A 56183-nucleotide genomic window follows, 5' to 3' on the forward strand; every position below is an offset into this window, starting at 1 on the left:
TCATCCACCGAAGTGGACGGGGTATCAACTTCTGGCGTTGATTTTTGGCACGCTGTTGAGTTCTCAAGGAACGGACGCTTCCTTTGTACTCACCCCCGCGACATCTGCTGGGGCTTTCCTCCGGGCTTTCGTTCTGTTCTTGCGTTTCCGACTCTATCAGACTCTTTCGTGTCCGACTTCCTCGGCGCTTTCCAGGTATTCGCTTTCGCGTTTCCCTTTCCGGCGAGTCCGACTCTATCAGACCCTTCGGGCCTGACCCCCAGTCAGCGGGGCTTGTCTTCCGGGCTGTTAGGCCCTTTCGACGAGTGAGACAGTAGCGGATTCCGTGCCTCCGAACCTAATCGGCGGCTGCGTCCTGGAACGCGGATTCCTCATTCGCAAATACGCATGAAAACGAGACGACGGAGTGCGTCGTTCGTTCGAATGTGTAGTGCGGGATGGCTGTCCGGGGACCGACCGGGGTCGGCGCTCACTTCGGACAACTCGAAGAACCTTACGGACCGGGCACACCTGTGTCAACCCCCGGCTGACCCGCCGCGCGGGATCCGCGAAACTCCCGCCGCCTTCAGCCCCTTCGGTCTACGCTGGGCCCATGACTACGCATGCGCTCACGCTCAGCCTTCGCTGGTGGGCCGCCTGACGGCGGCCGACCTTCCACGCGAGCACGCATGCGCTCACGGCCGCCGCTACGGCGGCCGTTCTTGTTTCTCCCCTCCCGGGAGTGGCTCGGTCGCCCGGCGCGGTGGCCACCGGCACCACTCACACACAAGGGAGAGCAGGACATGACGGCGACGAGGATCTTCAGCGGCATCAAGCCCACCGGACACCTGACGCTGGGCAACTACCTGGGGGCCGTGCGGCAGTGGGTCGAAGCCGACCTGACACCGGAGTCCGCGCTGTTCTGCGTCGTCGATCTGCACGCGCTGACCGTCGAGCACGAGCCGGCCCGCGTACGAAGGCTGAGCCGGCAGGCGGCGACGCTGTTGCTGGCGGCCGGGCTGGATCCGCAGCGGTGCACCCTCTTCGTGCAGAGCCACGTCGACGAGCACACCCGGCTGGCGTACCTCCTGGAGTGCACCGCCACGGACGGGGAGCTGCGGCGCATGATCCAGTACAAGGAGAAGGCTGCGAAGGCGCAGGTCTCCGGGGAGGGCGTGCGGCTGTCGCTGCTCACGTATCCCGTGCTGATGGCGGCCGACATCCTGGCGTACGGCGCGCAGGAGGTGCCGGTCGGGGAGGACCAGCGGCAGCACGTCGAGCTGACCCGGGATCTGGCGGTGCGCTTCAACCAGCGGTACGGGCACACCTTCACCGTGCCGAAGGCGACGCTCCCGGCGGTGGCCGCGCGGGTCATGGACCTCCAGGACCCGACGTCGAAGATGGGGAAGTCCCACGAGAGCGGGGCCGGAATCGTCTATCTGCTCGACGAGCCCGGCGTCGTGCGCAAGAAGGTGATGCGGGCGGTCACCGACAGCGGGGACGGTGCGGTGGTCTACGACCGGGAGGCACGGCCGGGGGTCGCCAACCTGCTGGACATCCTGGCGGCGTGTGCCGGGGGTGATCCGGCGGTGCTCGCCGAGGGGTACAGCGGCTACGGGGCGCTGAAGCGGGACGTCGCCGACGCGGTGGTCGAACTGCTGCGGCCCGTACAGGAGCGGCACGCGGAGCTGGCGGGCGATCCGGCCGAGGTGGAGAAGGTGCTGCGGGAGGGTGCCGGGCGGGCCAGGGAGCTGGCGCGGCCGGTGGTGGACCGGGCGTACCGGGCCATCGGGCTGCTGGAGCCGTGACGGGTGGGGGTCCCGCATGCCGCGGGACCCCCACCGTACGGGTGTCTCAGCTGTTGCCGGAGGCGAGCTCGCGGCTGCGGTCGCGGGCCGCTTCGAGGGCGGCGATGAGGGCGGCTCGTACGCCGTGCTTCTCCAGCTCGACGATGGCGTTGATCGTCGTGCCGGCCGGGGAAGTCACGGCTTCGCGGAGCTTGACCGGGTGTTCGCCGCTGTCGCGCAGCATGACGGCGGCGCCGATGGCGGCCTGGACGATCAGGTCGTGGGCCTGGGCGCGGGGCAGCCCGAGGAGGATGCCGGCGTCGGTCATGGCCTCGACGAGGAAGTAGAAGTAGGCGGGGCCCGAGCCGGAGAGGGCGGTGGCCGCGTCCTGCTGGGACTCGGGGACGCGCAGGGTCTTGCCGACGCTGCCGAAGATCTCCTCGGTGTGGGCGAGGTGCGCCGCGGTGGCGTGGCTGCCGGCGGAGATGACGGACATGGCCTCGTCGACGAGGGCGGGGGTGTTCGTCATGACGCGGACGACGGGGGTGCCAGGGCTGAGCCGTTCCTCGAAGAAGGCGGTGGGGACACCGGCGGCGCCGCTGATGACCAGGCGGTCGGCGGGGACGTGCGGGGCGAGCTCGTCGAGGAGCTTGGCCATGTCCTGGGGCTTGACGGTGAGGATGAGGGTGTCGGCGCGCTTGGCGGCCTCGGCGTTGGAGACGGCCTCGACCCCGTAGCGGGTGCGGAGTTCCTCGGCCCGTTCGGCGCGGCGGGCGGTGACGAGGAGCTTCGAGGCGGGCCAGCCGCCGCGGATCATCCCGCTGAGCAGGGCCTCGCCGATCTTGCCGGTACCGAGGACTGCGACTGTCTGGGTCATGCCCGATCCACCTCGCCGAACTGTTCTTGCGCGTGAGCTACCTATACGTCTTCATCCTTGCACCCGGGCGGGGTAGGGGGAGGCGCTGTCCGGAGTGCGGTCAGGGCGTGCGGCGGCGGAGGGTGACCGCGCCGAGGGCGAGGACGAGGAGGGCGCAGGCGGCGACGATCGCGGCGTCGCGGACGAAGTCGGCGGTCATGTCGGTGTGGGTGAGCACCTGGGTCATGCCGTCGACGGCGTAGGACATGGGCAGGACGTCGGAGAGGCCTTCGAGGACGGGGTGCATGGTGTCGCGGGCGGCGAAGAGGCCGCAGAGAAGGAGCTGGGGGAAGATCACCGCCGGCATGAACTGGACGGCCTGGAACTCGGAGGCGGCGAAGGCGGAGACGAAGAGTCCGAGTGCCGTGCCGAGGAGGGCGTCGAGGAGGGCTACGAGGAGGAGCAGCCAGGGGGATCCGACGACGTCGAGGCCGAGGGCCCAGAGGGCGAGGCCGGTGGCGAGCAGGGACTGCAGGACGGCGACGGCGCCGAAGGCGAGGGCGTAGCCGGCGATGAGGTCGCCCTTGCCGAGCGGCATGGCGAGGAGGCGTTCCAGGGTTCCGGAGGTGCGTTCGCGCAGGGTGGCGATGGAGGTCACCAGGAACATGGTGATGAGGGGGAAGATCCCGAGGAGTGAGGCGCCGATGCCGTCGAAGGTCTTGGGGCTGCCGTCGAAGACGAAGCGCAGCAGGGTGAGCATCAGTACGGGGACCAGGAGCATCAGCGCGATGGAGCGCGGGTCGTGGCGGAGCTGGCGCAGGACGCGGGCGGCGGTGGCGGTGGTGCGGGCGGCGTTCATCGGGTCTGCTCCCGGATGGCGGTGACGTCGGAGACGGCGGCGGCGGCATTGGCGGCCGCGGCCGCGTCGGCTTCGTCGACGAGGCGCAGGAAGCCCTCCTCGACGGTGGTGGCGTGGGTACGGGTGCGCAGTGCGTCGGGGGTGTCCTGGGCGAGGATGCGGCCCTCGCGCATGAGGAGCAGGTCGTGGCAGCGCTCGGCCTCGTCCATGACGTGGGAGGAGACGAGGATCGTCGCGCCGCGGGTGGCGGTGATGTCGTGGAAGAGGTTCCACAGGTCGCGGCGCAGGACGGGGTCGAGTCCGACGGTGGGTTCGTCGAGGACCAGGAGCTCGGGGGTGCCGAGCAGGGCGACGGCGAGGGAGACGCGGCTGCGCTGGCCGCCCGAGAGGTTGCCGGCGAGGGCGTCGGCGCGGCGGGTGAGATCGACGTCGGTGATGGCGCGGCTGACGACGGCGGCGCGGCGGTCGGCGGCGGCGCGGCCGGGGTCGAGGACGGCGGCGAAGTAGTCGAGGTTCTGCCGGACGGTGAGGTCGTCGTAGACGCTGGGCGCCTGGGTGACGTAGCCGATGCGGGAGCGGAGCCGGGGGTGGCCGGCGGGGTGGCCGAGGACGTCCAGGGTGCCGGTGACGTGGGCCTGGGTGCCGACGATGGCGCGCATGAGGGTGGATTTCCCGCAGCCCGAGGGGCCGAGGAGGCCGGTGATGCGGCCGCGGGGGACGTCGAAGGCGATGGAGTCGAGGACGGTGCGGGGGGTGCGGCCGGTGCCGCGCCGGACGGTCAGGTCATGGGCGTGGACGGCGGCCGGGTCTCCCTCGGCCTGGTTATTCATCATGTGATGAATAATGCTCCTGGCGGTGCCAGGACGTCAATCGCCGGGACGGATGCGGGTCCGGGCACGGGCACGGGCGCGGGCGCGGGTGCGGATGCGGGTGCGGATGCGGGCGCGGGCCGCTTCTCGCCGCTGCGCCGCGCGCGGGGCTACTTCTTGCGCTTGGGCCGGCGGGCGGCCGGGTTCCCCGTACGGGTGCTGCGGCGGCGGGCGTATTCGGCCTGGGCGCGCTCGTACTCGGCGCGGCGGAGCTTCTCGCCCGGCGCCTCCCCGAGGCAGCGCAGGAAGTACGCGATCAGGGAGCCGATGAAGCCGATCGTCTTCAGGCCCTTGAGGGCGGCCTCGTCGGAGGACGGGGCGGGACGCCGGCTGAAGGAGGCCCAGGTCTTGGTGAAGGCGATGGAGCTGGCGATCGCGAAGAGGATGACGACCGAGATGCTGAGGAACGGGCCGACGTTGCCGATCTCCAGGCCCCCGTAGGCGAAGCGGAGCAGCAGCGCGGCGGCGACGGCGGTGGCCAGCGAGCCGATGGCGAGGCCGACACGGCGCAGGGCGTAGCCGCCGTCGTGCTCGACCCACGTGGTGCCGAAGAACGGGATCGGCTCGGGCTGCGGGCCGGCGGACAGCGGGGCCTGCGCGGCCGGCTCGGCGGGGGTCTGGTCTCGCTGGTCGTCGCTCACATCAGCGATTATCCCTCGCCGGGCCGGTCGGGCCGGGTGTGTCTCACGTGGCAGACGGGTCCGGGACGGTCAGCCGCACTGGTTGGTGGCGTGGCCGTCGCTGCCGGTCTTCACGTACGCGTCGGAGACGCACCGGCCGTTGCCGACGCAGTCCCGGATGTCCGTCGTGCCGTACGGGCCCGAGACGGTGGTGCCCTCGCACGGGCAGCGGAGCGAGACGGTCGCGCCGAGCGGCAGGACCTCGATGACCGAGCAGTTGGTGCCGGGTCCGCCGAGACCGGGCACGCGCCGTCTGGTGATCACTGCCCTCTCTCCTTGACAGGCCGGCAGAGGTCAGCAGCGCGTGGCGACGTAGCCGTCACTGCCCGTCTGGACGTATGCGTCCGAGACGAACTGACCGTTGCCGATGCAGTCCCAGATGTCCGTCGTGCCATACGGACCGGAGACCGTCGTGCCGGAGCCCTGGCAGCGGATCGAGACGTACGAGTCGTACGGCAGGACCTTGACGATGGAGTAGCTGGTGCCCGGGCCACTGCGGACGTTCACCCGGTAGCCGGGAGCAACCGGAAAGGTCTGGAAACCGGACTCTGCGGCGAGGCTCTGGGCCTGACCGGCCTCACTCTTTTCGGACATGCGAAAACTCCCCCCTGAGCGTTGCGTTGCGCAACTCGCGCAGGGTAGCAGGACCTTGGAGATCGCCAGGTGCCATCGACTAGGCTCCGGCGGGGGTGGTCAGCGGTGCAGTCGCTGCGCAGGGATCGGGCGGGCTTTCCGGAGTACGCCGGGCAGTACCGGCTGGAATCCGTCCTGGGTTCGGGCGGTATGGGCGTCGTCCACCTCGCCACCTCCGCGTCGGGACTGAAACTCGCCGTCAAGATCGTGCACCCCGAACACGCGGTGGATCCGGAGTTCCGGGCCCGGTTCCGGCAGGAAGTGGCCGCGGCGCGACGTGTGAGCGGGGCGTTCACCGCGCCCGTCGTGGACGCGGATCCGGACGCCGAACGGCCCTGGATGGCGACCTTGTTCATCGACGCACCGACACTCGCCGAGCGGGTGCGGGAGCGGGTGCTCGATCCGGCCGAACTGGCCCGGCTCGGCGCCGGACTCGCCGAGGCCCTGCGAGACATCCACCGGGCCGGGGTGGTGCACCGGGACCTGAAGCCGAGCAACGTCTTGATGGCACCCGACGGGGTACGGGTCATCGACTTCGGGATCTCGCGGCCGACCGACAGCGACCTGCGGACGGAGACCGGAAAGCTGATCGGGACACCGCCCTTCATGGCGCCCGAGCAGTTCCAGCGACCCAGGGAAGTGGGGCCTGCCGCGGACCTGTTCGCGATGGGCGCCGTACTCGTGCACGCAGCGACCGGGCGCGGCCCCTTCGACTCCGACAGTCCCTATCTGGTGGCGTATCAGGTCGTCCACCACGACCCCGACCTGACCGGTCTGCCGGCGGCCCTGAGGCCGGTCGTCGAATCCTGCCTCGCCAAGAACCCCGCCGAACGCCCGACCCCTGATGCGCTGATCAGTGAACTGCGTGCGCTGGCCTATCCGACGTCGGAGGACACCCGGGCCTTCATCCCCAGGCCGCGCGGACCCAACCGGCGGGACGAGGCCACCCACCGGCGGGGCCGGATGGTCGCCGAGCAGCCCGGCCCCACCCCGCCGCGGCGGCGGTCACGGCTGGTGCTGTCGGTCGGCGGCGCGCTGCTGCTGACCGGCGGGGCGCTCGGCGGATACCTCTCATACGGGACGGACGCAGACCCGTCAGCGCACTCCACCGTGCACGCCGAGGCCACGGAGCCCGGTCCCGGTGCGAAGGCCGGGCCGCCGTGGGCGGTACAGGTGGGCGAACGGGGCGGGGGCAATCCCGTTCCGGCCTGCTCGTGGTCGGCCGGAGGTCTGTACTGCTCGGGGCCGGGGCTGGCAGCCGCCCGGCTCGACCCCGCGAACGGCTCGGTGATGTGGTCCGTGCCAAGAGCGGCACCCGCTTCGCGGATGACCCCGAATCCGGCTCCGCTGCACGCCGCAGGACTGGTGTTCGCAGTGGACGACGACGGAAGGGGCCTGCGGGCCCTGGACGCGGCAGCCGGTGCGCTGCGGTGGAAGCGGGCCCTACCGGAGGGCGGGCGGGTGGTGCCTGTGGGAAGTCTGCTGCTCGTTACGGGCCCGGACGGAAAGGCCACCATGCTCGACGCGGCCACGGGCGCGACTCGCTGGGAACACCGCCTCGGCGGGGCGGGCTCCGCATGGCTCGCCGACCCAGACCTTCCGGGGGGCGCCGGCCTGTACCTCTGCGCGCAGGGAGCGGACGGGAAGTCGACCCAGGTCTCCGCTGTCGATGCCACGAGCGGCGCGGTGCACTGGCAGGTCCGGAGCCCGGCGCTGCTGGAACCGGTCGGCGCGGCGGCCGGCGGGCTCTACCTGCTGGAAGGTGACACGCGGTCCGCGTCCGGCGCTGTGACCAGGGCGGTCGTGCGGGTGGATCTCGCGACACGAGCCGTACGCCGGATCCCCCTCTCGTCGCCGTTGCTGGAGGCCCAGGCCGCAGTCGGGCCCGAGGGCCGGGTCTACGTCTTCGGCACCTCGGGCGCCCTGGCCGCGGTGGGGGCGGAGCGTGAGGAATGGCGGCTGGAGACGGGCGTGGCCGTGGGCTCGCGGCCGATGATCCACGAAGCGCGGATCCACCTGACGGCCTCGGACGGGCGGCTGCTGGCCGTCGACGGCGCGGGCCGGCTCCTGGGACAGACGAGGCCCAGACTGGGGGGTGAGCCGGGCTACACCTCCGCCCTGCCCGCGCCCGTGGTCGGCGGCGGGCGGGTGTTCACGGGGGCGCCCGACGGGTCGGTGTTCGCGGTGGGGGCGGCGGATCCGGGCCGATGGTGAGACGGCGGCGCCCCCGCACCGGAAGGTGCGGGGGCGCCGGCGGAGCCGGTCGTCAGCCCAGGAGGGAGACGTCGCGGACCGCGCCCTTGTCGGCGCTGGTGGCCATCGCGGCGTAGGCGCGCAGGGCCGCGGAGACCTTGCGCTCGCGGTTCTTCGGGGCGTAGACGCCGCCGAGGGCCTCGTGGCGGGCCGCCAGGGTGGCCTCGTCGACGAGGACCTCGATGGACCGGTTCGGGATGTCGATGCGGATCCGGTCACCGTCCTCGACGACCGCGATGGTGCCGCCCGAGGCCGCCTCCGGGGAGGCGTGGCCGATGGACAGGCCCGAGGTGCCGCCGGAGAAGCGGCCGTCCGTCACCAGCGCGCAGACCTTGCCGAGGCCGCGGCCCTTGAGGAAGGAGGTCGGGTAGAGCATCTCCTGCATACCGGGGCCGCCGCGCGGGCCCTCGTAGCGGATGACGACGACGTCGCCCGCCTTGATCTCCTTACGGAGGATCTTGTCGACGGCCTCGTCCTGGGACTCGCAGACCACGGCCGGGCCCTCGAACGTCCAGATCGACTCGTCGACGCCGGCGGTCTTCACGACGCAGCCGTCGACGGCGATGTTGCCGCGCAGCACGGCCAGCCCGCCGTCCTTGGAGTACGCGTGCTGCACCGAGCGGATGCAGCCGCCCTCGGCGTCGAGGTCGAGGGTCTCCCAGCGCTTGGACTGGGAGAAGGCGGTGGCGGAGCGCTCGCAGCCGGGGGCGGCGTGCCACAGCTCCATGGCCGTGTCGGTGGCCGTCCCGGAGCGGGCGTCCCACTGGGCGAGCCAGTCCTCCAGACCGTCGGAGTGGACGGTGGTGATGTCCTTGTTGAGGAGGCCGCCGCGGTGCAGCTCGCCGAGGATGGCGGGGATACCGCCGGCCCGGTGGATGTCCTCCATGTAGTACGTGCCGCCGGGCGCCACGTTCGGCGCGACCTTGGCCAGGCACGGGACACGGCGCGAGACGGCGTCGATGTCGGTGAGGTCGTACTCCAGGCCCGCTTCCTGGGCGGCGGCCAGCAGGTGCAGGATCGTGTTCGTGGAGCCGCCCATCGCGATGTCGAGGGCCATGGCGTTCTCGAAGGCCTCGCGGGTGGCGATGCTGCGCGGGAGGACGGACTCGTCGCCGTCCTCGTAGTAGCGCTTGGTGATCTCCACGACCGTGCGGCCGGCGTCCTCGTACAGGGCGCGGCGGGCAGTGTGGGTGGCGAGGACCGAGCCGTTGCCCGGGAGGGCCAGGCCGATGGCCTCGGCGAGGCAGTTCATGGAGTTGGCGGTGAACATGCCTGAACACGACCCGCAGGTCGGACAGGCGTTCTCCTCGATGCGGAGCACGTCCTCGTCCGAGACGTTCTCGTTGGAGGCGTCGACCATGGCGTCGATCAGGTCCAGCTTGCGGACGGTGCCGTCGACGAGGACGGCCTGACCGGCCTCCATCGGACCGCCGGAGACGAAGACGACCGGGATGTTGAGGCGCATCGCGGCCATCAGCATGCCGGGGGTGATCTTGTCGCAGTTGGAGATGCAGATCAGCGCGTCGGCGCAGTGCGCCTCGACCATGTACTCGACCGAGTCCGCGATCAGGTCGCGGGAAGGCAGGGAGTACAGCATGCCGCCGTGGCCCATGGCGATGCCGTCGTCGACCGCGATGGTGTTGAACTCGCGCGGGATCGCACCGGCGGCACGGATGGCGTCGGAGACGATGCGGCCGACCGGCGCCAGGTGGGTGTGACCGGGGACGAACTCGGTGAAGGAGTTGGCGACCGCGACGATCGGCTTGCCGATGTCCGCGCTCGCTACGCCCGACGCGCGCATCAGCGCACGCGCGCCTGCCATGTTGCGGCCGTGGGTGACGGTGCGGGACCTCAGCTCGGGCATGCGGTTTCACTCCCCATGAGTGCGGCTGTACGGTCAGCCGCGACTGCGGATATGGCTCAGATACGAGGCTACGCCCACCGCCCGCGATCCGGACGGCGCGTCCGGATGCCGGGACGGCGGGCTCATTCCTCGGTCAGGTACCGCTGGAGCGTGGGCGCCACGAGGGCCACGATCTTCTCCGGGTCGGCGGAGGCGAGGGGCTCCACCTGGACCACGTAGCGCAGGATCGCAATGCCGACCATGTGGGAGGCGGCGAGCTCGGCACGGAAGGTCGGGTCGGGGACGTCCAGGTCGGCGGCGACGCGCTCCAGGAGCCGCCGCAGGACCAGCCCGCGCAGTACCTTCGCGGCGGCCTCGTGCGTGAGCGCCGAGCGGATCACGGCGAGCAGCGGGACCCGGGTGACCGGGTTCTCCCAGACGCCCAGGAAGTAGCGGGCGAGGCGCTCGCCGATGCCGTCCGGCCCCTCGCCGATGATCGCCGGGACCACCAGGGCGGGCTCGATGCTGACCTCGATGGCCGCGGCGAACAGGTCGTCCTTGCTGCCGAAGTAGTGGTGCACCAGCGCCGGGTCGACACCGGCGACCTTCGCGATGCCGCGCACGGACGTCTTGTCGTACCCGCGCTCCGCGAACACCTCACGGGCGGCGAGCCGGATGCGCTCCTGGGTGCCGGGGCCGTCGTCGGCCTCGTCCTGCCGGGGCCGGCCGGGGCCGCGGCGGCGTGGCTTGGGTGCGTCGGGGGTATCGGGGGTATCGGTCACGGCCGACGGGCCTTGTCGCGCTCGGCGGGGGTGGGGGTGGTGGGAGTGGTGGCGAGGTGCAGGCGGGTGAAGGCCAGCGCCTCGGCGAGATCCGCCTCGCGCTCGGCGGAGGACATCGCCCGGCGGGTGTTCACCTCGATCACCACGTGCCCGTCGAACGAGGTCCGCGCGAGGCCCTCCAGCAGCTCGGCGCAGGGCTGCGTACCGCGGCCCGGGACCAGGTGCTCGTCCTTGGCCGATCCGTTCCCGTCGGCGAGGTGGATGTGCGCGAGCCGGTCGCCCATCCGGTCGATCATCGCGGTGGCGTCGGTACGGGCGGTCGCGGTGTGCGACAGGTCGACGGTGAAGTGGCGGTAGTCGTCCTTCGTCACGTCCCACTCGGGGGCGTACGCCAGCATCTCGCGGTCGCGGTAGCGCCACGGGTACATGTTCTCCACGGCGAACCTGACATCGGTCTCGTCGGCCATCCGCCAGATACCGGTGACGAAGTCCCGCGCGTACTGGCGCTGCCAGCGGAAGGGCGGATGCACGACCACGGTGCTCGCCCCGAGCCGCTCGGCCGCGGCCTGGGCGCGCTGCAGCTTGGTCCACGGATCGGTGGACCAGACCCGCTGGGTGATCAGCAGACACGGCGCGTGCACGGCCAGGATCGGCACCCCGTGGTGGTCCGACAGCCGGCGCAGGGCGTCGACGTCCTGGCTGACCGGATCCGTCCAGACCATCACCTCGACACCGTCGTAACCGAGGCGCGCGGCGATCTCGAAGGCGGTCGCCGTCGACTCCGGATAGACGGAGGCGGTGGATAGGGCGACTTTCGCGGTCGGGACACGGACTGGTTCTGCCACGAGGACAGGGTACGGGCCCACAACGGCGCCCGACCGTGACGGCGGCCACGCGACTCCGGAAGGCGGGATCCACTCGATCGGAATCAGGGATGTGTATGGGGGTTTCCCGTCAGTCCCATCGTCCCTCCGTGTCGGGCCGGTCCCTCAAGGGCGCTCCTGCGTCGCGTCACTGCGTGATGGCCTTCGGCCACCCTTGACCGACCGACCCGCCCCGGAGAAACGAAAGACTGCCGGGAAACCCCCAAAGGAACGGGCCGGGAGATCAAGACAGGGACGGGGCGGCCAGAGATGCGCGACCCGGTCGGGCGTGAAGAGCCACGGTCCAGAGACGGGGCCCATCGAGACCAGGGCCCGTGTCGGGGGAGGCGCGTCCAATCGCTACTTGCCCCTGACGTCTCAGCGTCCGACGACCGTCCGGGGCTGGACATAAGCCGCCCACGACCCCTAGGCGCTCCTCATCTCTCAGCGTCCGACGACCGTCCGGGGCTGGACATAAGCCGCCCACGACCCGTAGGCGCTCCTCATCTCTCAGCGTCCGACGACCGTCCGGGGCTGGGCATAGGCCGCCCACGAGCCGTAGGCGCTCCTCGTAGGAGGCGTCCGGCGGCTGACCGGGGTGGGAAGGCGTGAAACTGCGGCTATCTCGTCGTGGATGCGGGTCAACGCACGTGGGTGGCCCGAAAGGCCGACCGTTTGCCCCAATTACCCCTGTTCGGGTGTGAGCTTGTGGGGTGATGCTCGCGTTGACCCGGCTTCACGACGGAATAGCGAGACTTTGGCCCCTGACGGCCGTCGGTCGCGGTCGTGGAGAAGCGCGTAGCGATCTGGGGCGGCCTATGCCCAGCCCAGGACGGTCGTCGGACGCTGAGACGTCAGGAGCGCGTAGCGAATGGACGCGCTTCCCCGGCACGGCAGGGCGGCTGTGATGGGCCCCGTCTCTGGACCGTGGCTCTTCGCGCCCGACCGGGTCGCGCATCTCTGATCGCCCCGTCCCTGTCTTGATCTCCCGGCCCGTTCCTTCGGGGGTTTCCCGGCAGTCTTTCGTTTCTCCGGGGCGGGGCGGTCGGTCCAGGGTGGAGCGCAGCGACATCGCGAAGCGACGCGACGTAGGAGCGCCCTTGAGGGACCGGCCCGGCACGGAGGGACGATGGGACTGACGGGAAACCCCCATACACATCCCTGATACCGATCGACCAGCTACCGCCCGACCAGCTCCCGCCCCCCGAAGCTCCCGCCCCGAAGCCCCCGCCCCTACGCCTCCGGCGCCGGCATGTGGTCCAGCCTGCGCAGGATCACGCCCTCGCGGAGGGCCCACGGGCAGATCTCCAGTTCCTCCACGCCGAAGAGGTCCATCGCGCCCTCCGCGACCAGGGCTCCCGCCAGGAGCTGGTTCGCGCGGCCCTCCGAGACGCCCGGGAGGGCCGAGCGCTGGGCCGTGGTCATCGCCGCCAGGCGCGGGACCCATTCCTCCAGGGACTTGCGGCTCAGATCCCGCTGCACGTACAGGCCGTCCGCCGAGCGGGCCGCGCCCGCGATGCGGGCCAGCTGCTTGAAGGTCTTCGAGGTCGCCACCACGTGGTCCGGCGTGCCGAAGCGGCGGAACTCGCCGACCGTCCGGGCGATCTCCGCCCGCACGTGCCGCCGTAGCGCCCGGATGTCCAGCGCGTCCGGCGGGTCGCCCGGGAGCCAGCCCGAGGTGAGGCGGCCCGCGCCCAGCGGGAGGGAGACGGCCGCGTCCGGGTCCTCGTCGATGCCGTACGCGATCTCCAGCGAGCCGCCGCCGATGTCCAGGATCAGCAGTTTCCCGGCGGACCAGCCGAACCAGCGGCGGGCCGCGAGGAAGGTGAGCCGGGCCTCGTCCTCGCCGCTCAGCACCGGCAGGTCGACGCCGGTCTCGGCCTTGACCCGCGCGAGGACCTCGTCCGCGTTCGTAGCCTCGCGTACGGCGCTGGTCGCGAACGGGAGGACGTCCTCGCACCCCTTGTCCTCAGCGGCCTGGACCGCGTCGCCGATCACCGAGACGAGACGCTCGACGCCTTCGGGGGTGACGGCGCCGCGCTCGTCGAGCAGCTCCGCCAGCCTTATCTCCACCTTGTGCGAGTGCGCCGGCTGCGGGCGCGCGCCGGGGTGCGCGTCCACCACCAGCAGATGGACCGTATTCGAACCCACATCCAGCACACCGAGTCTCATAGGGGGAAACGCTACTGCGAGGAAGACTCGGGGGATGTGTAAGGGGCGCATAGGCTTGGGTTTGTGCCAAATACGAAGAAGGCCAACAAGACCCGGTCGCAGAAGGACACGGGCAAGGACACCGTCAAGAGCAAGGCGAAGGCCAAGGCCGGCGCCAAGGGCGGCAAGGACAAGGCCGTGGTCACGGCCGACGAAAAGGGGCTCGACTTTCCCCGGGCCTGGGTGGAGTTCCCGGATCCCGCCGACGACGAGCAGATCTTCCGCTGTGACCTGACCTGGCTGACCTCCCGCTGGACCTGCATCTTCGGCAGCGGCTGCCAGGGCATCCAGGCGGGCCGGGCCGACGACGGCTGCTGCACGCTCGGCGCGCACTTCTCCGACGAGGACGACGAGAAGCGCGTCGCGCAGCACGTGGCCCGGCTGACGCCCGAGCTGTGGCAGTTCCACGACGTCGGCAGCGAGAGCGGGTGGACGCAGCACGACGACGACGGGGAGAAGCAGACCCGCCGCTGGGACGGGGCGTGCATCTTCCTGAACCGGCCGGGGTTCCCCGCCGGGGCGGGCTGCTCGCTCCACATCCTCGCGCTGAAGGAGGGCCGGGAGCCGCTGGAGACCAAGCCCGACGTCTGCTGGCAGCTGCCGATCCGCCGGACGTACGAATGGATCGACCGGCCGGACGACACGCGCGTGCTGCAGGTGTCGATCGGTGAGTACGACCGCCGCGGCTGGGGTCCGGGCGGCCACGACCTGCACTGGTGGTGCACGTCGGCCACCTCCGCGCACGGTGCCGGCGAGCCGGTGTACGTGTCGTACCGCCCCGAGCTGACGGAGCTGATGGGCAAGGAGGGCTACGACGAGCTCGTGAAGCTGTGCGAGGCGCGGCTGGCGTCGCTGCTGCCGATGGCCCCGCACCCTGCGGATCCTGTCTGACCGCAAGCCCTCTCAGGTTCCCGGCGAGGCCGACGGGGCCGGGTCCGGGGCGGGGGAAACCGTTCCGCCTGAGCCGTCCGTCGGGGTCGGCTCGGGCGTCGGGGACGGCGGCGGGATCGTCGGCTCCGTCGGGGACGGCGGCGGGGTGGACGGCCGCGTCGGGTCCGGCGAGGGCGCCGGGGTCGCGGGCCGCGTCGGGTCGGGGGCGGGCGCGGGCGTCGCCGCGGGCCGGCCGCGGCCCTGGATGGAGACCACGGCGCCGCTCGGGTCGACCCCGACCCGGGCCGTCCAGGCGCCGACCGGCTGGCCCTCGGGATCCACCGTGATCCGTAGGGTGACCGATTCTCCTGGGGCCAGCGTGCCCGCGGTCCGGCTCGCGCGCAGCCAGGGGGCGTCGGACCAGAGCCGCCAGTCCACGGGGGCGCCGCCGGAGGCGGTGAGGGTGAGCCGGGTGACGGCGCCCTGGGCGGATGCGGCCACGGTGAGGTGGCCGGCGCTGCCGGGGTGGTCGGGGGTCGCGGGCGGGCCGGTGCTGATGATCTCGACGGAGACGTCGGAGGTGGTGTCGCTCTGGGCGAAGCCGGGGCCGCTGGTGGTGGCCGTGTTCCCGGTGTTCTCGTAGGCGGTCAGCGGGCGGCCGTCGGTGCGCGCGACCGGGAGTTCGGACTCGCTGGCGGAGATACGGGTGGCGTCGCCGCCGGCGGGCTCGCCCGAGCCGGGGTCGCCGCGGTACGCCGCCCACAGGGCCAGGACCGGGGCGGCGACGACGGTGGCGACCACGGTGGTGGTCACCAGCCGGGCGCGCAGCCGGTCCCGGCGGGCCGCGCGGTCCTTGGGGTCCATGGGGAAGCCGGTGCGGTCGAAGCGTGGGGCGGTCCCCCGGCTGCGGCCCCGGCCGGAGCGGAGCATCGCGGCGTGGACGGCGGTGCGAGGGGCGGCTACGAGGGGGAGCGCGGCGGTGTTGAGGCCGCCGGAGCCGGGCCAGGGGCCCGCGGCGCCCACGCGTTCGGCGACGCGGCGACATCGTGGGCAGTCGTCGACGTGGCGGACGAGCTCGGCGCGCAGGGTGCTGGAGAGCAGGACGTTGCCGTCGCCTTCGTCGCCGGTGAGCCGGGAGACGCTGGGGCAGTTGCCGGTCTCGACGACGGCGAGGGCGGCGCGGGTGCGCTCCACCTCGCAGGCGGCGCCGGAGAGCAGCTCGCGGGCGGCGGCCGCGGGGGTGCCGAGGACGGCTGCGAGTTCGGGGACGCCGAGGCGGTGGCGGACGGCGAGTTCGAGGGCCTCGCGCTGCTCGGGTGTGGTGCCGGCGGCTTCGGGCCAGGCGAGCCGGGCCAGTTCGGTACGGCGGTAGGCGCTCACGTCAAGCGGCCGGTGGGCGTCCTGGCCGCTGTCGGATCGGGTGTCACCACCCGGCGCACGGTCGCGCCCGGTGTGCTCCGGCGCACGCCGGGCGGAATGCGCTCCCTGGCGCGCGCGCCGCTGCTCGGCCAGCCGGTGCAGACAGCCCCAGCGGGCGAGTGCGTAGAGCCAGGCGCGCCGGTCCCCTTCGTCGGGGCAGCGGCCGGGATGCCGCTCGGCCACGGCGAGGACGTCCCCGAGCACGTCGGTCGCGGTGTCGTGGTCGCACAGGACCGACAGGCAGTACGTGAACAGGCCGTCCAGGTAGGGCTCGTGCCGGAACGGCGGCGGCTGCTCGGCCTCGTGGGGCATGCGCCCGTGCGCCCGGTGTGCGCCGGTGCGCGCTGAGGAGTGTGCCTGGTGGCTGCTGTTCACCTGGCGACCGTAGGCGGCACGCCGGTGACGCCCTGGAAGCCTTCGCCACATTTAGCCCTTACGGGTGAACAGATCGGTGAGGCGCTGACGCAGGCCCTGACGCGGTCGGACCGGCAGGTCCTGCTGCCGTGGGCCCGCGGCTCCCGCGAGGCCGGCGGGACCCACGCGCACCTCATGTACCTCATGCACCTCGCGCACCTCATACACGTCATGCAGCAGAGCGCCGTCCTCCCCGTAGAACTCCACGGAGAAGGGGAGGCCGCGGGCGCGGAGCACGGCGGTGAGCGCGGCGAGGCGGCCGGCGTCCGCCTCGCCGTGGAGGAGGACCCCGGCGTCGACCGGTTCGATCTCCAGCCGGGCCAGCGGGCTCTCCACCTCGTACCCCTCCCAGGAGGAGGAGCGCGAGCTCCAGCCCGCGCGGACGAAGAACGCGGCGAGGTCCGCGGCGGAGCGGCTGCCGGGGAAGAGCCCCGCCACGTCCGCGACGGGCCTGCCGGTCACGTCGGCGTCGAGGGGGGATCCCTCGTCGGACAGGTCCATGGGGACACCCTCGCACCGCGCCGGCCGCGCCCCGCGGCCGGCACCCCGGTCCGGACTGTCGGTGCGGGCGGCTACCGTGAACGGCATGGCTGCCCGCACCGCTCGTTCATCCGCCAAGGACCGGCCGTCCTACCGCTGCACCGACTGCGGCTGGACGACCGCCAAGTGGCTCGGCCGCTGTCCCGAATGCCAGGCCTGGGGCACCGTGGAGGAGATGGGCGCGCCCGCCGTGCGGACCACCGCCGCCGGCCGGGTCTCGACCGCCGCGCTGCCGATCGCGCAGGTCGACGGCCGGACCGCGACCGCCCGCAGCACCGGCGTGGACGAGCTGGACCGCGTCCTCGGCGGCGGGCTCGTGCCCGGCGCCGTCGTGCTGCTCGCCGGCGAGCCCGGTGTCGGCAAGTCGACCCTGCTGCTGGACGTCGCGGCGAAGGCGGCCAGCGACGAGCACCGCACGCTGTACGTGACGGGCGAGGAGTCGGCCAGCCAGGTGCGCCTGCGGGCCGACCGGATCAACGCCCTCAGCGATCACCTCTACCTCGCCGCCGAGACCGATCTGTCCGCCGTCCTCGGGCATCTCGACGCCGTGAAGCCCTCCCTGCTGATCCTGGACTCCGTACAGACCGTCGCCTCCCCCGAGATCGACGGCGCGCCCGGCGGCATGGCCCAGGTGCGCGAGGTGGCCGGAGCGCTGATCCGGGCCTCCAAGGAGCGGGGGATGTCCACCCTCCTCGTCGGCCACGTGACCAAGGACGGGGCCATCGCCGGTCCCCGCCTGCTGGAGCACCTCGTCGACGTGGTGCTGAGCTTCGAGGGCGACCGGCACGCCCGGCTGCGGCTGGTGCGCGGCATCAAGAACCGGTACGGGGCCACCGACGAGGTCGGCTGCTTCGAGCTGCACGACGAGGGGATCACCGGGCTCGCCGACCCGAGCGGGCTGTTCCTGACCCGGCGGGCCGAGGCCGTCCCGGGCACCTGCCTGACGGTGACTCTGGAGGGGAAGCGTCCGCTGGTCGCCGAGGTGCAGGCGCTGACCGTGGACTCGCAGATCCCCTCCCCCCGGCGCACGACCTCGGGCCTGGAGACCTCGCGCGTGTCGATGATGCTGGCGGTGCTGGAGCAGCGCGGCCGGATCACGGCGCTCGGCAAGCGCGACATCTACAGCGCCACGGTGGGCGGGGTGAAGCTCACCGAGCCGGCCGCCGACCTGGCGATCGCGCTCGCGCTGGCCTCCGCCGCCAGTGACGTCCCGCTGCCGAAGAACCTCGTCGCGATCGGTGAGGTCGGCCTGGCCGGCGAGGTGCGGCGGGTGACCGGCGTGCAGCGGCGGCTCGCGGAGGCCCACCGGCTGGGCTTCACGCACGCGCTGGTCCCGGCGGATCCGGGGAAGGTGCCGGCCGGGATGAAGGTCATCGAGGTGGCCGACATGGGCGACGCGCTACGGGTGTTGCCGCGCGGCCGCTCCCGTACGCCGGCCAGGGAGCGGTCCGCGGAGTAGCCGACGCGGGGGTGGGGGTGGGGGGAGCACCCGAGGGCACGAACGGGGGCGGAACCGGGGGACGATCCCCTGGTCAGGGGGTCCGTACGGGGCCCGGCCCGGCCGTACCGGGCCAAGCCACGGCGGGGCCGTGGCGCGCGCCGGTAGACTTCTGGATGGTCCGCCCGGCCGTACGCACGTCCTCGTGCCCGCGGCGCTGGGCGGCGCAACCCGCGACCGGAGGAGTGCAGTGGCAGCCAAGGACGGGGCAGCAGCATCCGGGAAGTCGGGCGCGAGCTCCAAGCAGGAGGCCATGATGCGCGCCTCACTGAGTGCGGTCGCACCTGGTCAGCCGCTGCGTGACGGCTTGGAGCGGATCGTTCGCGGCAACACCGGCGGGCTCATCGTCCTCGGTATGGACAAGAGCGTCGAGGCCATGTGCACGGGCGGTTTCGTCCTGGATGTGGAGTTCACCGCGACCCGGCTGCGCGAGCTGTGCAAGCTCGACGGCGCGCTCATCCTCGACAAGGACATCACCAAGATCCTGCGGGCCGGTGTGCAGCTGGTGCCGGACGCGTCGATCCCGACGGAGGAGACGGGTACGCGTCACCGCACGGCCGACCGCGTCTCCAAGCAGTGCGGCTTCCCCGTGGTCTCCGTCTCGCAGTCGATGCGGCTGATCGCGCTGTACGTGGACGGGGAGCGGCGGGTCCTGGAGGAGTCCGGGGCGATCCTGTCGCGGGCGAACCAGGCGCTGGCCACGCTGGAGCGGTACAAGCTGCGCCTCGACGAGGTCGCGGGCACGCTGTCGGCGCTGGAGATCGAGGACCTGGTCACGGTCCGCGACGTGACGGCGGTCGCGCAGCGGCTGGAAATGGTCCGCCGGATCGCGACCGAGATCGCCGAGTACGTGGTCGAACTGGGCACGGACGGGCGACTGCTGTCGCTCCAGCTGGACGAGCTGACGGTCGGGATCGAGCAGGAGCGGGAGCTGGTCATCCGGGACTACGTGCCGGAGCCGACGGCGAAGCGTTCCCGCACGGTGGACGAGGCGCTGGCGGAGCTGGACGCGCTCACCCATCCGGAGCTGCTGGAGCTGGCGATCGTGGCGCGGGCATTGGGATACACGGGCTCGCCGGAGACGCTGGACTCGGCGGTGTCGCCGCGCGGGTACCGGCTGCTGGCGAAGGTGCCGCGACTGCCGGGCGCGATCATCGAGCGGCTCGTGGAGCACTTCGGCGGGCTGCAGAAGCTGCTCGCCGCGAGCGTCGACGACCTGCAGACGGTGGACGGGGTGGGCGAGGCCCGCGCACGGAGCGTCCGCGAGGGCCTGTCCCGCCTGGCGGAGTCGTCCATCCTGGAACGCTACGTCTGACCTCCTGGAACGCTACGTCTGACCGGGGCTCCGCCCCGGACCCGGCTGAATACTGCCCCGCCGGCGTGTGACGCGCGGGGGTTCGGGGATTCGGGGGCGGAGCCCCGCCGTGGCCCTGCAGACGCTAGTCCTGCTTCAGGACGAACGAGGTGCGGGCCACCGGCATGCCCGGGGCCTTGACCTCGACCACGTAGGTGTCGGGTGCCGCGGACCCCGCCGGAGGCGTCTGGCACTGGTCGGCCGCGCTGAACCTGCGGTCCCAGTCCAGCGACTGCTTCGTCTCACCCTGCGCCGGGAGGCGGAAGAAGGCGTTGCCCGCGCCCGTCGGGCAGTCCGCCGAGGACCAGACCGCCTTGCTGCTGCTCGCCTGAAGGATGGTCAGGACGGCCTGCTTCGGGCCGAGGTCGATCTTGCAGGTGGTTCCGGAGGTGTTGCGGGCGACCAGTTCGAGGCGCGGCTTCTCGTTCGCCTCGTACTCGTTCTTCACGCTCTTGACCTCCCACTGCAGCGCTCCCGGCGCGCACGTGGGGAGCGGGGAGTCCGCCGGGACCGGAGCCGGGCCGCCCGCGGCGCCGCCGGAGCCGGAGCCCGAGCCGCCGTTGGAGGCCGTTCCGCTGCCCGGTTCGCCGTTCTTGCCCGTGCCGCCCGTGCTGCCGCCCCCGGAGCCCGTGCTGCCGCCGCTCCCCGACTCGGGGCGCCCGCCGGGGGCCGCGCTGATCGCGGGGCCGGTACCGGCCGGTCCCGGGGTGATCGAGGTGACGGGGTCGGGGCCGTCCTGGCCCTTTCCGTTCGTACTCGTCCTCCCCCCACCGGAACTGACGGTCCATACGGCGAGGAGTGCCAGGAGCGCGACGACGGAAGCCAGCACAGCCCTCCGTCGCCAGTAGATGGAGGAGGGGAGCGGCCCGACCGGATTGCGCAGAGATCCCACGGACGGAACTTTACGAGAGTTCGCGACCCGATCAGTGCCCCACATGCCGCGCAGAGGACTTGATTTGCCGATGATCATCCTGCGGGCGCAATCGGGGCGCCGAGATCCGGCCAAAGGGGCCGATGCGGAGATCGATCCGCCGTGAGTACGTTCGGTGATCACGGGACAGCTCCGGCCTCCGCCCCGGCCTCACCCGTGTCGCCCGCCGGACACCCTCATGTGGCTTTGTTGACGAGAACGGGCTCTGGCTCAACTTGTGTGGTGCCGGCCCGAAGCAAGAGCGTCGGCAAGCCGCGCCCCCGGATCGCCAGTGACGTGATGTACGGAGCGTCCGGCCGGCCAGGTCGAGATTCCGTCGTCCACCCACCTCGGAACGACGTGGAAGTGCAGATGGGGCACGGACTGCTCCGATCCCGGGCCGCTGGCGCTGAGGATGTTCACGCCTGAGGCGTTCAAGGCGGTCCGCGCAGCCTCGGCCACGCGCTGGATCTTCACAGAAGTTGTGCCAGAACCCGAGAACGGACAGCACATGTTCACCACTTCGCGAGGCACCGCGATCGGTGACTGTTCTGTTTCCAGTGCAGCGGAATGGGTGACTGGCACCGATGGCCAACTGGCACGGATTCGGCCATTTTGATCAACCGTTGCGGTCGGAAGCCCTTCGAGCGCACTACCCAGAGGGGTCGCCTCGCTACTTTCGGTGTCGGCTCCTCGGGGCTTCCGAGGTTCTCGTGATCCAACGAGGGAGACATGATGTCGACGAGCACGACGAGCTGGAAGCAATGCAAGCGCGCTGGTGGTCCCGCGTCCGCCGTCATGGCGCTGGCCGTTGCCAAGGGAGCCGTCCTGGCGGGGACCGGGACGGGCCTGCTCCGCGCTTCCCTGCCCGTCACCGGGCCCGACTGGGAGTCACCCGAAGGACCGCCTACCAGCAACGATCAGACCATCGTCGACATGAACGTATGGGCGGACGATCCGCCATTGGTGTGGCGGACCGAGACCATTGGCTCGCGGTGCGCCGTCAAGCGCAGCGAGGACGCGGGCATGACGTGGCAGGCGTCCGGATCGTGGCCGGACTCCATCTTCGCCGTCCACATCCACCCGCTGAACCCGGACCGGGTCATGCACAGCTTCGGCTACGTGAACAACAACGGTGTCGAAGTCCTCGGCGTGCGGACGACGAGTGACGGTGGTGACTCCTGGGAGGAGCATGACCACGGCCGCTATTACTTGGATCTCGTGGCGGACCCAAACGACCCCGACGGCAACAGTGTCTGGATGGCTTCCCACACCAACGGCCTCTGCTGCTCGGGCGACTTCGGCAGCAGCTGGACGGTCATGACCACCCACGAAGCCAATGCCGTTCACTTCGCCGGCAGCCGCTTGCTGATCGGCGGCGACACCATCCGCTACAGCGACGACGACGGCACCACGTTCCACGCCGCGCGCATCGAGGGCCATGACGGTCCCCTGCGTGTCGTCGCGTTCGCCCAGCACAACGACGTCCTGTTCGCCGCCTCGTCCGGTGCGTCGTACCCGGGGGACACGGCGCCGATCACACCAGTCGGCGTCCTGCAATCCCGGGACCGTGGCAAGACCTGGACCGATGCCTCCGCCGGCCTGCCCATGCGTGACGTACGCACCCTGGCAGTCGACCCCGGACAGCCCTGCCTGTTCGCGGGCCTGAGCGACGGCAGCGTCCACCAGCTCGCCCTGTAACGGCAGGGACCGCCCGGAACTGAAGCCCTGGCCCCTTCGGGCCAGGGCTTCGTTCTCGTGAACAAAGCCACTCATGGGTGCGATCGGCCTCCGTGATCCGGACGGCATACGGGCTCCTCCTCTTCGGGGTGCCGTTCGCGGACGGGCGGCGGACCGGCCGCCGTCCGGTCCGGCGGTCCCGTTCCGGCGCGCCGAGGGAGGGGAAACATGCCAGGATGCCGTCTGCCATGACTGCATCTCCCGGTTCCTCCACGGCCGTATCCCCCGACTCCGCCCACGCGCTGCACTCCCCCGTCATCGCGTGGTTCGACGAGCACGCCCGCGACCTGCCCTGGCGCCGCCCCGACGCCGGCCCCTGGGGGGTCATGGTCAGCGAGTTCATGCTCCAGCAGACGCCCGTCAGCCGGGTCCTGCCGGTCTACGAGCAGTGGCTCGCCCGGTGGCCCCGCCCCGCGGACCTGGCCGCCGAGGCCCCCGGCGAAGCCGTACGGGCCTGGGGGCGGCTCGGCTACCCGCGGCGCGCGCTGCGGCTGCACGGGGCGGCCGTCGCGATAACGGACCGGCACGGGGGCGACGTACCGCGGGAGCACGCGCAGCTGCTGGCGCTGCCCGGGATCGGCGAGTACACGGCGGCGGCCGTGGCCTCCTTCGCGTACGGGCAGCGGCACGCCGTGCTCGACACGAACGTCCGCCGGGTCTTCGCGCGGACCGCGACCGGGGTCGAGTACCCGCCGAACGCGACGACCGCCGCCGAACGGCGCCTCGCCCGGGACCTGCTGCCCGAGGACGAGGCCACCGCGGCCCGCTGGGCGGCCGCCTCGATGGAGCTCGGGGCGCTGGTGTGCACCGCCAAGAGCCCGGACTGCGCGCGCTGTCCGGTGGCCGGGCTGTGCGCGTGGCGGCTCGCCGGGAAGCCGGCGCACGAGGGTCCGCCGCGGCGCGGGCAGACGTACGCCGGTACCGACCGGCAGGTGCGGGGCAAGCTCCTCGCCGTGCTCCGGGAGGCGGTGGGCGCGGTTCCGCAGGCGGTACTCGACACGGTCTGGAACGAGCCGGTGCAGCGGGCCCGGGCGCTGGACGGGCTGGTGTCCGACGGGCTGGTGGAGCCCTTGGACGGGGGCTTCTACCGGCTCCCGCAGACCCTCCCCCGGGCCGCCCCGCAGGCCCACCCCCGGACCGTCCCGCCGGCCTGACCGAAGCTGACTCCGAGATTCCGCTTATCGCCGGGAAACCGCAGCTCACGAGGGTTGTTACACAACCTATGGGTGTCCGTGCGCCCACCGAAGGCTGGCTCGCACAGGCCCGTGACAACCCCTCCGTACCTTCGAATCCGTAGGACACGGGGATGAGCGGCTGGACGGGTGGAGGCGGTCTGAGATGGCGCACGGCGAGGTACTCGGATTCGAGGAGTACGTACGCACTCGGCAGGACGCGCTGCTGCGCAGCGCCCGGCGCCTGGTACCGGACCCCACCGACGCCCAGGACCTCCTGCAGACCGCGCTCGTACGCACCTACGGCCGCTGGGACGGCATCGCCGACAAGTCCCTGGCCGACGCCTACCTGCGCCGGGTCATGATCAACACCCGTACCGAGTGGTGGCGGGCCCGCAAGCTCGAAGAGGTTCCCACCGAGCAGCTCCCCGACGCCTCCGTCGAGGACGGCTCCGACCAGCGCGCCGACCGCGCCCTGCTCATGGACATCCTCAAGGTTCTCGCGCCCAAGCAGCGCAGCGTGGTCGTGCTGCGACACTGGGAGCAGATGAGCACCGAGGAGACGGCCGCGGCGCTCGGAATGTCGGCGGGAACCGTGAAGAGCACTCTGCACCGCGCGCTGGCCCGCCTCCGGCAGGAGCTGGAGAGCCGGGATCTGGACATGCGTGCGCTGGAGCGCGGTGACCACACCATGCGGTACGAGGGGCGTGAGCGGTGCGCGGCCTGAACGGCCAAGGTTTGTCCGGAGGTTCTCTGGTGCTGATGTCGGCGGGGACGGTCGTCCTCGTCGGCACAGCCGTGTTCGCGGTCGGGTGCGCCACGGGTGGCACCGGCCTGCGCGACGGCGGCCCGGCCCGCACCGAGGCCGTGGCCAAGGCCACGCCGTCGGGGCCCACCCCCGACGACTCCGTCCCGCCCTCGTCCGGCCGGCCGCTGAAGAAGGTCGACCCCGTCGGGCTGCTGATGAAGGACCCCAAGGTCGGCACCGACGTCAAACGGGACCTCAAGCCCTGCTCGGGCAAGGAGTACCCGGTCGACGTGAGCTACGGGAAGGTCACCGGAAGTCCTGTCGTGGACATCGTGGTGAACGTCCTGTCCTGCGCCGACGCCCTGGGCCGCGGAACGTACGTGTACCGGGCGGACGGAGACACGTACGAGAATGTGTTCTCGGACGAACAGCCACCCGTCTACGCGGAGATCGACCGGGGCGACCTGGTGGTCACGAAGCAGGTCTACGGAAAGAGCGACGCGCTCGCCTATCCGTCGGGCGAGGACGTGATCACGTACCGCTGGAACGGGGAGAAGTTCACCGAGCAGGACCGAGTTCACTCGGAGTACAGCAACGTGGTCGACGGCGGTGTCCAGCCCGCCCCGGTCACGAGTCAGAAGAACTGAGCACAGAAGAACCGAGGCGAGGCTCCCGCATGGCCGAGACCCATGTCCTGTTCGTGGAGGACGACGACGTCATCCGTGAGGCCACGACCCTGGCGCTGGAACGCGACGGGTTCGTGGTCACGGCCATGCCCGACGGCCTGTCCGGACTGGAGTCCTTCCGCGCGGACCGGCCCGACATCGCCCTGCTGGACGTGATGGTCCCGGGCATGGACGGCGTGAGCCTGTGCCGCCGCATCCGCGACGAGTCCACCGTCCCGGTGATCATGCTCTCCGCGCGCGCCGACTCCATCGACGTGGTGCTGGGCCTGGAGGCGGGCGCCGACGACTACGTCACCAAGCCCTTCGACGGATCCGTGCTCGTGGCCCGGATCCGCGCGGTGCTGCGCCGCTTCGACCACTCCGGCGGCCCGCAGAACGGCGGAGCCAACGGGGCGGACAACGGCTCGGACGCCGAGCGCGGGGTCCTCTCCTTCGGCGACCTGGAGGTGGACACCGAGGGCATGGAGGTCCGCCGGGCGGGCGCAGCCGTGGCCCTGACCCCGACCGAGATGCGGCTGCTGCTGGAGTTCTCCTCCGCACCCGGCACCGTGCTGTCGCGCGACCGCCTGCTGGAGCGGGTCTGGGACTACGACTGGGGCGGCGACACCCGTGTCGTGGACGTCCACGTCCAGCGGCTGCGCACCAAAATCGGACAGGACCGCATCGAAACGGTCCGGGGCTTCGGATACAAACTCAAGGCATGAGACGGTTCACCTTCCGCACGGGGATCCGCTGGAAGATCACCGTCGCCATCGCCTCCGTGGGCGTCCTCGTCACGATCGCGCTGAGCCTGGTGGTGCACAGTGCTGCCCGCGTGTCGATGCTGGAGAGCGCCCGCGAGGTGCAGCTGGAGCGCGTGCAGTTCATCTCCCGCAATGCCGAAGCCGGGCGCAAGCCGCCCATGGGGGCCAAGCTCAACGATCCCGAGCTGCCGGCCGAACTGCGGCACAAGGCGCAGTCGGGCCGGCGCGGGACCTACGTCCAGGAGCGGCCGGGCGGGGGGGTGCCCGAGGTGTGGGCCGCCCTACCGCTCGGGAACGGGATGGTGCTGTCGCTGCACACGCCGTTCCGGGAGAGCACCAATCTGCTCCCCGACCTGGACCGCGCCCTGCTCATCGGCGGGCTGTCCGCCGTGATCGGCGGCTCGGCGCTCGGCGTGCTCATCGGCGGGCAGATCTCGCGCCGGCTGCGCAAGGCCGCGGCGGCCTCGCAGCGGGTGGCGCACGGTGATCCCGACGTACGCGTCCGGGACGCGGTCGGTGGTGTCGTACGGGACGAGACGGACGACCTGGCGCGGGCCGTGGACGCCATGGCGGACGCCCTCCAGCAGCGGCTGGAGGCCGAGCGGCGGGTGACCGCGGACATCGCGCACGAGCTGCGGACCCCGGTGACGGGCCTGCTCACGGCGGCGGAACTGCTGCCTCCGGGGCGGCCCACGGAGCTGGTGCGGGACCGGGCCCAGGCGCTGCGCGCGCTGGTCGAGGACGTGCTGGAGGTGGCCCGGCTGGACAGTGCGTCGGAGCGGGCGGAGCTCCAGGACGTGGCGCTGGGCGAGTTCGTGAGCCGGCGGGTGGCGTCGCTGATGCCGGAGGCGACCGTACGGGTCGTCGCGGACGAGATCGTCAGCACCGACCCGCGCCGCCTGGAGCGGATCCTGGGGAACCTGCTGGCCAACGCCGCGCGTTACGGGCAGCCGCCGGTCCAGGTCGACGTCGAGGGCCGGGTCGTACGGGTCCGGGACCACGGGCCGGGCTTCCCCGAGGCACTGCTGCGCGAGGGGCCGAGCCGCTTCCGCACCGGGTCGACGGACCGCGCGGGCGTGGGGCACGGGCTGGGGCTGACCATCGCGGAGGGCCAGGCGCGGGTCCTGGGAGCCCGGCTGACGTTCCGCAACGTGGCCGCCCGGGGCGGCTCGGAGCGGGCGGGCGCGGCGGCGGGTGCGGTGGCGGTCCTGTGGCTGCCGGAGCACGCGCCGACGTCGACGGGCAGCTTCCCGGTCCTCAAGCTGCCGCAGGGCTGAACCGGGGCGGGTGGGGCGGACGGGTACCGGGCAGTATGCGCACGGAGGTCCGTGACTTAGCATCCAGTGGCATGACCGACGGTATGCATCCCCCGAGCCACCCGCAGCCCGAGTCCGCCCCCGGGAGCGGCGGATACGGGTTCCCGCCGGGACCGCCCGCACAGGACGGCTACGGCTACCCGACCCAGTCCGGCGGCTACGGCTACCCGCAGACGGGACAGCAGCCGAACCCGTACCAGCAGGACGCCGGGGACGGCCAGTGGCCTCCGTCCCAGCCGGGCTTCACGAGGCTGGCCGGTCCGGACCTCCCCGGCACCTCGCAGCAGCCTGACTGGGAGGCCATGGCCGACCGCTCCGCGGCCGAGCGGCGCAAGAAGCGGCTGTGGATGCTGGGCGGCGCGGTGACCGTGCTCGCGCTACTGGCGGGCGGCGGAACGTTCTTCCTGATGGGCGGCGACGAGGACGGACAGGACGCGCAGCCCTCGAACTCGGCCTCCGCCTCGCCCGAGCCGGAGGATGCCAAGGGCCCTGCCGGTTACACAGCGACCGTCGCGGGTGACGACACCCTGCTGCGCGACAGCTACGGCAGCATGGGGATCCGGCTCGGCCCGGACCTCAAGGTCGGCCCGCTGGGCAAGCGCTTCCAGGTCGTGGGCAAGGGCAACGGGAACTCGTGGGGGCAGTCCGCCGAGCCGGTGGTGGACGTGACCAAGAGCTTCACCGTCACGGCCCGCGCCTACAACTCCGCCGCCAAGGGCTCGCGGATCATCATGAGCCAGGGCGACGGGGAGTCGTTCTCCTTCGAGCTGGGCGTGAACGAGGTGAACGGCAAGCAAGCCTGGATCTTCCGCGTGCAGACGGGCGACAAGGGCGCCGCGGCCACCACGCGGACGGTCACCGCCGAGGGGCTCCAGATCATGAAGACGCCCACGCTGCTGATGGCCACCTACGACGCCGAGAAGAAGGCCATCGCGCTCTACGTGGACGGCAAGAAGGCCGGCGAGACCCCGGTGCCGCCGATCTGGCAGGCGCCCGGTCCGCTCCAGCTCGGCCGGTCCAAGCACCACAACATCTGGACCGGTCCGTGGCAGGGCGCCCTGCACAACATCAAGACCTACGACATGGCCTTCACGGCGGAGCAGGCCGCCGCGTACAAGGAGGGGAAGCTCGACCCATCGCCGAAGCCGACCCATGCCTGGCTGCTCACCTGATCGGTGAGCAGGGCGGGTCGGCCGGTACGACGGGTGCCGCGGGCGCCGCAGACGCGGCGGGTACGGCGGGTGCTGCGGTCGGGACGGGTCAGACGGTGACGCCGTTGGTGCGCAGGAAGGCGACCGGGTTGACGGCCGAGCCGTAGTTCGGGGTGGTGCGGATCTCGAAGTGCAGGTGCGGGCCGCTGGAGTTGCCGGTGTTGCCCGACAGGGCGATCCGCTGCGAGGCGTTGACCTTCTGGCCGATCTTGACCTGGATCTTCGAGAGGTGCGCGTACTGCGAGTACGTGGCGTTGGCGTGCTTGATCACGATGGCGTTGCCGTACGCGGGGCCGTCGCCGCCGCCGTTCGGGCCCGCCTTGACGACGACGCCGGCGGCCGCGGCCTTGACCGGGGTGCCGACCGGGACGGCGAAGTCCTGGCCGGAGTGCTTGTGGGACCACATGCTGCCGCCCTTGCCGAAGGTCGCGGACAGCGTGTACTTCTCCAGCGGCTTGTCCCAGAGACCGGTCTTCGAGGCGCCCGCCGCACCGGCGGCGCCGGCGGCCTTGGCGGTGACGGCGGTCTGCGGGGCGTCTGCGAACGCGGCGGTCGTGCCCGCCCCGAGGGCCAGCACCGCACCGAGAGCGGTGGTGCCGACAGCGATACGGGTACGACGGGTGTAGACGCGCTTCGCGAACATGTGCAGACCTCCGGGGCCGGGGACAAGGGGGGTTTCACACCTGTAAGAGGCATGAAGTGACCCGGCACGATCGAGCGAGTGCCGGGTTGGCTCATCCTTGGTAACCCGTGCCCCGGGACTTCCCCAAATGTCCCGATTACTAGCGGAACTCGTAGCGGCGCCCGTGTGACGCGCCCCGTTGACGCCTCTCTCCAGGGACGAAGGTCCCGCGGCAGGGCCTTTTCGATCTACGAAACAACCTAGTACGTCCGATTTGTCCTGTGCGGCTTGTCACCGGCCGCCCCACCGGAACCAGGGCCTTCTGAGGCCCAGGTCACAGGGGGTCCGGCCGGTCTCGGGGGGCGTGGCGCAGCATGGTGCGCGAGCAGCGACCCGATGACGCGAAAAAGGGGCGGCCCCGGAACCGAAAGGTTCCGGGGCCGCCCCTTGGTACTGATCCGCGCTTACGCGCCCTTCGACAGGTCCGGGCCGGAGCCCGTGGCCTCGATCGGGGGAAGGTCGGGCAGAGCCGACTTCTCCTCGCCGCGGAAGGTGAACTTGGCGTCCTCGCCCTCACCCTCCTTGCCGACGACCACGATCTGACCGGGACGCAGCTCGCCGAAGAGGATCTTCTCCGACAGCAGGTCCTCGATCTCGCGCTGGATGGTCCGGCGCAGCGGCCGGGCACCCATGATCGGGTCGTAGCCGCGCTTGGCGAGCAGGAGCTTCGCGTCACCGCTCAGCTCGATGCCCATATCGCGGTCCTTGAGGCGCTCGTCGACCTTGGCGATCATGAGGTCGACGATCTGGATGATGTCTTCCTCGGTGAGCTGGTGGAAGACGACCGTGTCGTCGACACGGTTGAGGAACTCGGGCCGGAAGTGCTGCTTGAGCTCTTCGTTGACCTTCGCCTTCATCCGGTCGTATCCGGTCTTGGTGTCGCCCTGGGCGGCGAAGCCCAGGTTGAAGCCCTTCGAGATGTCCCGGGTACCCAGGTTGGTCGTCATGATGATGACCGTGTTCTTGAAGTCCACGACCCGGCCCTGGGAGTCGGTCAGGCGACCGTCCTCCAGGATCTGGAGAAGGGAATTGAAGATATCCGGGTGGGCCTTCTCGACCTCGTCGAAGAGGACGACGGAGAACGGCTTCCGGCGCACCTTCTCGGTGAGCTGGCCGCCCTCTTCGTAGCCCACGTAGCCGGGGGGCGAACCGAAGAGACGGGAAACCGTGTGCTTCTCGCTGAACTCCGACATGTCGAGGGAGATCAGCGCGTCCTCGTCGCCGAAGAGGAATTCGGCGAGCGTCTTCGAGAGCTCGGTCTTACCGACACCGGACGGACCGGCGAAGATGAACGAGCCACCCGGGCGCTTCGGGTCCTTCAGACCCGCACGGGTACGGCGGATCGCCTGGGAGAGCGCCTTGATGGCGTCCTTCTGGCCGATGACCCGACGGTGGAGCTCGTCCTCCATGCGGAGCAGTCGCGACGACTCCTCCTCGGTGAGCTTGAAGACGGGAATGCCGGTCGCGGTCGCGAGGACTTCGGCGATGAGCTCGCCGTCGACCTCGGCGACGACGTCCATGTCGCCGGCCTTCCATTCCTTCTCGCGCTTGGTCTTCGCCGCCAGCAGCTGCTTCTCCTTGTCACGGAGAGACGCCGCCTTCTCGAAGTCCTGGGAGTCGATGGCCGACTCCTTGTCGCGGCGCACGGCCGCGATCTTCTCGTCGAACTCGCGGAGGTCCGGCGGCGCGGTCATCCGGCGGATGCGCATCCGGGAGCCGGCCTCGTCGATCAGGTCGATCGCCTTGTCCGGGAGGAAGCGGTCCGAGATGTACCGGTCCGCCAGCGTCGCCGCCTGGACGAGGGCCTCGTCCGTGATGGAGACGCGGTGGTGGGCCTCGTAGCGGTCGCGCAGGCCCTTGAGGATCTCGATCGTGTGGGGGAGGGAAGGCTCCGCCACCTGGATCGGCTGGAAGCGGCGCTCGAGGGCCGCGTCCTTCTCGAGGTGCTTGCGGTACTCGTCGAGCGTCGTGGCACCGATGGTCTGGAGCTCACCACGGGCCAGCATGGGCTTGAGGATGCTGGCGGCGTCGATCGCGCCCTCGGCGGCGCCCGCACCCACGAGGGTGTGGAGCTCGTCGATGAACAGGATGATGTCGCCGCGGGTGCGGATCTCCTTGAGCACCTTCTTCAGGCGCTCCTCGAAGTCACCGCGGTAGCGGGAACCCGCGACCAGGGCGCCGAGGTCAAGCGTGTAGAGGTGCTTGTCCTTCAGCGTCTCGGGAACCTCGCCCTTGACGATCGCCTGGGCCAGGCCCTCGACGACGGCGGTCTTGCCGACGCCGGGCTCGCCGATGAGGACCGGGTTGTTCTTCGTACGGCGGGACAGCACCTGCATGACCCGCTCGATCTCCTTCTCGCGCCCGATGACCGGGTCGAGCTTGGATTCGCGGGCCGCCTGGGTGAGGTTGCGGCCGAACTGGTCCAGGACGAGCGAGGTCGAGGGCGTGCCCTCGGCCGGCCCGCCGGCCGTGGCCGACTCCTTGCCTCCACCGGTGTAGCCGGAGAGCAGCTGGATGACCTGCTGCCGGACTCGGTTGAGATCGGCGCCCAGCTTCACGAGGACCTGGGCGGCGACGCCCTCGCCCTCGCGGATCAGGCCGAGCAGGATGTGCTCGGTGCCGATGTAGTTGTGGCCGAGCTGGAGGGCCTCTCGGAGCGAAAGCTCCAGGACCTTCTTCGCCCGCGGGGTGAAGGGGATGTGGCCGGACGGGGCCTGCTGCCCCTGACCGATGATCTCCTCAACCTGCTGGCGAACAGCCTCGAGCGAAATCCCGAGGCTCTCCAGGGCCTTAGCGGCGACACCCTCACCCTCGTGGATCAAGCCCAGGAGGATGTGCTCGGTGCCGATGTAGTTGTGGTTGAGCATCCGGGCTTCTTCCTGAGCCAGGACGACAACCCGCCGCGCGCGGTCGGTGAACCTCTCGAACATCGTTTATCGCTCCTCAGAGCGGTCGGGCAGTTCGGGGTCGGTCCCCGCCCTGTCCTTCCGCATGCTAGTCCCGCGGGGCGGGACAGCTCATTCCAACTGCCGACATCCGTCCGCGGCTCACCCCTGCCTCAGCGGGAAAACCGGCTTGAAGAGCCGACAACTGCTCCAACTCGATGGTGCGAGACGATGTTCCCGCAGGCCAGGCAGATACCCGTCATGCGTGTACGCCGACGGCGAACGGAAGCCCGTCAAATCAGCGTGTCGCCCCGATCCACTAGGAATGTCTTACCCGTAAGGACTGACACTCCATGCCGGCGCCACCGGTTCCCTCAGCTAAGGGCGAACACAGTTGCGTCCCGAATGCGGACTCCGGACTCCACGGACGTTTACGTTCCGCATGACCGTGAGTGCGGTGTGTCACATCGAGCGTAACCCCGGGGCGTTTCGGAAGTTGCTCCGGACATGGCCGTAACCCTCCCGCCGCTCGCCCCGCCGACCGTGCCGTCGCCCCGCCCGGCGCCCGAGGAGGACGCGTACGCCTCCTGGTACGGGAGAGTGCTCGGCTGGACCGTCGTGGGCGGGCCGCCCGCCCAGCTCGCGACCGGCATCCGGTTCGACGTGCTGGAGCTGCCGTCCGACGCGGGTGCCGCACTGCTGCGCAGGCCGGTCGCCACGGGCCCGGTGGCCCTCATGGGGCGCCGGATGCGGTTCCTGGTGGCCGCGGGGAGCGCAGAGGAGCTCGACGGGCTGCTCGACTGGCTGGAGTGGGGCGGGGTCGCCCTCGATCTCGCCGCCCTGGGTGCGGGTGGCCGGATCACCGCCCCGGTGCCGCCGGGGCATTGCGCCGGGGACGGGAGTCCCCGGGGGGCCGCCGTGTGGCTACGGCCCCCCGAGCAGGGGTGCGAGGCACTTCTGCCTGCCCTGTCCGGTCCCGGACAGGGCGCCGGTCCCGGGCGGGTGACCGCCGGGCCCGATCTCGTGCGCCTGGTCTCCGCGGCGGCGACGGAATGCCACCGCGCGCGGCTCCGGCGCCGTACGCCCCTGCGGAGCGCCGTGGCCGGGCCTCCCTCGCGGGCCGGCCGGGTCAGTCCCTGACGGGTCAGCCCCGGTTCTCGTAGGCGTCGCGGATCTCCTGCGGAACACGACCGCGGTCGTTGACGCTCATGCCCTGGGACTTCGCCCAGGCGCGGATCTCCGCGGTGTCCGGGTTGCCGGACGCCGCGGCCGTACGGCCCTTGGCGCGACCGGTGGACGCGCGGCCACCGGTACGGCGGCCGCCCTTGGTGTACGGGTCGAGCAGACCGCGGAGCTTTTCAGCGTTGGCGGTGGTGAGGTCGATCTCGTAGGTCTTGCCATCCAGAGCGAACGTCACCGTCTCGTCCGCCTCGCCACCGTCGAGGTCGTCGACAAGAAGGACCTGAACCTTCTGTGCCACCGGGATTTCCTTTCATCGAAAAGCAGTACGCGGAAAGGAAACCGCTTTTGCCTGGAAAACACAAACCCCCGGGGAGAGGTTCGAGACCGCAACAGGGCGGGAAACGTGCGCGATTCGGACATAGGCCACAGGTGCGCGGAGCACCGGAAAAGCTGAGGCCATCGATCAGAGGTGCAGAAGCATCCGACTGTTGCCCAAGGTGTTCGGCTTCACCCGTTCGAGACCGAGGAACTCGGCGACACCCTCGTCATAGGAACGCAGCAGCTCCATGTAGACATCGGTCTTGACCGGGGTCTCGCCGATCTCGACGAAGCCGTGCTTCGCGAAGAACTCGACTTCGAAGGTGAGGCAGAAAACCCGGCTCACCCCGAGGGTACGGGCGGTACGCAACAACTGCTCCAGCACCTGATGCCCGACCCCGGCGCCCTTCAAGCCCCGGTCGACGGCGAGAGTGCGCACTTCGGCAAGGTCTTCCCACATCACGTGGAGTGCGCCGCAGCCTACGACCTGGCCGTCGGACTCGCGTTCCGCGACCCAGAACTCCTGGATGTCCTCGTAAAGGACGACCGGAGCTTTGTCGAGCAGGATCCGCTGCTGCACGTACTGGTCGAGGAGGCGGCGCAGCGCGGGAACATCACGCGTCCGGGCACGGCGGATCGTCACTGATTCTGCATGTGCAGTGGAAAACTCTCCCATGGCTGCGGACGTTATCGCCCCGGCTCCTGCGGGCGCTCGGCGGACTCCCCCTCGGCCACGGGCGGAGCGGGGGGTTCGGGGGCGGTGTCGGCGCCCGACTCGTCGTCGTACTGGACGACCCGCACGGCGTCGCGGAGGGCGTCCCGCTGTTCCGCGGACATCATGCCGAAGAAGGCCACGAGGGCGGCCGCGGGGTTGTCGCTCGTCGACCACGCCTCGTTCATCAGTGCGGCCGAGTAGGCGGCGCGGGTGGAGACCGCCGTATATCGATAGGCGCGGCCTTCTGCTTCCCGGCGGACCCAGCCCTTCTGATGAAGATTGTCCATAACGGTCATGACCGTGGTGTACGCGATGGACCGTTCCTGCTGGAGGTCTTCCAGGACTTCTCGCACAGTGACCGGGCGGTTCCACTGCCACACCCGTGTCATGACGGCGTCTTCGAGTTCTCCCAAGGGGCGAGGCACAGCAGCACGATAGTGCGGCTTGTGCTGAATTGCCCGACTATTCGCTCGGCAACGCGCAAGAAAATCGGGCGCACGGCCGGTGAAGCCGCACGCCCTGAGGGTTACTTCTGCTGCTGCTGGGTGGCCTCTGCCCGGGCGAGCACGGCGTCGACCGCCGCGTCCTCCTTGGCCTTGTTGGAACCGCCCTGGCTCTTCACGATCGTCATGACGAGGGCGATGAAGAACACGGCCATCACGAAGGGGGGCACGAGCGCGGAGACATAGTCCATGCCCCACAGCGTAGCTACCCGGCGGCCCACCCGGCCGCCGGGGGCGGGCTGGGCTTGCGGCGCGGCGGGAACACCTCGCCAGGGGTCGGAATGGGCCGCTCCGGACGTGGCGGCTCCTTGGGGTGCGGCGCCGGGCGGGCCGGCGGCTCGTCCTTCTCCTTGCCGCCGGCCAGGGCCAGCAGCCGGGTCCGGGGCGCGGGGGCGGTCGACAGCCGCCGCCGTACGGAGCGCTCCGCGACCGTCCGGACCCGTTCCAGCAGCGCGGCGGCGAGCGGGTTGGCGCGGAGCGCGCGCAGGGCGGCGAGGTCGTCGGGCTCCGGTTCGTACCCGGCGGCCAGGGCGTCCTGCAGCAGCTCCAGGTAGCCGGAGAGACTGCCGGGCAGGGCGCCGCGGTAGCGGGCGAGGTCCGCGAGGAGGAACGCTCTGAGCCGGCCCGCCTCCTGGACCGCTTCGTCCACCGACCGCGCGAGGCGCAGGCAGTCCTGGACCTCCTCGGCCGCCAGGGGGGCCGAGGAGGACTGAAGGGCGTGGGCGAGGAGGCGCCTGAGCAGGTGCAGCTCAGCGGCGCTGAACGCCATGCCGCCGCGGGATCCGTAGGGCGTGGGCATGGGCCGAAGATACGCGCTAATCGGACAAAATCCCCTGATCGCGGCTGCGGCGCGCTCGGCGGGTCCCTCAGCCGGTCTCTTTGACCGCGCGCAGGAAGTCGGCCCAGGCGGCCTGGGTGGTGGCGAGCACGAGGTGGGCGGGGTCGGCACGGTCGGCGACCTTGACGAGGGCTCCGGGGGCGGTGGCGACGTAGACGCAGGCGTCGCCCTCACTGCAGAACGAGGACTTACGCCACGCGGGCTGAGTGGTCACGGTGTCTCCTCCGGGCGCGGTGGCCGGTAATTGCCGTCAATGACGGTAACGCCGTGGCCGGGCCGCGCCGGTGACTTTCGGGAATTCGGCGTTTCGCCCTTGCCTTCCGAGGGCGGTGCGGGTACCGCTGAGCTGGTCTTCTCCCCGCCCCGCCCTTTCGCCGTTTCCCGGGGCTGCGCCCCGGAACCCGCGCCTCGAACTCCCCCAGCTACCGCTGGGAGGTGCCCCCTGGCGAGGCCGGATTCGCAGGATCCGGAAGACGGCCTAGATCCGGGCCACGAAGGCCGAGACCGCTTCGTGGACGTCGGCCTCCGTCCAGGACAGGCCCGGCGCGGTGATTTCCACTTCCGTCACCGCCAGGCCCGGCGGGCCCTCGGCGGACCAGCGGCGGAAGAGGACCGTGCCCGTCTCCTCGGCCTGCCGCAGGCCCGCCTGCGTCAGCCGGTCCGGCTCGTACGGGAGCCACACCTGGAACTGGTGGGTGTGCGGCTCCTCCGGGTGGATCCGGGCCCAGGGGACCCCCGAATCCGCGAACGCCGAGCGCAGCGCCCCGGCCACGACCCGCGCCTGGGCCACGTACGACGGCAGCCGGGGCAGTTCCCGTTCCAGTCCGGCCAGCGCCGAGAGGGCCTGCGGGAACTGCCGGAAGATCTGGCCGCCGTAGCGGTGCCGCCAGACCCGGGTCTCCTCGACGAATTCCCGCGGCCCCGCCAGGGCCGCCCCGCTGAGGCCGCCGAGCGACTTGTAGAAGGAGACGTAGACCGAGTCCGCGAGGCCCGCGATCTCCGGCAGGGTGCGGCCGAAGTGGACGGTGGACTCCCACAGCCGGGCCCCGTCGAAGTGGACGACCGCGTCCCGCGCCCGGGCCGCCTCGGTGAGCGCCTCCAGCTCCTCCCAGGTGGGCAGCAGGAAGCCCGCGTCCCGCAGCGGCAGCTCGACCATCAGCGTGCCGAAGGGCTCCCGGAGCGATTCGACGTCCGCGGCCGACGGCGGGCGGGCCTCCGTCGTCGGGTGCGCCACCCGCAGCCCGGAGACGGCCGACAGGGCGTCGCCCTCCCACCGCTCCGGATGGCTCATCGGGTGCAGCGCCACCACCGGGTTCCCGGTCCGGCCCGCCCAGCACCGCAGCGCGATCTGCTGCGCCATCGTGCCGCTGGGGAAGAACGCCGCGTCCTCGGTCCCCAGCAGCTCGGCGACCTTGCGCTCCAGTGCGCCGACGATTCCGTCGCCGTAGACGTCGGCCGGCCCGTCCATGCCGTACGGGGCTTCGGCGAGCGAGCCGAGCAGCTCCCCCACGGTGGGCTCCAGCAGGCTGCGCGACAGTTTCCGCTCCGCCCCGCGCCAGGCCGCGACCAGCCGCTTCGTACGTTCGATGTCCTCGCTGTCATCACTCATGGGCAAAGATCCTCGCTCCCGTCGCCGCCGACCGGCCAACTGCCCCAGGAGCTAGCATGGCGGCGTATCGTCCGGTACCCCCCGCGGACTGGAACGGAAGGGCCCTTCCCGCGTGAATCCATCACAGCAGCCACGCCCTGCCCGGCTCGCCGTCGGCATCGTCGGAGCCGGCCGCGTCGGTCCCGCGCTGGCGTGCGCGCTCCAGCAGGCCGGGCACCGGCCCGTAGCCGTCTCCGGAGTCTCCGACTCGTCCGTGCGCCGGGCCGCGCGGATGCTGCCCGATGTGCCGCTCGTACCGCCCGCGCAGGTGCTGGAGCTGGCCGACCTGGTGCTCCTGACCGTCCCCGACGACGCGCTGCCGTCCCTGGTGGAGGGCCTCGCCGAGACCGGCGCGGTCCGGCCCGGACAGCTCCTGGTGCACACCTCCGGCCGGTACGGGACCTCCGTGCTCGACCCCGCGCGCCGGGCGGGCGCCCTGCCGCTGGCCCTGCACCCGGCGATGACCTTCACCGGGACCGAGGTCGACGTGCAGCGGCTCGCCGGCTGCTCCTTCGGGGTCACCGCCCCCGAGGAGCTGCGCCTGGCCGCCGAGGCCCTGGTCATCGAGATGGGCGGGGAGCCCGAGTGGATCGCGGAGGAGAACCGTCCGCTCTACCACGCGGCCCTGGCCCTCGGCGCGAACCACCTGGTCACGCTGGTCGCCCAGTCGATGGAGCTGCTGGCCAAGGCCGGCGTGGAGCACCCCGACCGGATGCTCGGCCCGCTGCTCGGCGCGGCCCTCGACAACGCCCTGCGCTCCGGTGACGCCGCCCTGACCGGGCCGGTGGCCCGCGGGGACGCCGGTACGGTCGCCGCGCACGTCTCCGAGCTGCGCAGGCACGCGCCCGGCGCGGTCGCCGGATACCTGGCGATGGCCCGCACGACCGCGGACCGGGCCCTCGCGCACGGTCTGCTCAAGCCCGAACTCGCCGAGGACCTGCTCGGTGTGCTCGCCGACACGGACTCCGACGGGGGCGACCGGTGACCGACCTGCTGCTGCACACCGCGGAAGAGCTGCACAAGCTGCCGCGCACCGGCCGCCGGGCCGTGGTGATGACCATGGGCGCCCTCCACGAGGGCCACGCCACCTTGATCCGCACGGCCCGCGAACAGGCCGGGCCCGAGGGGCAGGTCGTCGTCACCGTCTTCGTCAACCCCCTGCAGTTCGGGGCGGGCGAGGACCTCGACCGCTACCCCCGCACCCTCGACGCGGATCTGCGGATCGCCGAAGAGGCGGGCGCCGACGCGGTCTTCGCCCCCGCCGTCGACGAGGTCTACCCGGGCGGTGACCCGCAGGTGCGGATCAGCGCCGGCCCCATGGGCGAGCGCCTCGAAGGGGCCACCCGCCCCGGGCACTTCGACGGAATGCTGACGGTCGTCGCCAAGCTGCTCCACCTCACCCGCCCCGACCTGGCCCTCTTCGGCCAGAAGGACGCGCAGCAACTGGCCCTGATCCGGCGGATGGTGACCGACCTGAACTTCCCCGTCGAGGTGGTCGGCGTACCGACCGTCCGCGAGGAGGACGGGCTCGCGCTGTCGTCCCGCAACCGCTACCTCTCCACGGCGGAGCGGCACACCGCACTGGCCCTGTCCCGTGCCCTGTTCGCCGGCCGCGACCGGCTCGCCGCGCAGGCGGCGCTGCGCGCCCGCGCCGAGGCCTCCCCGGCCAGCGACGAGCGGGCCACCGCCCTGGCCCGCCTCGGCGAGATCCGCGCCTCCGCCGACGCGCACGCCGTCTCGGCGGCCGGCGCCGGGCTGCCGGACGCCGTACGGGCCGCCGCGCTGCACGTCCTGGACGAGGCGGGCCGCCACGAGCCGCCGCTCGTGCTGGACTACCTGGCGCTGGTGGACCCGCTGGACTTCACCGAGACCGGTCAGGACTTCACCGGGCAGGCCGTACTGGCCGTCGCCGCGAAGGTGGGCTCGACCCGGCTGATCGACAACATCCCATTGGAATTCGGAGCACACTCGTGAGCACCCCAGGCAGAGGCATCCCGTCGGGCGGGGCAGGCGCAGGCACCGGCATACGGCTGCACGCTCCGGCCCCCGGCTGGTCCCTCGACGCCGATGTCGTGGTCGTCGGTTCCGGCGTGGCGGGCCTGACCGCCGCGCTGCGCTGCGCCGCCGGGGGCCGCCGTACCGTCGTGGTCACCAAGGCCCGGCTCGACGACGGCTCCACCCGCTGGGCCCAGGGCGGTATCGCCGCGGCCCTCGGCGAGGGCGACACCCCCGAGCAGCACCTCGACGACACCCTGGTCGCCGGTGCGGGCCTGTGCGACGAGGAGGCCGTCCGGCTGCTCGTCACCGAGGGCCCCGACGCGGTGCGGCGGCTGATGGCCACCGGCGCGGTCTTCGACACCTCCACGGAGACCGGCGAGATAGAACTGACCCGCGAGGGCGGGCACCACCGCCGCCGGATCGCGCACGCGGGCGGCGACGCCACCGGCGCCGAGATCTCGCGGGCGCTCGTCGAGGCCGTCCAGGCCGCGGGCATCGAGACCGTGGAGAACGCCCTCGTCCTGGACCTGCTGCAGGACGCGCAGGGCCGTACGGCCGGTGTGACCCTGCACGTCATGGGCGAGGGCCAGCACGACGGGGTCGGTGCCGTGCACGCGCCCGCCGTGATCCTCGCGACCGGCGGCATGGGCCAGGTCTTCTCCGCGACGACCAACCCGTCGGTGTCCACCGGTGACGGCGTGGCGCTCGCGCTGCGGGCCGGCGCCGAGATCTCCGACCTCGAATTCGTGCAGTTCCACCCGACGGTGCTCTTCCTCGGCCCGGACGCCGAGGGGCAGCAGCCGCTGGTGTCGGAGGCGGTCCGGGGCGAGGGCGCGTACCTCGTCGACGCGGACGGCGTGCGCTTCATGCAGGGCCAGCACGAGCTCGCCGAACTCGCGCCGCGCGACATCGTCGCCAAGGGCATCATGCGCCGCATGCAGGAGCAGGGCGCGCAGCACATGTACCTCGACGCCCGGCACTTCGGCGCGCAGATGTGGGAGCAGCGCTTCCCGACCATCCTGGCCGCCTGCCGCTCCCACGGCATCGACCCGGTGACCGAGCCCATCCCGGTCGCGCCCGCCGCGCACTACGCCTCCGGCGGCGTACGGACCGACCTGCACGGGCGGACCACCGTCCCGGGCCTGTACGCCTGCGGCGAGGTCGCCTGCACCGGTGTGCACGGAGCGAACCGGCTGGCCTCCAACTCCCTGCTGGAGGGTCTGGTCTTCGCCGAGCGGATCGCCGAGGACATCGTCGCCGAGCGGCCCGCCGGCAGCGGCCCGGGCATACCGGTCCCGGCCACCGGCCCGCTGCAGCCCGCCGGTGCCCGGTTCGAGGTCCAGCGGATCATGACCGAGGGCGCGGGCGTGCTCCGCTCCGCCGAGTCGCTGAGCGCGGCCGCCGAGGCCCTCGAAGGGCTGTACGCCACCGCCCTGAACGATCTCGAAGCGCACGGCAAGACCGCCGAGCCGGGCGTGGACACCTGGGAGGCCACGAACCTGCTGTGCGTGGCGCGGGTCCTGGTCGCCGCGGCACAGCGGCGCGTGGAGACCCGCGGCTGCCACTGGCGCGAGGACCACCCCGAGCGGGACGATGCGCACTGGCGCCGCCATCTCGTCGTCCGGCTCTCGGCGACCGAGAAGCGCGCCCTGGTCGTCGTACCCACCGACTCCGCGGACTTCCCGTCCGTGCACCCCCTGAGCACCCCGAGCCTGGAGCAGTGACCGTGAGCACCCCCGAACTTCCCCTGATCGACCAGAACGACGGCGGCTGCGGCGACGACTGCGCCTGCGGTGACGGCGAGGAGAGCGGCCTGGACCCGGCGCTGGCACAGCTGCTGGCCGACGCGGGCCTGGACCCGATCGAGGTCGAGGACATCGCGCACATGGCGCTGTCGGAGGACCTGGACGGCGGCGTGGACGTGACGACGGTCGCGACCGTGCCGGAGGAGGCCGAGGCCGTCGCCGACTTCGTCGCGCGCGAGGACGGTGTCGTGGCCGGTCTGCGGATCGCCGAGGCCGTGTTCTCCGTGGTCTGCACGGAGGCCTTCGAGGTGGAGCGGCACGCGGAGGACGGCGACACCGTCACGGCCGGTCAGCTGCTGCTGTCGGTGCGTTCGCGCACCCGTGACCTGCTGACGGCGGAGCGCAGCGCGCTGAACATCATGTGCCGGCTGTCGGGCATCGCGACGGCCACCCGCCGCTGGGCCGATGTGCTGGAGGGCACCTCGGCGAAGGTCCGCGACACCCGCAAGACCACGCCGGGCCTGCGCTCGCTGGAGAAGTACGCGGTGCGCTGCGGCGGCGGCGTCAACCACCGGATGTCGCTCTCGGACGCCGCGCTGGTCAAGGACAACCACGTGGTGGCGGCGGGCGGTGTCGCGCAGGCGTTCAAGGCCGTGCGCGAGACCTTCCCGGAGGTCCCGATCGAGGTCGAGGTCGACACGCTGGAGCAGATCGGGGAGGTCCTGGAGGCCGGCGCCGACCTGATCCTGCTGGACAACTTCACGGTGGAGCAGACCGCGCAGGCCGTGGCCCTGGTGGCCGGCCGCGCGGTGCTGGAGTCCTCGGGCCGCCTCACCCTGGACACGGCCCGCGCGTACGCGGAGACCGGCGTGGACTACCTGGCGGTCGGCGCGCTGACCCACTCCTCGCCGATCCTGGACATCGGGCTCGATCTGCGCGAGGCGGTGTAACCCGTGCTCCTCACCATCGACGTAGGCAACACCCACACGGTCCTGGGCCTGTTCGACGGTGACGAGATCGTCGAGCACTGGCGCATCTCGACCGACCCGCGGCGCACGGCCGACGAGATGGCCGTGCTGATGCAGGGCCTGATGGGCATGCACCCGATGCTCGGCAGCGAGCTGGGCGACGGGATCCACGGCATCGCGATCTGCTCGACGGTGCCGTCGGTCCTGCACGAGCTGCGCGAGGTGACCCGGCGCTACTACGGCGACGTGCCGGCGGTGCTGGTGGAGCCCGGCATCAAGACGGGCGTGCCGATCCTCATGGACAATCCGAAGGAGGTCGGCGCGGACCGCATCATCAACGCGGTCGCGGCGGTCGAGCTCTACGGGGGCCCGGCGATCGTGGTCGACTTCGGTACGGCGACCACCTTCGACGCGGTGTCGGCGAAGGGCGAGTACGTGGGCGGGGTGATCTCCCCGGGCATCGAGATCTCGATGGAGGCGCTCGGCGTACGGGGCGCCCAGCTGCGGAAGATCGAGCTGGCCCGGCCGCGCAACGTGATCGGGAAGTCCACGGTCGAGGCGATGCAGTCGGGCGTGGTCTACGGCTTCGCGGGGCAGGTCGACGGGGTCGTGACCCGGATGGCGAAGGAGCTGGCCGGACCGCACGGCGACCCGGACGACGTGCGGGTCATCGCCACGGGCGGGCTGGCTCCGATGGTGCTGGGCGAGTCCTCGGTGATCGACGACCACGAGCCGTGGCTGACGCTGATCGGGCTGCGGCTGGTGTACCAGCGCAACGCGCCGAATTTCGAGTAGCGGGGGCGGAAGGGTCCCGGGCCGGGCCCGGGGCCTCGCCGGATCAGCACGCCCGCGATCAGCACGCCCGCGGGCGGACGAATATCCGGCGCAGGGCCGCGCGCCAGGGGTGGCGGCCCGATCTGCCGTCCATGACGGCGCGGGCCTGCTCGTACGTGCGCAGCGAGCGCAGGACGGCGACGTCGTCCCGCCCGGGCGGCGGGGGCATCGGGGCGCCCTGCTGGGCCGCCCGGTAGGTATCGATCATGTACTGCTCAATTGCGGTCATGCCCCAAGCCTCACCCCGTCGGCGGCATCGCGCACGACAGTTGACGTTCCCCGTCAATCGACGGCTCGAAAGCGCCCCCGCGGCCATAAATGATCACTCGTCCGGCCGCCGTGCCACGGCGCCCGCAGCCACTCGTACGGCGGGGCCGACAGGCCCGTCCCGGCTTTCCCGGCGTGCGGGGAACGAGAGAATGGCCTGATGAGCGTCACGATCGACATCGCAGGCCTGCCCACCGAGCGGATCACTTTCGCGCCCTCCCCGCTCGCCGAGCTCTGCATGGCCCTGCACGCGCTCTCCCAGCCCGCTCACCACCCCGGGCTGACGTCCTGGACCACCGCCACCGCCGCCTCGCTCGATCCATGCCTCGCGGACCGGCTGCTGGAGGCCGACTTCATGTGGCGGAGCTCGTTCTCCGACATCTTCATGCCCTTCGCCGGGCTGCCCGGCGGTACCGGGCAGCCCGCCGCGACGCTGGCCGAGGCGCTGGACGTGCTCGACCGGCTGGACGACGAGCGGTTCGTGCGGGCCGCCCTGGAGCAGTGCTGGCTGGCGCTCTACAACGAGGGCGGGCCGTCCTCCTCCCCCCTGGACAACCCGGCGGCGCGGGCCAAGGCGCTGGAGACGGCCGCCGCCCGCGGCCCGCGCCAGCTGGACTTCTCCATGCGGCTCCTCGACGACACGGCCGCCGTGCGGGTGTGGATGCGGCGCCTCCTTGAGGACTGCGACGAGGCCTTCTTCGCCGAGACGTGGAAGCGCGTCGAGCCCGGGCAGAGCGCCGATGCCCGGCACAAGACGGAGGTGCTGCGCCGCAAGGGGCTGGCGACCGTGCTGAAGGAGGTCTCGGCGGCACTGAGCGTCGACGAGGCCGGCACCACCATCACCGCCGACAAGATGGTCCACGGATCGACGACCGCGACCGATCACCGAATAGGCACCGGTCTGGTCTTCGTGCCGACCAACTTCGGCTGGCCGCATCTGCTGGTGCTGCACGCGCCGGGCTGGCGGCCGGTGGTCCACTATCCGCTCGGCTCCCCCGAACTGGCCTCCGAGCCCGGCTCGGTGGAGCTGCTCCAGCGGCGGATGGAGGCGCTGGCGCATCCGATGCGGATGATGCTGTGCCGGAGCCTGGCCCGGGCCCCGTTCACGACGAGCGAGCTGGCGACCGTGTACGGGATCACCGCGCCGGAGGTGTCGCGGCACCTGTCCGTCCTGAAGAAGGCCGGCCTGATGCATACGCGGCGTCAGGGCCGGTACGCCCAGCACCAGTTGGACCTGACGGCGGTCGCACGCATCGGATCGGACTTCATCGAGGGCATCCTGCGATAGAAGCAACCGGCGTGTGGTTGGCCGGATTTGGGCGGCCCAGATTCACCGATATACGGAATTCATAAACCGGAATCAGCGAAAACTCTGGCCATGGTGGCCACTTGCTGTCTAACGTGCGTCCACCGATCCCCCACGTAACGCGCACCACTTCTGCTCACGCGCTCCACCACGCTCCGCCTCGCTGTGCCCTGCTCCGCCCCGCCCTGCTCGCCTTTGCCGTGGAAGGACCTTCATGCCCTCACGCCGTATAGCCGCAGCAACCGCCGCCCTGGCAGCCGCAGCCCTCGTCTCGCCGCTGCTGCTGGCCGGACCGGCCGGAGCCACCGCAAGCCCGCAGAGCGACGCCGCCCGGGGTGACGCGCTCGCCAAGAAGCTGGTCAAAGAAGCGACCGGCAAGGGCGCCTACAACCACCTCAAGGTCCTGCAGTCGCTCGCCGACTACAACAACGGCAACCGCGCGGCCGGCTCCAAGGGGCACGTGCAGTCCGCCAAGTACATCGAGGCCGTGATGAAGGCGGCCGGTTACAAGGTCACCAAGAACGAATTCGACTTCGTGTACGTCGAGACCATCGAGGAGAAGCTGACGGTGGGCGGCGCGAACCAGCGCGACGTACCGATCCACCTGATGTCGTACACGGCGAACAGCCCGGAGGGCGGTGTGACCGCCGGTGTCGCCGTCGCCCCGGTCGACGCGGACGGGACGAACGGCTGCGAGCCCGGCGACTTCGCCTCCGGCACCTTCACCGGCAAGATCGCCCTGGTCAAGCGCGGCGGCTGCACCTTCGCCGCCAAGCAGGCCAACGCGGCCGCGGCCGGCGCGGTCGGCGCGATCATCTACAACAACACGGCGGGCGCCCTCAACGGAACCCTCGGCGACCCGAACGCGGGCAAGATCCCGACGGGCGGCATCACCCAGGAGGACGGCGAGAAGCTCGCCGCCGAGGCCGCGGCCGGCCCGGTCGAGGTCACCCTCGACATCCGGCAGCTGCGCGAGAACCGCAAGACGTACAACGTCATCGCCGAGACCCAGGGCGGTGACGAGAACGACACCGTCTTCCTCGGCTCGCACCTCGACTCGGTCGCGGCCGGCCCCGGCATCAACGACAACGGGTCCGGATCGGCCGGCATCCTCCAGGTCGCGCAGCGCCTGGCGAGCAGCCAGTCGAAGATCAAGAACAAGGTCAAGTTCGCCTGGTGGTCGGCGGAGGAGTTCGGCCTGCTCGGGTCCGAGGCGTACGTCGCCGGGCTGACGGACGCGCAGAAGAAGCAGATCAAGCTCTACCTGAACTTCGACATGATCGCCTCGCCCAACGCCGCGTACTTCGTCTACGACGGCGACGACTCGGACGCGACCGGCGCGGGCCCCGGCCCGGCGGGCTCCGCCCAGCTGGAGAAGGGGATCAACGACTTCCTCGACTCGAAGAAGATCCCGCATGAGGGCACGGACTTCTCGGGCCGCTCGGACTACGGCCCCTTCATCGAGGTGGGCATCCCGTCCGGCGGCACCTTCACCGGCGCCGAGGGCATCAAGACCCCGGAGCAGGCCGCGAAGTTCGGCGGCCAGGCGGGTGTCGCCTACGACGTGAACTACCACGGCAAGGGTGACGACATCACCAACATCGACCAGAAGGCGCTCGACATCAACGTCGACGTCATCGCGGACGCGGTCGGCCACTACGCCTTCGACCTGGCCCCGCTGTCGAAGCCGGTCGTCTCGCAGCCGACGGGCGGCTCGGGCAGCGGCGGCGGCCTGCACCAGGGCCACGACGAGGTGAAGCAGTAACCACGCGGGCAGACGCACAGGAGGGCCGGGATCCCGCAGCGGATCCCGGCCCTCCGCGTTCCCGGCGGGTCAGTGCACCGCCCGCGCGCCCGGCCATGCCGGGGCCGGGACGCCGGCCGGCTGGACCAGCCAGCCGAAGGCGCCCAGCCCGGCGCGGTCCGTGAGCTCCGCCGCCTCACCGGCCGAGGACAGGGCCCGTACGTAAGCCACCGGGTCCGCCGAGGCCAGGGCCAGCGGGGGCCGGGCCCCGGAGACGCCGAGCGCGGCCAGGGCCTCGCGCTGGGTCAGCAGGACCGCCCCCGGCCCCGCGCAGGAGTCCAGGGCCACGTGGGCGGTGACGTCGCAGGAACCGTCCGGCACCGGCGGGACCTCCCGGCCGCCGCGAAAACCCGTCAGCGTGCCGTACGGGGGCCGTGCGCCCCGGGTGTGGGCGTAGTCCACCGCCACCGCCAGGCCCCGCTCCAGGGTCCCGGCCGCGGCCGCCCAGGCCTCGTCCCGGGCACGGCCGATCTCGGCGCGGCCGCCGCCGGGCCACCACCGCTCCAGCCAGGCCCGGTCCGCACCGTCCAGCGGGCCGCCCGCGCTCTCCGTACCGTCCGGGGCGACGAGCACGTAGTGCCCGTCCTCGGCGACCTCCAGCGGCACGTTGTCCAGCCATTCGTTGGCGAAGAGCAGCCCCCTCGTCCCTTCGGGCGGGGCCGCGACCCAGCGGATCCGCGGGTCGAGCCCGGCGGGCCGCTCCGCCCGCTCCACGGCATACGGGCGCACCCGCGCGGCCGTCTCCGGCTCCAGCGCGGCGAGCACCCCGGCCAGCAGCTCCCCCCGCCCGGCCCCGACGTCGACCAGGTCCAGCTCCGCCGGGTGCCCGAGCTCGGCGTCCACCCACCCCAGCAGCCGGGCCACGGCCGCGGCGTACAGCGGCGAGGCGTGCACGGAGGTACGGAAGTGCCCGGCGGGTCCCGGCCCGCCGGGCCGTACGTAGAAGCCGTCGGGCCCGTACAGCGCGGCCTCCATCGCACTGCGCCACCGGACCGGGGTCACGCCTTCACCCTGAGAGATCACCGGACAAAGGGTAGGCTTCCGTCCACCTTGGGGAGTACGCCCCCGGTGTCAGGTTCGAACCTCTGGTTGACTCCAGCACCTATCTGCGTTCCCTACTCTGGGTTACGTGCAGCGCCTCTACGACTTCCTCCGCCGACACCCGACGGGCGTCGACAGCTTCTGGGCTGTCCTCCTCTTCGGGGTCGGGATGCTGCAAGTCGCCGACGACAGTTTCAGCAGCACCACCGCGCGGATGCTCGCCGTCCCGGCGGTGGTCGCGATGAGCCTCGTGGTGGCCCTGCGCCGCAAGTGGACTCAACCGATGTTCTGGCTGGCCGTCGGCACCGGCGTCTACAAGCTGATCGTCCATGCCGAGGTGAACAACGCCGACCTCGCGATGCTGATCATCCTGTACACGGTCGCCGCCTCGGCCGAGATCTCGCGCCGGATGTCCCGTACCGCGTTCGCCATCGGATGCCTCGCCTCCCCCCTGTACGCCCTGCGCTTCCAGGTGGACAAGGGCGACTTCCGCAACAACGTCCTCTTCACGCTCTTCGCCGTCGTCCCGTTCGCCCTCGCCTGGGTGCTCGGCGACTCCCTGCGCACCCGGCGGGCCTACTACGCCCAGCTCGTCGAACGGAACCAGCGCCTGGAGAACCAGCGCGAGGCCCAGGCCAAGGTCGCCGTGGCCGCCGAGCGCGCCCGGATCGCCCGCGAGCTGCACGACGTCGTCGCGCACAACGTCTCGGTGATGGTGGTCCAGGCGGACGGGGCGGCGTACGTCATGGACGCGGCCCCCGAACAGGCCAAGGAAGCCCTCCAGACCATCTCCGGCACCGGGCGCCAGGCGCTGGCCGAGATGCGGCGGCTGCTGGGCGTCCTGCGCACCGGCGAGCCGCAGGAGTCCGAGGACTACGTGCCCCAGCCCGACGTCGAGCAGATCGAGGTCCTGGTCGAGCAGGTGCGCACGGCCGGCCTCGCGGTGGACTTCGAGGTCGAGGGCACGCCGCGGCGGCTGCCCAGCGGGGTCGAGCTGACGGCGTACCGGATCGTGCAGGAGGCGCTGACCAACACCCGCAAGCACGGCGGCCCCGACGCGACGGCCAGCGTCCGGCTGGTCTACTTCGACGACGGGCTCGGCCTGCTGGTCGAGGACGACGGCCGGGGCGCGGCCCACGAGCTGTACGAGGACGGCGGCGCGGACGGCGCCGGGCACGGGCTGATCGGCATGCGCGAGCGGATCGGTATGGTCGGCGGAACCCTGGACGCGGGGCCGCGGCCCGGTGGCGGCTTCCGGATCAGCGCACTGCTGCCCCTGAAGAAGAGATGACGAGGACGAGGTAACTGATGTCCATCCGCGTGATGCTGGTCGACGACCAGGTGCTGCTGCGCACCGGTTTCCGTATGGTGCTCGCCGCCCAGCCGGACATGGAGGTGGTCGCCGAGGCGGGCGACGGACTGGAGGCGCTGGAGGTGCTGCGGGCCACGAAGGTGGACGTGGTGCTGATGGACGTCCGCATGCCCAGGCTGGACGGGGTGGAGGCGACGCGGCGGATCTGCGAGCCGGAGGAGCACCCGAAGGTGATCATCCTGACCACCTTCGACCTGGACGAGTACGCCTTCTCGGGCCTGAAGGCGGGCGCGAGCGGATTCATGCTGAAGGACGTCCCGCCGGGCGAGCTGCTCGCGGCCATCCGCTCGGTGCACAGCGGGGACGCGGTGGTGGCCCCGTCCACGACGCGGCGCCTGCTGGACCGCTTCGCGCCGATGCTGCCGACGACCACGCAGGAGCCGCAGAACAAGGACATCGAGCGGCTGACGGAGCGCGAGCGCGAGGTCATGCTGCTGGTGGCGCAGGGCCTGTCGAACGGCGAGATCGCGGCCCGGCTGGTCCTGTCGGAGGCGACGGTGAAGACCCATGTGGGCCGGATCCTGACCAAGCTGGGGCTGCGCGACCGGGTCCAGGTGGTGGTCCTGGCGTACGAGACGGGCCTGGTCCGCGCGGGCGGCGGCGCCGGCTAGCACGGCCTTCGGACGTCCCCTCGGGCCGCCCGGCCCGAGGGGACGTCGCCGGTGCGGGGGCCGCGTTCAGCCAGCGAGGAACCGTCGAGCACCGAACCCGAGGACCATGAGCCCGGAGTCGGCACTGCCTCTGCTCGCGGCGGCGCAGGAAGTCCTGCCCCGGGTCCCCTGGACCGGATGCGGACGCGCCGGAGCCAGGAGGTGTCCGGCCCCGTCGCCGATCCCCGTCCCCGGCTACGTCATCCAGCGGTCCGGACGGGCCGAGGCCCGGGAGGTGCGGGAGCGTGCGGCCTGGGCGTGCAGCAGGGCCGCGGCCTCCGGCTCCGGGCGGAGCCGGGCCGTCACCGTGCAGTTCGCGCCGGTGTCCACGTGGACGTCGGCGACGCCGCGGGCGCGGGCCCAGGGGCCCTGAGTGAAGCGGACGCTCTGCACCTTGGCGTGCGGGACGACGTCCGTACGCCGGCACAGGCGGCCGTGCCGGGCGGCGAACACCTCCGGGGAGACCGCCAGGGCGTAGCCCTTCCACCACACCGGGACCACCCAGCGGGACCCGGTCCGCGGGGAGCCGGAGAAGGCCAGGGCCGCCAGGTCCACCCCGGGCAGCACCCGGGCGATCATGGCGAAGGCGGCGTCCTTGGAGGCCACGGGGATCAGGACGGTGTTGTTCGAGCCCGCCACCTTCAGCTCCACCCGGACCAGGCCGCGCCGCCGCCACAGCAGCGGCTCCACGATCCGTACGCATTGCACGCGCCCCGGCGGCACGGTCTCGTGGGCCCGGTCCAGCAGTCCGTGGTCCAGGCGCAGCCCGTCCGGGGACTCGGCGACCCGCCAGTCGTACTCGGTGAGGAAGCGGCCCGCGGTGCCCGCCCAGACAGCGCCGAGCATCGGGAGCACGGCGACGAGGGCCGCCCACGGGCTGGAGCTGAACCACCACACGAGGGGCGGCACGATCAGGCCGGGGACGAGCAGGGCCCAGACGCCCAGGTTGAGCAGCAGCGACACGACGAGCTCGCGCGGGGTCACGCGCAGCAGTTCGCTCTCAGGGGCTTCGCCCAGCCGCACGGCCTCCTCGGGGGCGAAACCGGCTGCGCGGGCGAGGAGCTCGGCGCGCAGGGCGACGGCCTCCTTCTCGCCGAGGAAGGACAGCTGGTCCTTGTCCTCGGTGCCGATGACGTCGAGCCGGAGGCTGGCGACGCCGGTCAGCCGGGCCAGCAGGGGGCGGGTGACGTCCACGGCCTGGAGCCGGTCGAGGCGGATGTGCGCGGTGCGGCGGAAGAAGAGTCCGCTGCGGATGCGCAGTTCGGTGTCGGTGATGGCGTAGTGGGTGAACCACCAGCTCAGGAATCCGTAGGCGCCGAAGACCACGATCAGGCCCGCCACCGCCGCCACCCGCAGGAGAGCGGACAGGTCGGCCACCCATCTCCCGGCCTGGTCGCCCTGCTGGGCGATCACGCCCACGGTCGCGGCGATCGGCACCCAGGCGCGGCGCAGCGGGGTGAAGGGGTGCAGCCTGCGCTCCACGGCGGGTCCGCCCGCGGGGCCGCCGTCGGCGGCGGAGGCCGCGGAATCGGCGACGGGTCCGCCGGCGCCGTCGGCCGGAGCGGGGCTCACAGGCCGGCCGACCTTGCCTCGCCGAGGGCGGTCAGCCGGTCGCGCAGCCGCTCCGCCTCGGCCGGCACCAGCCCGGGGATCTTGGCGTCGCTGGCCGCCGCGGCCGTGTGCAGCTGCACCGAGGCCAGGCCGAAGCGGCGCTCCAGCGGGCCGGAGGTGACCTCCACCAGCTGCATCCGCCCGTACGGCACCACGGTCTCCTCCCGCCACAGCACGCCCCGGCTGATCAGCAGGTCGTCGGCGCGCTCGGCATAGCGCCAGGACCGCCAGTTCCGGCCGAGGAGCACCCAGCCCCAGGCCAGGACCGCGAGCCAGAACGCCCCGAGGGCCGCCCACACCGGGCCGAGCGTCAGGCCGGGCACGACGGCGGTCACGGCGGCGAGCAGCACCGTCCATATCAGCAGCAGCGTCCGCCGCAGCGTGAGCAGCCCGCCCGGCAGCCCGACCCATGCGGGTCCGTCCGTCTCACCCATCGTCCCCGTTTCCATGGGTCCACCCTAGGGCTGAGACAATGCCCGCATGACGGAGACCACGGTCGGTATCGGCGGAGCGGCGGAGAGCACCGACATGGTGCTCAACATCGGCCCCCAGCACCCTTCCACGCACGGCGTGCTGCGCCTGCGCCTCGTCCTGGACGGCGAGCGGATCGTCAGCGCCGAACCGGTGGTCGGCTACATGCACCGCGGTGCGGAGAAACTCTTCGAGGCCCGCGACTACCGGCAGATCGTGATGCTCGCGAACCGCCACGACTGGCTGTCCGCGTTCTCGAACGAGCTGGGCGTGGTCATGGCGGTCGAGCGGATGCTCGGCATGGAGGTCCCCGAGCGGGCCGTGTGGATGCGGACGCTGCTGGCCGAGCTGAACCGGGTGCTGAACCACCTGATGTTCCTCGGCTCGTACCCCCTCGAACTGGGTGGAATCACCCCGATCTTCCACGCGTTCCGGGAACGCGAGGAGCTCCAGGCCGTCATGGAGGAGATCTCCGGCGGCCGTATGCACTACATGTTCAACCGCGTCGGCGGCCTCAAGGAGGACCTCCCGGCCGGCTGGCTCGGCCGGGCCCGCGCCGCGATCGCCGACGTCCGGACCCGGATGGACGTCTACGACAAGCTGGTCCACGGGAACGAGATCTTCCGCGCCCGTACGCGCGGGGTCGGCGTCCTGTCCGCCGAGGCGGTGCACGCGTACGGGGTCTCCGGCCCGATCGCCCGCGCCTCCGGCGTCGACTTCGACCTGCGCCGCGACGAGCCGTACCTGGCCTACGGCGAGCTCCAGGACGTCCTGAAGGTGATCACCCGCACCGAGGGCGACTGCCTGGCCCGCTTCGAGTGTCTGCTGGACCAGACCCACAACGCGCTCGACCTGGCCGTGGCCTGCCTGGACCGGATGGACGACCTCCCGCCGGGGCCGATCAACCAGCGGCTGCCGAAGGTCCTGAAGGCGCCCGAGGGGCACACGTACGCCTGGACCGAGAACCCGCTCGGCATCAACGGCTACTACCTCGTCTCCAAGGGCGAGAAGACCCCGTACCGGCTGAAGCTGCGCAGCGCCTCGTACAACAACATCCAGGCGCTGGCCGTGCTGCTGCCGGGGCAGCTGGTCGCCGACATGGTGGCGATCCTGGGCTCGCTCTTCTTCGTGGTCGGCGACATCGACAAATAGCCGGTCGCAGGGCAGATGCCCGATCTAGGGTGGCCCCATGATCATTTCTGGCATATACGCCGCGTACCTCGGGCGGATCGGCATCACCGAACCCGGATCCCCCTCCGCCGAAGGGCTGTTCGCCCTCACGCGGGCCCATCTGGAGCGGATCCCGTTCGAGAACACCGAGATCCAGCTGGGCCGTCCGCCGGGCATCGACCCCGAGCTGTCCATGCGCCGCATCGCCGCCGGGCGCGGCGGCTACTGCTTCCACCTCAACGGCGCGTTCGCGGCGCTGCTGGAGCACCTCGGGTACGACGTGACGCGTCACGTCGGGGGAATGAGCGCGGATCCGGACTCCCAGGAGGTGAGCGGCGACCACCTCACCCTGACCGTACGGATCGACGGGCAGGCCTTCCTCGTGGACGTCGGCCTGGGCGACGGTCCGCCCGAGCCGCTGCCCCTGCGCGAGGGCGAGTACGAGCGGGGCTTCCGGTACGGCCTGCGGCCGCTCGGGAGCGCGGACGGGCCCGACACGGGCTGGACCTTCCTCAACGAGGACTCGCCCTTCCCCGCGATGAACTTCCGCTCGGCCCCCGCGACCATGGCCGACTTCGAGGACGAGCACCTGCGTCTGTCCACGGCCGAGGACTCCCCCTTCCTGCAGTCCTTCTTCATGCTGCGGCGCAACGCCGGGGTGATGAACCGGCTGCACGGCAGGGTCCTGCTGACCCTCGACCCTCAGGGCGGCCGCGACAAGCGGGAACTGACCTCCCCGGAGGAGCTCTTCGAGGTCATGGCCACGGTCTTCGGGCGCGAGCTCGACGACCTGACGCCGGCGGACCGGGCGGCGCTGTGGGACCGGGTGCAGCGGGCGCACGAGGCCTGGCTCGCCTCCCAGCAGGGCTGATGTCGGTGCGGCAGGGCAGACTGGGCGGCATGTCCCACTCTCCCCGCCGGGCCTGCCCCTCCTGCGGCCGCGACTGCGCCGTCACCGCCGGACGGATCGCCCGCCACGATCCGCCCTCCGGGCGGGGGCGCGGCGATCTGGTGTCCTGCCCCGGATCCCGGGCCCGGGTGGTGCTCGGCGCCTCCGCGCCGACCCTGGACGGCTTCGTACTGGCCGAACACCCGGGACAGCTCCCGCTGTTCTGAGGATCCGGGGAACCGGCGCCGGCCACACGGCCACCGCCGTCCGCTCGGCGCCGCAGATGGTCCGCCGGTTCGACCCGCTCCACCGGACCCGGTCCAGCTAGGAGGTACCGCCGAGCACGCCGATCAGGCGCGAGCTGCTGTCCGCGCCGAAGCCCGCCTCGACACCGCACCGGTAGAGCTCGGCGTGCGCGGTCAGGATCCCGGTGTCCACACCGGAGTCGGCGGCCGTGTGCAGGATGTGCTCGTGGACTCGTACCGGGACTGACCCCCGGGGACCGACCCCGGGGACCGGCCGGCCGGGCGCGGCAGGACAGGGCGGGACAGGACAGGACGGGAACTAGGAGATCGCGGTCCGGAGGCGGGCCACGTCGATCGGCTCGGTCTCGTCATGGGCCGTCAGGTCGATGACCTGGCCCACCGCGCGGGTCTCGTCGGTCGCCGGCTTGAACTCCGGCTCGGCCACCGCCTGGGCGGACTCGGCCTTGTGCACCGCGAGGGCCTCCGCGCCGACCACGTCGGCCAGGTCCTCGTTCTGCACCGCCTCGATCACCGCGCGGGCCTGCGCCGCGTTCTTGGTGCCGAAGAAGTCGAAGCCGCCCTCGACGCGCGAGGCGGTGCGCCGCTGGGCCGCGTACGGGGCCACCGCGGCCGCAGGGCGGCGCGCGGGGACCGAGGGCGCGGCAGCGGGGGCGGGAGCGTGGCCACGGCCGGGACCGGGATCGGGCTCCGGGGCCGACGGCCCCGCGGGCAGCGCCCGCGCCTGCCGCCGACGGGAGGCCAGCGCCTCCAGGGCCGAGTGGGCCCGGGCGTAGCCGACCGCAGTGGGCGCGCCCGCCGAGGTGCGCTCCTCGGTGACGGGCGGAAGTTCCTTCGGCGCGGCGGCCGGCGCCGCGGAGGCCTCGATGGCCAGCAGCCGGCGGCCCTCCAGGGCGCTGGCGCGCTCGGTCTCGGCGGTCGCGTACCGCCGCAGCAGCGCCGCGTGCTCGCCGCGCAGGCCCGCCAGTTCGACCCGCTTGGCGCGCAGCTTGGCGTCGAGCCTGGCCCGCAGCATCCGGGCCTCTTCGAGGTCGGATTCGAGCTCGGCTATCCGCTCGTCGGTCCGCCACTCGTCCTTGACCCGCTCGCGCGCGAGCTCGGCGACGCGGCGGCCCGCCGAGCGGTCCCAGGCGCGCATGACGACGGCGCCGGCGACCCCGGCCGCCGCCGTGACGGCCACGAGGAGCCGCAGCGCCATCGGTTCCGCCAGCAGCCAGGCCGCGCCGGCGGCGGCGACGGACACACCGGCCACGGTCGTCGGCGTGAGAAGCCGGTGCAGGGGTTCGGGATTGCGGTGGCGTCCACGGGGCATGGCCCGAAATTTACAGGGCATGGGGGTCCAGTGGGATACCCGCCCGGCAAACTCTTCCCGGGCAGTTGAGCACTTTTCCCGATCAGCCCCGTGCGCGCTACTTCTTCAGCAGGCCCTTGGACTCCAGGTAGGCCTTCGCGACGTCGGCCGGCTTGGCGCGCTCGGCGTCCACCTTGCGGTTCAGGTCGACCAGATCCGCCGTCGTGAGCGCCTTGGTCAGCTTGTCGAGCGCGGCGGCGACCTCCGGGGTTCCGGCGTCCTTGGCGTTGACCGCCGGCAGGACGTTGTCGGCGTTCTGGAGCTTCTTGTCGTCGTCCAGCAGGACCAGGCCGAAGCTGTCGAGGGTGGCGTCGGTGGTCGTGGTGAGCACGAGCTGGTCGGCGCCGTCCTTGACCGCCTGCTTGGCCTGCGGGGTGCCGACGCCCTTCGGGTCGATACCGGAAACCTGAATTCCGTATGTCTTCGTCAACCCGGGCGCGCAGAACGGCCGGACGCTGCATTCGTCGCCCGCAGCGATCTTCACCTTGAGCCCGGACTTACCAAGATCGGAAAGCGTCTTCAGGTTGTTCTTCTGGGCGAATTCCTTGGTCACCGCGAATGCGTTCTGGTCGACCGCCTCACCGGCGGCCAGCGCCTTCAGGCCGAGCGGGGCCGCGAGCTTCTCCAGGCCCGCCACCGTCGCCGCGACGTCGCTGGAGGCGACCGGCTTCTCCTCGGGCGCCTTCGGACCGTTCACCTTGGCGTTGAGGAACTCCGCGAGCGTGGCCGCGTACTCCGGGACGACGTCGATCTCGCCCTTCTCCAGCGACGGCTCGTAGAGCTCACGGTTGCTGACCGTCTTGACCGAGGTGCTGTAGCCGGCGTCCTTCAGGATCTGCGCGTACAGCTCGGCCAGCACGTTCGACTCGGTGAACCCGGCGGCGCCGATCACCAGGCTGCCCTTGCCGCCGCCCGCGGACGAGGAGGAGCCGGCGGAGGCCGAGCCGCCGTCCTTGCTCTTCTCCAGGCTGTCGCCGCCGCACGCGGCCAGCGACACCGTCAGGGCCAGGGCGCCCAGGGACGCGCCGAGGACGCGCGTGGTCTTGGTCATGGAGGTACTCCGTTCGAGGCGATGGACAGGAATCAGCGGGACGCCGCCGCCCGCGGCAGCAGCAGCCGGTCCGCCGCCACCAGCGCGCCCTCCACCAGCAGGGCGAGTGCGGCCACCAGCAGGGCGCCCGCGACGACCTGCGGGGTGTTGTACGTGTTGAAGCCGGCGGTGATGATCCGGCCGAGGCCGCCCTGGCCGACCATGGCGGCGATCGTGGCCGTGGCGATGACCTGCACGGCGCCCGAGCGCAGGCCGGTCATCACCATGGCCCGCGCGAGCGGAAGTTCGACGCGCAGGAAGAGCTGGATCCCGGACATGCCCATGCCCCGGGCGGCCTCCACGACCGAGCGGTCCACCTCGCGCATGCCGACGTAGGCGTTGGTCA

The 56183-nt window shown here is 71.8% G+C and carries 55 protein-coding genes and 1 pseudogene (1 of these 56 running past the window's edge); 25 read left to right on the plus strand and 31 right to left on the minus strand.

The genetic code is table 11. The features are described 5' to 3' along the window. The first annotated feature begins 782 nt into the window (after positions 1-782). The gene (gene trpS / locus ACZ573_RS15935; RefSeq protein ID WP_471304129.1) at positions 783-1787 is read left to right on the plus strand and encodes a tryptophan--tRNA ligase; all 1005 of its coding nucleotides are present in this window, start codon (positions 783-785) and stop codon (positions 1785-1787) included. A 46-nt stretch (positions 1788-1833) separates the two neighbouring features. Here trpS and proC read toward each other — a convergent pair whose 3' ends face one another. The 6 genes from proC to ACZ573_RS15965 all read right to left on the minus strand — a co-directional run bounded on the left by proC (position 1834) and on the right by ACZ573_RS15965 (position 5624). Then, positions 1834-2643 carry a pyrroline-5-carboxylate reductase gene (proC, locus tag ACZ573_RS15940; protein WP_314242437.1) on the minus strand — a complete coding sequence of 270 codons (810 nt, stop codon included), beginning with the start codon at positions 2641-2643 and terminating at the stop codon, positions 1834-1836. Positions 2644-2743: 100 nt separating this feature from the next. After that, positions 2744-3481, minus strand: a complete 738-nt coding sequence (locus ACZ573_RS15945) for an ABC transporter permease (RefSeq protein ID WP_202200338.1) — start codon at positions 3479-3481, stop codon at positions 2744-2746. Further along, positions 3478-4314: an ABC transporter ATP-binding protein gene (locus ACZ573_RS15950; protein ID WP_471304133.1), complete on the minus strand. Its 837-nt coding sequence runs from the start codon at positions 4312-4314 to the stop codon at positions 3478-3480. Before ACZ573_RS15950 ends, ACZ573_RS15945 begins: the two co-directional genes overlap by 4 nt. A 146-nt stretch (positions 4315-4460) precedes the next feature. Next, a complete protein-coding gene (locus tag ACZ573_RS15955) occupies positions 4461-4991 on the minus strand; it encodes a hypothetical protein (protein WP_471304136.1) in 531 nt (176 codons plus the stop codon). Positions 4992-5060: 69 nt separating this feature from the next. Further along, positions 5061-5294, minus strand: coding sequence for a peptidase (locus ACZ573_RS15960; RefSeq protein ID WP_471304139.1), 234 nt, complete (start codon positions 5292-5294; stop codon positions 5061-5063). 30 nt (positions 5295-5324) lie between these two features. Next, a complete protein-coding gene (locus ACZ573_RS15965; protein WP_471304143.1) occupies positions 5325-5624 on the minus strand; it encodes a peptidase in 300 nt (99 codons plus the stop codon). 105 nt (positions 5625-5729) lie between these two features. Here ACZ573_RS15965 and ACZ573_RS15970 point away from each other — a divergent pair, with 105 nt between their 5' ends. Then, positions 5730-7877 (plus strand): protein kinase domain-containing protein, encoded by a 2148-nt coding sequence (locus tag ACZ573_RS15970; protein WP_471304146.1) that lies wholly within the window; start codon positions 5730-5732, stop codon positions 7875-7877. Positions 7878-7929: 52 nt separating this feature from the next. Here ACZ573_RS15970 and ilvD read toward each other — a convergent pair whose 3' ends face one another. The 4 genes from ilvD to ACZ573_RS15990 all read right to left on the minus strand — a co-directional run bounded on the left by ilvD (position 7930) and on the right by ACZ573_RS15990 (position 13576). After that, positions 7930-9780, minus strand: coding sequence for a dihydroxy-acid dehydratase (gene ilvD, locus ACZ573_RS15975; RefSeq protein WP_471304149.1), 1851 nt, complete (start codon positions 9778-9780; stop codon positions 7930-7932). Positions 9781-9902: 122 nt separating this feature from the next. Next, entirely contained in the window at positions 9903-10541 is a 639-nt protein-coding gene (locus ACZ573_RS15980; protein WP_471304151.1) for a TetR/AcrR family transcriptional regulator, read from the minus strand. Then, the gene (locus ACZ573_RS15985) at positions 10538-11386 is read right to left on the minus strand and encodes a sugar phosphate isomerase/epimerase family protein (protein ID WP_471304154.1); all 849 of its coding nucleotides are present in this window, start codon (positions 11384-11386) and stop codon (positions 10538-10540) included. Before ACZ573_RS15985 ends, ACZ573_RS15980 begins: the two co-directional genes overlap by 4 nt. Positions 11387-12637: 1251 nt before the next feature. Then, positions 12638-13576 carry a Ppx/GppA family phosphatase gene (locus tag ACZ573_RS15990; protein ID WP_471304156.1) on the minus strand — a complete coding sequence of 313 codons (939 nt, stop codon included), beginning with the start codon at positions 13574-13576 and terminating at the stop codon, positions 12638-12640. 177 nt (positions 13577-13753) lie between these two features. On the opposite strand from ACZ573_RS15990, the gene ACZ573_RS15995 reads away from it, so the two are divergent. Next, the gene (locus ACZ573_RS15995) at positions 13754-14506 is read left to right on the plus strand and encodes a DUF3109 family protein (protein WP_471304647.1); all 753 of its coding nucleotides are present in this window, start codon (positions 13754-13756) and stop codon (positions 14504-14506) included. A gap of 12 nt (positions 14507-14518) precedes the next feature. Here ACZ573_RS15995 and ACZ573_RS16000 read toward each other — a convergent pair whose 3' ends face one another. Together ACZ573_RS16000 and ACZ573_RS16005 are read right to left on the minus strand one after the other, a co-directional pair. Continuing rightward, positions 14519-16279: a BACON domain-containing protein gene (locus tag ACZ573_RS16000; protein WP_471304159.1), complete on the minus strand. Its 1761-nt coding sequence runs from the start codon at positions 16277-16279 to the stop codon at positions 14519-14521. Between the two features lie 51 nt (positions 16280-16330). Beyond that, positions 16331-16819, minus strand: a complete 489-nt coding sequence (locus tag ACZ573_RS16005; protein WP_471304162.1) for a hypothetical protein — start codon at positions 16817-16819, stop codon at positions 16331-16333. An 85-nt stretch (positions 16820-16904) separates the two neighbouring features. Here ACZ573_RS16005 and radA point away from each other — a divergent pair, with 85 nt between their 5' ends. Together radA and disA are read left to right on the plus strand one after the other, a co-directional pair. Beyond that, on the plus strand, positions 16905-18317 hold the full coding sequence (gene radA, locus ACZ573_RS16010; RefSeq protein ID WP_189974095.1) for a DNA repair protein RadA: 1413 nt from the start codon (positions 16905-16907) through the stop codon (positions 18315-18317). Positions 18318-18546: 229 nt separating this feature from the next. Next, positions 18547-19671, plus strand: coding sequence for a DNA integrity scanning diadenylate cyclase DisA (disA, locus tag ACZ573_RS16015; protein ID WP_150258629.1), 1125 nt, complete (start codon positions 18547-18549; stop codon positions 19669-19671). A gap of 124 nt (positions 19672-19795) precedes the next feature. On the opposite strand, the gene ACZ573_RS16020 is transcribed toward disA, so the two are convergent. Together ACZ573_RS16020 and ACZ573_RS16025 are read right to left on the minus strand one after the other, a co-directional pair. Continuing rightward, positions 19796-20602: a hypothetical protein gene (locus tag ACZ573_RS16020; protein ID WP_471304165.1), complete on the minus strand. Its 807-nt coding sequence runs from the start codon at positions 20600-20602 to the stop codon at positions 19796-19798. A 249-nt stretch (positions 20603-20851) separates the two neighbouring features. After that, complete coding sequence (locus ACZ573_RS16025) at positions 20852-21133, minus strand: HIT family protein (protein ID WP_471304649.1); 282 nt, start codon at positions 21131-21133, stop codon at positions 20852-20854. 219 nt (positions 21134-21352) lie between these two features. Here ACZ573_RS16025 and ACZ573_RS16030 point away from each other — a divergent pair, with 219 nt between their 5' ends. The 7 genes from ACZ573_RS16030 to ACZ573_RS16060 all read left to right on the plus strand — a co-directional run bounded on the left by ACZ573_RS16030 (position 21353) and on the right by ACZ573_RS16060 (position 28197). Beyond that, complete coding sequence (locus ACZ573_RS16030) at positions 21353-22321, plus strand: sialidase family protein (RefSeq protein WP_471304167.1); 969 nt, start codon at positions 21353-21355, stop codon at positions 22319-22321. 227 nt (positions 22322-22548) lie between these two features. Further along, on the plus strand, positions 22549-23514 hold the full coding sequence (locus ACZ573_RS16035) for an HhH-GPD family protein (protein ID WP_471304169.1): 966 nt from the start codon (positions 22549-22551) through the stop codon (positions 23512-23514). 184 nt (positions 23515-23698) lie between these two features. After that, positions 23699-24259: a SigE family RNA polymerase sigma factor gene (locus tag ACZ573_RS16040; RefSeq protein WP_030010715.1), complete on the plus strand. Its 561-nt coding sequence runs from the start codon at positions 23699-23701 to the stop codon at positions 24257-24259. 35 nt (positions 24260-24294) lie between these two features. Next, positions 24295-24927, plus strand: a complete 633-nt coding sequence (locus tag ACZ573_RS16045) for a hypothetical protein (RefSeq protein WP_471304651.1) — start codon at positions 24295-24297, stop codon at positions 24925-24927. 29 nt (positions 24928-24956) lie between these two features. After that, entirely contained in the window at positions 24957-25670 is a 714-nt protein-coding gene (gene cseB / locus ACZ573_RS16050; RefSeq protein ID WP_301368242.1) for a two-component system response regulator CseB, read from the plus strand. Then, on the plus strand, positions 25667-26986 hold the full coding sequence (gene cseC / locus ACZ573_RS16055; RefSeq protein ID WP_471304172.1) for a two-component system sensor histidine kinase CseC: 1320 nt from the start codon (positions 25667-25669) through the stop codon (positions 26984-26986). Before cseB ends, cseC begins: the two co-directional genes overlap by 4 nt. Before the next feature lie 71 nt (positions 26987-27057). Then, entirely contained in the window at positions 27058-28197 is a 1140-nt protein-coding gene (locus ACZ573_RS16060; RefSeq protein WP_471304174.1) for a LamG-like jellyroll fold domain-containing protein, read from the plus strand. Positions 28198-28285: 88 nt separating this feature from the next. Here the strand turns inward: ACZ573_RS16060 and ACZ573_RS16065 are convergent, their stop codons facing one another. Further along, positions 28286-28879 (minus strand): M23 family metallopeptidase, encoded by a 594-nt coding sequence (locus ACZ573_RS16065; protein ID WP_471304177.1) that lies wholly within the window; start codon positions 28877-28879, stop codon positions 28286-28288. A gap of 443 nt (positions 28880-29322) precedes the next feature. Further along, positions 29323-31848 (minus strand): ATP-dependent Clp protease ATP-binding subunit, encoded by a 2526-nt coding sequence (locus tag ACZ573_RS16070; RefSeq protein ID WP_471304180.1) that lies wholly within the window; start codon positions 31846-31848, stop codon positions 29323-29325. A 462-nt stretch (positions 31849-32310) separates the two neighbouring features. Here ACZ573_RS16070 and ACZ573_RS16075 point away from each other — a divergent pair, with 462 nt between their 5' ends. Beyond that, positions 32311-32943, plus strand: a complete 633-nt coding sequence (locus ACZ573_RS16075; protein WP_471304183.1) for an SCO3374 family protein — start codon at positions 32311-32313, stop codon at positions 32941-32943. 4 nt (positions 32944-32947) lie between these two features. On the opposite strand, the gene ACZ573_RS16080 is transcribed toward ACZ573_RS16075, so the two are convergent. The 7 genes from ACZ573_RS16080 to ACZ573_RS16110 form a co-directional block, all read right to left on the minus strand. Next, the gene (locus ACZ573_RS16080; RefSeq protein WP_351148357.1) at positions 32948-33283 is read right to left on the minus strand and encodes a histone-like nucleoid-structuring protein Lsr2; all 336 of its coding nucleotides are present in this window, start codon (positions 33281-33283) and stop codon (positions 32948-32950) included. Positions 33284-33448: 165 nt separating this feature from the next. Beyond that, a complete protein-coding gene (locus ACZ573_RS16085; RefSeq protein WP_301368256.1) occupies positions 33449-33979 on the minus strand; it encodes an amino-acid N-acetyltransferase in 531 nt (176 codons plus the stop codon). A gap of 11 nt (positions 33980-33990) precedes the next feature. Continuing rightward, positions 33991-34443, minus strand: a complete 453-nt coding sequence (locus ACZ573_RS16090) for a BlaI/MecI/CopY family transcriptional regulator (RefSeq protein WP_382549027.1) — start codon at positions 34441-34443, stop codon at positions 33991-33993. A 101-nt stretch (positions 34444-34544) separates the two neighbouring features. Next, the gene (locus ACZ573_RS16095) at positions 34545-34712 is read right to left on the minus strand and encodes a hypothetical protein (protein WP_030009899.1); all 168 of its coding nucleotides are present in this window, start codon (positions 34710-34712) and stop codon (positions 34545-34547) included. A gap of 14 nt (positions 34713-34726) precedes the next feature. Beyond that, positions 34727-35290, minus strand: a complete 564-nt coding sequence (locus ACZ573_RS16100) for a hypothetical protein (protein WP_471304654.1) — start codon at positions 35288-35290, stop codon at positions 34727-34729. Between the two features lie 97 nt (positions 35291-35387). Beyond that, entirely contained in the window at positions 35388-35573 is a 186-nt protein-coding gene (locus tag ACZ573_RS16105; RefSeq protein ID WP_030389722.1) for a DUF397 domain-containing protein, read from the minus strand. A gap of 264 nt (positions 35574-35837) precedes the next feature. Further along, positions 35838-36968 (minus strand): threonine aldolase family protein, encoded by a 1131-nt coding sequence (locus tag ACZ573_RS16110; RefSeq protein WP_471304187.1) that lies wholly within the window; start codon positions 36966-36968, stop codon positions 35838-35840. Positions 36969-37080: 112 nt separating this feature from the next. On the opposite strand from ACZ573_RS16110, the gene ACZ573_RS16115 reads away from it, so the two are divergent. The 5 genes from ACZ573_RS16115 to ACZ573_RS16135 are packed head-to-tail and all read left to right on the plus strand — an operon-like array spanning position 37081 to position 42513. Then, a complete protein-coding gene (locus ACZ573_RS16115) occupies positions 37081-37992 on the plus strand; it encodes a Rossmann-like and DUF2520 domain-containing protein (RefSeq protein WP_471304190.1) in 912 nt (303 codons plus the stop codon). Continuing rightward, positions 37989-38981, plus strand: coding sequence for a pantoate--beta-alanine ligase (panC, locus tag ACZ573_RS16120; RefSeq protein WP_471304193.1), 993 nt, complete (start codon positions 37989-37991; stop codon positions 38979-38981). The genes ACZ573_RS16115 and panC overlap by 4 nt, the downstream gene beginning before the upstream one ends. Next, the gene (locus ACZ573_RS16125; protein WP_471304195.1) at positions 38978-40729 is read left to right on the plus strand and encodes an L-aspartate oxidase; all 1752 of its coding nucleotides are present in this window, start codon (positions 38978-38980) and stop codon (positions 40727-40729) included. Before panC ends, ACZ573_RS16125 begins: the two co-directional genes overlap by 4 nt. 2 nt (positions 40730-40731) lie before the next feature. Continuing rightward, positions 40732-41700, plus strand: coding sequence for a carboxylating nicotinate-nucleotide diphosphorylase (gene nadC / locus ACZ573_RS16130; protein WP_471304656.1), 969 nt, complete (start codon positions 40732-40734; stop codon positions 41698-41700). A gap of 3 nt (positions 41701-41703) precedes the next feature. Beyond that, complete coding sequence (locus ACZ573_RS16135; protein WP_052876528.1) at positions 41704-42513, plus strand: type III pantothenate kinase; 810 nt, start codon at positions 41704-41706, stop codon at positions 42511-42513. A 58-nt stretch (positions 42514-42571) separates the two neighbouring features. Here ACZ573_RS16135 and ACZ573_RS16140 read toward each other — a convergent pair whose 3' ends face one another. After that, entirely contained in the window at positions 42572-42781 is a 210-nt protein-coding gene (locus ACZ573_RS16140; RefSeq protein ID WP_471304198.1) for a hypothetical protein, read from the minus strand. Between the two features lie 198 nt (positions 42782-42979). Between ACZ573_RS16140 and ACZ573_RS16145 the strand changes: the two genes are divergently transcribed. Both ACZ573_RS16145 and ACZ573_RS16150 read left to right on the plus strand, forming a co-directional pair. Next, complete coding sequence (locus ACZ573_RS16145; protein WP_471304201.1) at positions 42980-44107, plus strand: DUF5937 family protein; 1128 nt, start codon at positions 42980-42982, stop codon at positions 44105-44107. Positions 44108-44339: 232 nt separating this feature from the next. Further along, on the plus strand, positions 44340-45890 hold the full coding sequence (locus tag ACZ573_RS16150; protein ID WP_471304203.1) for a M28 family metallopeptidase: 1551 nt from the start codon (positions 44340-44342) through the stop codon (positions 45888-45890). A 69-nt stretch (positions 45891-45959) separates the two neighbouring features. On the opposite strand, the gene ACZ573_RS16155 is transcribed toward ACZ573_RS16150, so the two are convergent. After that, complete coding sequence (locus ACZ573_RS16155) at positions 45960-46904, minus strand: SAM-dependent methyltransferase (RefSeq protein WP_471304658.1); 945 nt, start codon at positions 46902-46904, stop codon at positions 45960-45962. A 154-nt stretch (positions 46905-47058) separates the two neighbouring features. On the opposite strand from ACZ573_RS16155, the gene ACZ573_RS16160 reads away from it, so the two are divergent. Next, a complete protein-coding gene (locus ACZ573_RS16160) occupies positions 47059-48261 on the plus strand; it encodes a sensor histidine kinase (protein ID WP_471304206.1) in 1203 nt (400 codons plus the stop codon). A 17-nt stretch (positions 48262-48278) separates the two neighbouring features. Next, positions 48279-48953, plus strand: coding sequence for a response regulator (locus ACZ573_RS16165; RefSeq protein ID WP_150258603.1), 675 nt, complete (start codon positions 48279-48281; stop codon positions 48951-48953). Positions 48954-49187: 234 nt separating this feature from the next. Here the strand turns inward: ACZ573_RS16165 and ACZ573_RS16170 are convergent, their stop codons facing one another. Both ACZ573_RS16170 and ACZ573_RS16175 read right to left on the minus strand, forming a co-directional pair. Further along, positions 49188-50564: a PH domain-containing protein gene (locus ACZ573_RS16170; RefSeq protein WP_471304209.1), complete on the minus strand. Its 1377-nt coding sequence runs from the start codon at positions 50562-50564 to the stop codon at positions 49188-49190. Next, the gene (locus tag ACZ573_RS16175) at positions 50561-51052 is read right to left on the minus strand and encodes a PH domain-containing protein (protein ID WP_471304211.1); all 492 of its coding nucleotides are present in this window, start codon (positions 51050-51052) and stop codon (positions 50561-50563) included. The genes ACZ573_RS16170 and ACZ573_RS16175 overlap by 4 nt, the downstream gene beginning before the upstream one ends. Positions 51053-51083: 31 nt before the next feature. Between ACZ573_RS16175 and ACZ573_RS16180 the strand changes: the two genes are divergently transcribed. From ACZ573_RS16180 to ACZ573_RS16190, 3 genes are read left to right on the plus strand one after another with little or no spacing between them, the layout of a single operon-like run. After that, entirely contained in the window at positions 51084-52226 is a 1143-nt protein-coding gene (locus ACZ573_RS16180; RefSeq protein WP_189744048.1) for an NADH-quinone oxidoreductase subunit D, read from the plus strand. Between the two features lie 37 nt (positions 52227-52263). After that, positions 52264-53115 carry an arylamine N-acetyltransferase family protein gene (locus tag ACZ573_RS16185; RefSeq protein ID WP_471304213.1) on the plus strand — a complete coding sequence of 284 codons (852 nt, stop codon included), beginning with the start codon at positions 52264-52266 and terminating at the stop codon, positions 53113-53115. 29 nt (positions 53116-53144) lie between these two features. Next, positions 53145-53360 carry a hypothetical protein gene (locus ACZ573_RS16190; RefSeq protein WP_301368292.1) on the plus strand — a complete coding sequence of 72 codons (216 nt, stop codon included), beginning with the start codon at positions 53145-53147 and terminating at the stop codon, positions 53358-53360. Positions 53361-53457: 97 nt separating this feature from the next. On the opposite strand, the pseudogene ACZ573_RS16195 reads toward ACZ573_RS16190, so the two are convergent. The 4 genes and pseudogenes from ACZ573_RS16195 to ACZ573_RS16210 all read right to left on the minus strand — a co-directional run. Further along, positions 53458-53601 (minus strand): annotated as a pseudogene (locus ACZ573_RS16195) (imine reductase family protein); the annotation flags it as partial. 96 nt (positions 53602-53697) lie between these two features. Continuing rightward, on the minus strand, positions 53698-54708 hold the full coding sequence (locus ACZ573_RS16200; RefSeq protein WP_471304216.1) for a hypothetical protein: 1011 nt from the start codon (positions 54706-54708) through the stop codon (positions 53698-53700). A 97-nt stretch (positions 54709-54805) separates the two neighbouring features. Continuing rightward, positions 54806-55798 (minus strand): ABC transporter substrate-binding protein, encoded by a 993-nt coding sequence (locus tag ACZ573_RS16205; RefSeq protein ID WP_471304218.1) that lies wholly within the window; start codon positions 55796-55798, stop codon positions 54806-54808. A gap of 32 nt (positions 55799-55830) precedes the next feature. Beyond that, positions 55831-56183 carry the 3' portion of an ABC transporter permease gene (locus ACZ573_RS16210; protein WP_471304221.1) on the minus strand. The gene runs 319 nt beyond the window's last position, so the window shows 353 of its 672 coding nt (coding positions 320-672); the start codon falls outside the window, past its right edge — the gene reads right to left on this strand; the stop codon is at positions 55831-55833.

Source organism: Streptomyces sp. NPDC040545, from assembly GCF_055595065.1.

Bases quoted from the DNA above. Each gene is read 5' to 3' on its own strand.
- ACZ573_RS15945 (WP_202200338.1), bottom strand. From the start codon at position 3,481: ATGAACGCCGCCCGCACCACCGCCACCGCCGCCCGCGTCCTGCGCCAG.
- ilvD (WP_471304149.1), bottom strand. From the start codon at position 9,780: ATGCCCGAGCTGAGGTCCCGCACCGTCACCCACGGCCGCAACATGGCA.
- ACZ573_RS16040 (WP_030010715.1), top strand. From the start codon at position 23,699: ATGGCGCACGGCGAGGTACTCGGATTCGAGGAGTACGTACGCACTCGG.
- ACZ573_RS16150 (WP_471304203.1), top strand. From the start codon at position 44,340: ATGCCCTCACGCCGTATAGCCGCAGCAACCGCCGCCCTGGCAGCCGCA.
- ACZ573_RS16030 (WP_471304167.1), top strand. From the start codon at position 21,353: ATGATGTCGACGAGCACGACGAGCTGGAAGCAATGCAAGCGCGCTGGT.
- trpS (WP_471304129.1), top strand. From the start codon at position 783: ATGACGGCGACGAGGATCTTCAGCGGCATCAAGCCCACCGGACACCTG.
- ACZ573_RS16075 (WP_471304183.1), top strand. From the start codon at position 32,311: ATGGCCGTAACCCTCCCGCCGCTCGCCCCGCCGACCGTGCCGTCGCCC.
- ACZ573_RS16200 (WP_471304216.1), bottom strand. From the start codon at position 54,708: ATGCCCCGTGGACGCCACCGCAATCCCGAACCCCTGCACCGGCTTCTC.
- proC (WP_314242437.1), bottom strand. From the start codon at position 2,643: ATGACCCAGACAGTCGCAGTCCTCGGTACCGGCAAGATCGGCGAGGCC.
- ACZ573_RS16095 (WP_030009899.1), bottom strand. From the start codon at position 34,712: ATGGACTATGTCTCCGCGCTCGTGCCCCCCTTCGTGATGGCCGTGTTC.
- ACZ573_RS16205 (WP_471304218.1), bottom strand. From the start codon at position 55,798: ATGACCAAGACCACGCGCGTCCTCGGCGCGTCCCTGGGCGCCCTGGCC.
- ACZ573_RS16165 (WP_150258603.1), top strand. From the start codon at position 48,279: ATGTCCATCCGCGTGATGCTGGTCGACGACCAGGTGCTGCTGCGCACC.
- ACZ573_RS15990 (WP_471304156.1), bottom strand. From the start codon at position 13,576: ATGAGACTCGGTGTGCTGGATGTGGGTTCGAATACGGTCCATCTGCTG.
- ACZ573_RS15965 (WP_471304143.1), bottom strand. From the start codon at position 5,624: ATGTCCGAAAAGAGTGAGGCCGGTCAGGCCCAGAGCCTCGCCGCAGAG.
- ACZ573_RS16005 (WP_471304162.1), bottom strand. From the start codon at position 16,819: ATGGACCTGTCCGACGAGGGATCCCCCCTCGACGCCGACGTGACCGGC.
- ACZ573_RS16025 (WP_471304649.1), bottom strand. From the start codon at position 21,133: ATGTGCTGTCCGTTCTCGGGTTCTGGCACAACTTCTGTGAAGATCCAG.
- ACZ573_RS16045 (WP_471304651.1), top strand. From the start codon at position 24,295: ATGTCGGCGGGGACGGTCGTCCTCGTCGGCACAGCCGTGTTCGCGGTC.
- ACZ573_RS16190 (WP_301368292.1), top strand. From the start codon at position 53,145: ATGTCCCACTCTCCCCGCCGGGCCTGCCCCTCCTGCGGCCGCGACTGC.
- ACZ573_RS16145 (WP_471304201.1), top strand. From the start codon at position 42,980: ATGAGCGTCACGATCGACATCGCAGGCCTGCCCACCGAGCGGATCACT.
- ACZ573_RS16085 (WP_301368256.1), bottom strand. From the start codon at position 33,979: ATGGGAGAGTTTTCCACTGCACATGCAGAATCAGTGACGATCCGCCGT.
- ACZ573_RS16185 (WP_471304213.1), top strand. From the start codon at position 52,264: ATGATCATTTCTGGCATATACGCCGCGTACCTCGGGCGGATCGGCATC.
- ACZ573_RS16140 (WP_471304198.1), bottom strand. From the start codon at position 42,781: ATGACCGCAATTGAGCAGTACATGATCGATACCTACCGGGCGGCCCAG.
- ACZ573_RS16155 (WP_471304658.1), bottom strand. From the start codon at position 46,904: ATGGAGGCCGCGCTGTACGGGCCCGACGGCTTCTACGTACGGCCCGGC.
- ACZ573_RS16100 (WP_471304654.1), bottom strand. From the start codon at position 35,290: ATGGCGTTCAGCGCCGCTGAGCTGCACCTGCTCAGGCGCCTCCTCGCC.
- ACZ573_RS16110 (WP_471304187.1), bottom strand. From the start codon at position 36,968: ATGAGTGATGACAGCGAGGACATCGAACGTACGAAGCGGCTGGTCGCG.
- radA (WP_189974095.1), top strand. From the start codon at position 16,905: ATGGCTGCCCGCACCGCTCGTTCATCCGCCAAGGACCGGCCGTCCTAC.
- ACZ573_RS16175 (WP_471304211.1), bottom strand. From the start codon at position 51,052: ATGGAAACGGGGACGATGGGTGAGACGGACGGACCCGCATGGGTCGGG.
- ACZ573_RS16070 (WP_471304180.1), bottom strand. From the start codon at position 31,848: ATGTTCGAGAGGTTCACCGACCGCGCGCGGCGGGTTGTCGTCCTGGCT.
- ACZ573_RS16035 (WP_471304169.1), top strand. From the start codon at position 22,549: ATGACTGCATCTCCCGGTTCCTCCACGGCCGTATCCCCCGACTCCGCC.
- cseC (WP_471304172.1), top strand. From the start codon at position 25,667: ATGAGACGGTTCACCTTCCGCACGGGGATCCGCTGGAAGATCACCGTC.
- cseB (WP_301368242.1), top strand. From the start codon at position 24,957: ATGGCCGAGACCCATGTCCTGTTCGTGGAGGACGACGACGTCATCCGT.
- ACZ573_RS16065 (WP_471304177.1), bottom strand. From the start codon at position 28,879: ATGTTCGCGAAGCGCGTCTACACCCGTCGTACCCGTATCGCTGTCGGC.
- ACZ573_RS16180 (WP_189744048.1), top strand. From the start codon at position 51,084: ATGACGGAGACCACGGTCGGTATCGGCGGAGCGGCGGAGAGCACCGAC.
- ACZ573_RS16060 (WP_471304174.1), top strand. From the start codon at position 27,058: ATGACCGACGGTATGCATCCCCCGAGCCACCCGCAGCCCGAGTCCGCC.
- ACZ573_RS15950 (WP_471304133.1), bottom strand. From the start codon at position 4,314: ATGATGAATAACCAGGCCGAGGGAGACCCGGCCGCCGTCCACGCCCAT.